Here is a 57,671-nt window from a genome sequence, read left to right on the forward strand (position 1 = left end):
GCCACCACGCCCCGCAGGAGCTGGTCCACGGCCTTGCGCGCGGCCTTCGTCACCGTCGAGCCCTCCACGGGCGCGGCGGCGGCGATCTGCCCGAGCACGTCGATCACCTGCTTGCACCAGCGCACGAAGTCGCCCGCGGGCATCTCCGCCTCGCGCAGCACCTCGTCCAGGCCCTTGCCGGAGGCCCACATGTAGGCGGCCCAGGCGAAGCCCAGGTCCGGCTCGCGCTGGCCCACGCCCTCGGTCTGGCTGATCCGGAACTCCTCCTCGACCGCGTCCAGCCGGCCCCAGATCCGGACCATCTCGCCGAGCGCGGCCTTCGCCCTGCCCGAGGGCAGCTTGGGCGCCATCGCGTCGTCGCCGACCCGGGCCTCGTACACCAGCGCCGAGACGCAGGCGGCGAGTTCCGCCGGGGCGAGGTCCTCCCAGACGCCCTCGCGCAGGCACTCGCTGGCCAGCAGGTCCAGCTCGCCGTAGAGCCGGGCGAGCCGCCTGCCGTGCTCGGTGACCTCATCGCCGCGCAGGTAGTCCAGCTCGGTGAGCAGCGCCACGATCCGGTCGAAGGTCCGCGCGATGGTGTTCGTGCGTCCCTCGATCCGGCGCTCGAGCTGCGTGGTGTCGCGCAGCAGGCGGTGGTAGCGCTCGGCCCAGCGGGCGTGGTCCTCGCGGTCGTCGCAGCCGTGGCAGGGGTGCGCCCGGATCGCCGTGCGCAGCCGAGCGATCTCCCGGTCGTCGGCGGCCTGCGAACGCTTCTTGCGGGCCCGGTCCGGCGGGATGTGCCCGGCCTTGGTGCGCAGCGCCGAGGCGAGGTCCCGGCGGGACTGCGGGGAGCGCGGATTGAAGGACTTCGGGATCCGCATCCGGTCCAGCGGCTCGACCGGCACCGGGAAGTCCATCGACGCAAGCCGCTTGACCTGCCGTTCCGCCGTCAGCACCAGCGGGCGCGGACCGTCGTGGTGGTCGAAGCCCCGGTGGCCGTTGGAACGCCCGGCGGGCAGGCCCGGGTCCAGCACCAGCGCGAGGCCCGCGTACTTGCCGGTGGGCACGTGGATGACGTCACCCGGCTTGAGCTTCTCCAGGGCGACGGCGGCCTCGGCGCGCCGCTGGCTGGCGCCCTGCCTGGCCAGCTCGGTCTCCCGGTCCTTCAGCTCGCGCCGCAGCCGCGCGTACTCCTCGAAGTCCCCGAGGTGGCAGGTCATGGAGGCCTTGTAGCCGTCCAGGCCCTCCTCGTTGCGCTGCACCTGCCGGGAGATACCGACGACCGACTTGTCGGCCTGGAACTGCGCGAAGGAGGTCTCCAGCAGCTCGCGCGAGCGGTGCCGGCCGAACTGCTCGACCAGGTTGACGGCCATGTTGTACGACGGCTTGAAGCTGGAGCGCAGCGGGTACGTGCGCGTGCCGGCGAGGCCCGCGAGGTGCTCGGGGCTCATACCGCGCTGCCACAGCACGACCGCGTGGCCCTCGACGTCGATGCCCCGGCGGCCGGCCCGGCCGGTGAGCTGCGTGTACTCGCCGGGGGTGATGTCGGCGTGCTGCTCGCCGTTCCACTTGACGAGCTTCTCCAGCACCACCGAACGGGCGGGCATGTTGATGCCGAGCGCGAGCGTCTCGGTCGCGAACACGGCCTTGACCAGACCGCGTACGAACAGCTCCTCCACGACCTCCTTGAAGGTCGGAAGCATGCCCGCGTGGTGGGCGGCGATACCGCGCTCCAGGCCCTCCAGCCACTCGTAGTACCCGAGGACGTGCAGGTCCTCGGGCGGGATGGCGGCGGTGCGCTCCTCGACGAGGGCCCGCACCTTCTCCCGGGCCTCGTCGTCGTTCAGCCTGAGGCCCGCGTACAGGCACTGCTGGACGGCGGACTCGCAGGCGGCCCGGCTGAAGATGAACGTGATGGCGGGCAGCAGGCCCTCGGCGTCGAGGCGCTCGATGACCTCGGGCCGGCCCGGCGTCCACACCCGGGAGCGCTGTCTGCGCTCCCGCTCCCGGTCGGCCTCGCGCATCGAGCGCCCGCGCCGCCGGTCCTGGTACGAGGGCCGGCTCGCCTCCATGCGGGCGAGCCGGGCGAGGTCGGGGTTGACGGCCTTCTTGTGGCCCTCGCCCTCCTCGAACAGGTCGTACATCCGGCGCCCGGCGAGCACGTGCTGGAACAGCGGCACGGGCCGGTGCTCGGAGACGATCACCTCGGTGTCGCCGCGGACGGTGTCCAGCCAGTCGCCGAACTCCTCGGCGTTGGACACGGTGGCCGACAGCGACACCAGGGTCACCGACTCGGGGAGGTGGATGATCACCTCCTCCCAGACGGCGCCGCGAAAGCGGTCGGAGAGGTAGTGCACCTCGTCCATGACCACGTAGCCGAGGCCGAGGAGGGTCTGCGAGCCGGCGTACAGCATGTTCCGCAGCACCTCGGTGGTCATCACGACCACCGGGGCGTCGGAGTTCACGCTGTTGTCGCCGGTGAGCAGGCCGACCTTGGCCGCGCCGTAGCGGCGGCACAGGTCGGCGTACTTCTGGTTGGACAGCGCCTTGATGGGGGTGGTGTAGAAGCACTTCTTGCCCTGCAGCAGGGCGAGGTGGACGGCGAACTCGCCCACGATCGTCTTGCCCGAACCGGTGGGGGCGGCCACCAGGACGCCCTTCCCCGCCTCGAGCGCCTGGCAGGCCTCGATCTGGAAGGGGTCGAGGCCGAAGTCGTACATCTCGCGGAAGGACGCGAGCGCGGTGGCCTGCTCGGCTGCCCGCAGGCGGGCGGCCGCGTACCGCTCGGCCGGTGAGAGGTCCTCTGTCATCGTGCTTTCGAGCGTACCGGGCCCCGCTGACAACAGGACGATCATTATCCCGATCGTGTACTGAGCGGCAGCGGATCACGCGGCGGGCGGGAACGACGGGTGCCCCCGTCCTCGGGGACGGGGGCACCGGCGGCGCTGCGGGCGAGGGGTCAGGTCACGTCGTCGTAGCCGTTGACCCGCTCCGTGCTCGTCTGCTCGGGCACCGTGCGGGCGGCCGCGACGGGCTGGATCTCGCCGATGTCCTCGGGGGTCAGGTCCAGCTCGGAGGCCTCGTCGTCGGCGGGGCCGGCGGCCTCGCGGCGCCGCCTGCGCTTGTCGTTGAGCAGGGAGAAGCCGACCGCGCCGAAGTACAGCACCCAGATCGGCCCGGCGAGGGCCAGCATGGAGAGCGGGTCGGTGCTCGGCGTCGCGACGGCCGCGAAGACCGTGATGCCGAGGATCATCGCGCGCCACCAGCCGAGCATCCGGCTGCCGCTCAGCACCCCGGTGAGGTTGAGCATGACCAGCAGCAGGGGCAGCTCGAAGGAGAGGCCGAAGACGATCACCATGCGGGTGACCAGCTGGAGCAGGTCGTCCAGCGGCAGCAGGTTCCTGATGGCGCCGTTCGGGGTGAAGTCGATCAGCACCTTGGCGGTGGTCGGCAGCACCTTGTACGCGAAGAAGGCGCCGGCGAAGAACAGCGGGGCGCCGGTGAAGACGAACGCGTAGGCGTACTTCTTCTCGTGCCGGTGCAGACCGGGCGCGACGAACGCCCACAGCTGGTAGAGCCAGACCGGCGAGGCGAGCACGACGCCCGCCATCAGCGAGACCTGCAGCGCGAGGGTGAACGGGGCGAGGAGCCCGTTGATGGTGATCTCCGCGCACTGGTGCTTCGCCGGCGACTTCGCCAGTTGCTCGAAGCTCTCCTGACAGCCCACCGAGTCGAGGATCGGCTTGGTCAGGAAGTTGATGATGTCGTTGTAGAAGAAGGCGGCGACGATCGTCACGACGACGATGGCCAGCATGGCCTTCGCGAGCCGGTTGCGGAGCTCACGAAGATGATCCGCGAGAGGCATCCGCCCCTCGGGATCTCTCTCCTTCTTGCGGGCAGACTTGAGCAACCCACGTCCTCATCTCGTGCGGCGGGCCGGAGCGCTCCGGCCCTGCGTCAGCGCTGGGTGGTGTCCGACGGCTCGTTGACCGGCCGGGAGCTGGTCACGTCGCCGGGGGACGCCTGGATCGTGCGCTGGGACGGAGGCTGCTCGTTGGAGCCGGGCGCCGGGGCGGAGCTGTTGCCGCCGTCCTCCTTCATCGCCTTGGCCTCGCTCTTGAGGATGCGCGCGGACTTGCCGAGCGAGCGCGCCATGTCCGGAAGCTTCTTCGCGCCGAACAGCAGGACGATGACGACGAGGATGAGAATGATCTCGGGGGCTCCGAGCCTTCCGAACATAAGTCTTTACCTTCTCACCGAGGCGACTGGGTGGGTGCTGTCCGACCAGCCGGACACGTGTCCGAACGATCGTGCTGCCAGCGATCGTAACGCTCAGGGGTGAACGTGAGGCAATCCCCGTGCGTACTCCCGGTCCGCGGCACGCGCCTCGTTCTTCGCGCCGCGATCAGCAGCGTACCTGCCCCACCTCTCAGCATGACAGGGCGAAGTGCCCCAAACCGCGTCCCTTACCAGACTCTCGGGGTCGGGACCGTCACAGCGTGTCCACGGCGCGGGCCGCGCTCACCGCCGCCCGCTCCAGGTCCTCGGCGGCCCGGTTGATGCGGCGCGCCGAGTCGGCGACCTGCCGCCCCAGACGCCGGGCCTCGAGGAAGACCCGTACCGCTAGCACCCCCAGCACGGCGAGTGTCACGAATCCCACGGCTACCGCGAACATCGGCCAGAACATGACGTCGACCTTAGACGGTCCTACACCGTGGAGTGCAGCCGCAGGGTGCGCACGCCGCCGCCGGTGAGCAGTTCGACGATCCGCTCCCCCGCGGGCTTGCGCACCGCGGCGCCGCAGTCGGGGCAGGTGAAGGAGTAGAACGTCGTCCGGCTGGTGGCGCCTATGGCCAGGCGCAGGGCGCCCGCGGCGAGTTCGAAGCGGCCCCGGCAGTCCGGGCAGCCGGCCCGGAACAGCACGGGGACCGCTCTTCTCATCCCGGCGAAGGCGGACGCCACGGTCAACTGGCCGCCGCCCCCGCTCGCCTCCCCCCTGGCTCGGCCCGCACCGGACACCGGAGACTCGCTCAACGCTCTCGCTCCTGCCTGTCGTCACGCCGTTCGCCGGCACCGCCGCCCACCGGCGCGGTGGCCGTGTCGTACGCCGCAAGCGCCTCGCGGGCCGCCCGGCGGGCGCTGTCGGCCAGCTCGGGCGGCGAGACGATCCGGCCGTCGCGGCCGAGACGCAGGGCCAGCCGTCTCAGCGACGCCGGATCGGGGGTGCGCAGAGTGATACGCAGCCCGCCGTCGGGAAGCTCATCGGCGCTGTCGTGCGGGTAGTACTCGGCCACCCAGCGGCCGCCGGGGCCGACCTCGATGACCACCTCCGGGTCCTCGGCGGCCGGCTGCACCAGGGCCTCGGACAGGTCCCGCAGCTCCATCTCGGGCGGCGCGGACGGCTCGTCCAGGATCCTGATCTCGGCGACCCGGTCCAGCCGGAAGGTGCGGCGCGCCTCGGAGCGGCGGCACCAGGCCTCCACGTAGGTGTGGCCGACGCTGACCAGGCGGATGGGGTCGATCTCCCGCTCGGTGATCTCGTCACGCGCGGGCGAGTAGTAGCGGATCCACAGCCTGCGGCGCTCGGAGATCGCGCGGTCGACGTCGGCGAAGACACCGCCCTCGGACTCGAAGGTCACCGACAGCCGGGCGCTCGCGCCGGCCGCCTCGCCGGCCGCCGTCTCCACCTTGGCCGTCGCCCGCAGCAACGCCTGGCGGTCGCCCTCTCTGAGGCCCGGCAGGGTGGACACCGCGCGGGCGGCCACCAGCAGGGCCGTGGCCTCGTCGGCGGCGAGCCGCAGCGGCTCGGCCGCCTCCTCGCCGAGCGCGGCCGGGTTGTGCCACCAGATCCGCTCGCCGTCCGTGTCGATGTCCAGCAGGTCGCCGCCGCGGAAGCTGGTGCCGCACATGGGCAGCAGGTCGAGGTCGGAGACCAGCTCGTCCTCGGTGATGCCGAAGGCGCGCGCGACGTCCGCGATCCGGGCGCCGGGGCGCTCCCTGAGGTAGGTGACCAGGGAGAGCATCCGCCGGGTCTGGTCGATGGCGTTCACGGGCCTGACCGGTTTGCCTGCCATGGTTGTGCTCCGCTCCCCCTCAGCCCTTGGCCACGGCACGCAGCCGGTCCACCACGTCCGCGCGCAGCTCGGCCGGCTCCACGACCACCGCGTCCGGCCCGAACTCCACCAGCCAGGCGTCCAGCCCGTGCCCGTACGGAATCTCCAACTCGTCCCAGCCGTCCCCGAGTTCCCGGACCGCGGTGGCCTTCGCCCGAAGGGGGTAACCGGAGCCGGAGCGCAGCCGGATCAGCGCCGAGCGGTCGGCGATCTCACCGGCCCAGCTCGCGACGGTCTCCCGCACGGTGACCACGTCGGGCACGGGCACGGTGAAACCGGTGCCGCGCGAGCGCACCCGGCCGGTGATCCGGGACAGCCGGAAGACGCGCTCGGCGCCCCGGTCCCGGTCGAAGCCGGCCAGGTACCAGTGGCCGCGCCAGCACTCCAGCGCCCAGGGCTCGACGTGCCGGGGCTCGGGGTGGGCGGCGGAGGCCTTGCGGTAGTCGAAGACCACGGGACGGCGGTCGCGGCAGGCCAGCATCAGCGGTTCGAAGGCGGCCTCGTGCACCGGGATGCGCGGCTCCAGGGCGCCGTGCGCCTCGTAGGGGTCGACGTCCTCGGGGAGCCCGGCGGCGCGCAGCTTCTGCAGGGCGCCGCTGGCCGCGCCGGCCAGACGGGCCTGCTGCCAGACCTTGGCGGCCAGGCCCAGGGCGGCGGCCTCCTCGGCGTCCAGGGTGATGGGGGGCAGACGGTTGCTGTCGCGGCGGGCCAGGTAGCCGACCTCGCCGTCGAGGTTCTCCACGGTCTCGATGACCAGGCCCAGCTCGCGCAGGTCGTCCTTGTCCCGCTCGAACATGCGGTTGAAGGAGTCGTCGCTGCCCGCAGCGCCCCGCTCCGGCCTGGAGGCCTCGACGTACGCCTCGATGGAGTCGCGCAGCTCGCGCTTGCTGAGCGGCCGGCGTGTGCCGAGCAGGCACAGCGCGAGGTTCATCAGCCGCTCGGCCTTGGCAATGGCCATCGACGCCCTTCGCCTTCCCTATGGTGCTTCCGACCGTTGACCGTACCGCCCCGGGGTGTCGGGGCAAAAGCCGGAGCGGGAAGCGGAGCCGTCCTGAACAGCGGCGGTCACGCGAGGAGGGCCCGTGCGGACAGCACGGGCCCTCCTTCGACCAGGTTCGGTCAGCGCTTGGCAACGCCCACGAGGTCGCAGACGAAGATCAGCGTCTCGCCCGGGGCGATCCGGCCGCCACCGGCGCCGCGGTCGCCGTACGCGAGGTGCGCGGGGATGGTCAGCTGGCGGCGGCCGCCGACCTTCATGCCCTGGACGCCCTTGTCCCAGCCCTGGATGACCTGGCCGACGCCGAGCTGGAAGTCCAGCGGGGTGCCGCGGTTCCAGGAGGCGTCGAACTCCTCGCCGGAGGAGAAGGCCACGCCCACGTAGTGGACCTTGACGATGTCGCCCGCTTCGGCGACCTCGCCGTCCCCTTCCCAGATCTCCTTGATCTCGAGGTCCGCCGGCGGCTCGCCGCCCGGGAAGTCGATCTCGGGCTTCTCGATGCTCACGTCAAAAGCTCCTGCTTGTGTACGACACGAAACACGGACAGTCTGTCATCCCCGCTGGTCTGCCGCCCGCCACGGCGCCACGACGGGCCCGGTCACATGGCGGCGAGGATGTCCACCGAGAACACCAGCGTGGCGCCCTTCTTGATGCCGCTGCCGCTCGGCGGGGTGTCGCCGTAACCCAGGTCCGGCGGCACGACGATCAGGACCCTGCTGCCCACCTTCTTGCCGGCCAGTCCCTGCGACAGCCCCTTGACGACCTGCTGCATCTGCTCCAGCGAGAACTGGCTGAGCCGTCCGGTGTCGTACGTCTGCTGGAACGGCTTGTCGCTGCCCCAGACCACGCCCTTGAACTGGCACAGCACCGCCTGGTTCGCCTTGACCTCGGGGCCGTCGCCCTCCAGGACGTAGACGGAGGCCAGCTTCCCCGGCGGGGTGCTCTGCTTGGCCGGCTTGATCTCGGGCGCCTTGCCGTCGGTGTTGGTGCCGACGGTCGGCAGCGCCGGGTCGTCCTGCGGCACCTCCTTGCCCTGGGCGGAGCTCTTGGAGTTGAAGGAGTTGATCAGGTCGATGACGAAGACCAGGGTGTCGGTGCCCTTGATGCCCGCCTGCGCGTTGCCCGACTTGCCGTAGCCCCAGGTGGGCGGGACGGCGATGAGCACACGGCTGCCGGTCTTCTTGCCCTGCAGGGCGTACCGCCAGCCGTCGATGAGGCTGCCCTGGGCGAGCTGCATGACCAGCGGGCGGTTGCGGTCGTAGGAGTTGTCGAAGACCTTGGCGCTGCTCCAGATCTGGCCCAGGTAGTTCGCCTCGATGAAGTCGTTCTCCGCGACCGTGCGCCCGCTGCCCGTGATGACCGTCTTGACCGCGAGGTCCTTCGAGGGGTCGCCCGGGCCCTTGGCGACGGTCGGCTTCTCGCCGAACTTCGTGCCCGCCGTGATCGCCGGCAGCGGCCCGTCCACGATCTTGGGCGGCGGCACGGAGGACGCCGGGCCCGACGGTGTCGGCGACGCGCCGGCCTTGCTGGACTCGGACTTGTCGTCGCCGCACCCGGCGAGCGTGACCAGTCCTGCGGGTACGGCGGCGAGGAGGAGTGAGCGTCGGCGCACGGGAAGGGCCTCGTAATCGGTCGATCTTGCGGATTGGCGTGCGCGCAACTCTACGACGCGACACGGGCGCCGTACGGGAAACGTACGGCGCCCGTGTGGCGGTCCGGCATTTCGGCGCCGAAACGCTTGACTCGCGAGCGGTCTCACATTCCGGCGATGAGCTTCTCCACGCGGTCGTCCACCGAACGGAACGGGTCCTTGCACAACACGGTGCGCTGTGCCTGGTCGTTGAGCTTGAGGTGCACCCAGTCGACCGTGAAGTCCCTGCGCTGTTCCTGTGCCCGGCGGATGAAGTCGCCGCGCAGCCGGGCCCGAGTGGTCTGCGGAGGCACCGACTTGCCCTCGAAGATCTTCAAGTCGTTGCAGATCCGGGCGGCTTGGCCCTTCTTCTCCAGCAGGTAGTAAAGACCCCGGCGACGGTGGATGTCGTGATAAGCGAGGTCTATCTGGGCGACCCGCGGATGCGACATGGTCATGTTGTGCTTGGCCCGGTACCGCTCGATGAGCTTGTACTTCATGACCCAGTCGATCTCGGTGCCGATGCGGTCCAGTTCCTCGGTCTCGATGGCGTCGAGGGTGCGGCCCCACAGCTCCAGGACCTGCGCGACCGTGCCGGTGCGGATGCCGCGGCGGTCGCAGAAGTCGACGGCCTTGTCGAAGTACTCGCGCTGCACCTCCAGCGCGGACGCCTCCCGGCCGCTGGCCAGGCGCACCTTGCGCCGGCCGGTGATGTCGTGGCTGACCTCGCGGATCGCCCGGATCGGGTTCTCCAGGGTCAGGTCGCGCATCACGGTGCCCGCCTCGATCATGCGCAGCACCAGGTCGGTCGCGCCGACCTTGAGCAGCATGGTCGTCTCGGACATGTTCGAGTCGCCGACGATGACGTGCAGCCGGCGGTAGCGCTCGGCGTCCGCGTGCGGTTCGTCGCGGGTGTTGATGATGGGCCTGGAGCGGGTCGTCGCCGAGGAGACGCCCTCCCAGATGTGCTCGGCGCGCTGGCTGACGCAGTACACGGCGCCGCGCGGCGTCTGCAGGACCTTGCCCGCACCGCACAGCAGCTGCCTGGTCACCAGGAAGGGGATGAGGATGTCCGCGAGCCGGGAGAACTCCCCGTGCCGCGCCACCAGATAGTTCTCGTGGCAGCCGTAGGAGTTGCCCGCCGAGTCGGTGTTGTTCTTGAAGAGGTAGACGTCGCCCGCGATTCCCTCCTCGTGCAGGCGTCGTTCCGCGTCCACCAGGAGTCCTTCGAGAATGCGCTCGCCGGCCTTGTCGTGGGTGACCAGTTCGGTCACGTTGTCACATTCGGGTGTGGCGTATTCCGGATGCGACCCCACGTCCAGATAGAGCCGGGCGCCGTTTCGCAGAAAGACATTGCTGCTGCGGCCCCATGACACGACACGGCGGAAGAGGTACCGCGCCACCTCGTCAGGAGACAGGCGGCGCTGTCCCCTGAACGTGCACGTGACGCCGTACTCGTTCTCCAGCCCGAAAATGCGGCGGTCCATGACTGAACATTACGCCCGATCCCCCGAGCTGAAACGGGGTTCGGCAGCACGATTTGGATCATTTTCCGATGAAGCCGCAACAACCCCGCTCCGCGCGGGAACTGCGAGGACCCGCCCGGTGGCGAGCAGGACCAGCAGGGACACGGCTCCCGCGGCGCCGGGGACGGCGTATCCCCACAGCGGGCCGCCCGCCTGGACCACCGGTCCCGCCAGGCCCGTTCCCACCGAGGCGCCGACGGTGAACGTCGTGACGAGCCAGGAGAACGCCTCGGTGACGGTGCCGCCCGGCGCGTGCCGGTCGACGATGATGAACGCGCAGGCGATGCAGGGAGCCAGGAACACCCCGGAGAGCAGGCTGAGCAGCACCATGGCCACGGCGTCCGGCATCAGCATCAGCGGCAGGTAACAGACCGCCAGAAGGGCCACCAGGACGCGCAGTCGCCGCTCGGGCGCGCCGCTCCAGGCACGCGCGCCGTACACGGAGCCGCCGATGAGCGCCCCGAGGCCCAGCGCGGCCATCAGCCAGCCGTAGACCGCGTCGCCGCCGTGCTCGTCGGCGTACGGCACCGAGGCCACGGTGATCGAGCCGAGCGCGATGCCGACGAACAGGAAGGCGCCGAGCAGCGCGAGCAGGCCGGGCGAGCGCAGGGCCCCCAGCCAGTGCGCCTCGCGCGGCGCCGAGCGCCAGGCGCGCGAGGGCGGCGAGAGGACCACCGAGAGCGCGCCGAGGACGCCGACGGCGTTCAGCACCAGCAGCGCCGCCCGCTCCGACCACAGCGAGACGCACAGCGTCACCAGCAACGGTCCCACGGTGAACATGACTTCCTGGGCGACGGCGTCCATGGCGTACGCGGTGTGCACCTGCTCCTCGCGGCGCAGCACCGACGGCCACAGGGCCCGCAGACCGCCTTCCAGCGGCGGGGTGAACAGGCCGGCCGCGGCCACGGCAGCGCAGGCGAGGGGCAGCGGGTCGGTGCCGGAGAACGCGAAGACGGCCATCGCCAGCGCGGACGCGACGGCCGCGGGAAGCTGGACGCGCGGCTGGCCGTACAGGTCCACCAGACGGCCCAGCACGGGCTGCCCGACGGCGTTGGCGACGCCGTACACGGCCGCGAGGGCGCCCGCCAGGCCGTACGTGCCGCCCTCGGCGCGGACGAACAGCACCAGCGCGATCGCGGCGGTCGCGTTGGGCAGCCGGCCCACCAGGGTGCCGGTGAGCAGCCGGGCCGCGTGTCTCGCCCTGAGGATCTCGAGGTATCCCGCGGCCATGTCCCGCCTCCAAGTGTTACGTATAACCCCGCCCGTCATACGTACCATGTGCGCTGTTCACCCGTCCAGACGACCGGACGTGAGCCGGCGGGCCGCGAAGCCCCCGGGCGCACGACCGCCAGAACAGGAGCACCCCCGCGGTGGCACGCAGCAGCACCCGCCCGACCAGCCGGGACGTCGCACAGGCGGCCGGAGTCTCCCAGGCGGCCGTCTCCCTCGTGCTCGGCGGCAAATGGCGCGGCCGGGTCTCCGAGGCCACCGCCGACCGGGTCCGGGAAGCCGCCCGCGACCTCGGCTACCGGCCCAACCTCGCCGCCCGCAACCTGCGCCTCGGCCGCACCCGCACCGTCCTGCTCGTCGTCCCCGCGCTCACCACCGAGTTCTTCGCCGGCGTCTACACCGGCGCCGCACGCGTCGCCGCCCGGCACGGCTTCGGCGTCGTGCTGTACCCCTCCCCCGAGGGCATCGGCCCGGCCCGCGACCCCTTCGCCTCCGCGCAGTCCGCCCTGGACGGCGTCATCGCCTCCTCCATGGCCGCCGACGCCCTCACCGCCATCCGCGGCGACCAGCTCCCCCTCGTCATGCTCGACAGCGACCCGGACGGCAGCCTCGGCGCCGCCACCGTGAACCTGGACATCGCCGACGGCGTCCGCCAGGTCACCGAGCACCTGCTGGCCCTCGGCCACCGCCGCTTCCTGCACCTCGCCGCCGACGTGCCCTCCTGGACCTTCGAGATGCGCGCCCGGGAACTCGCCGCCCGCCTCGACGCCGTACCCGGGACACAGCTGCGGACCGCACCCGCGCCGATCTCCATCGACGGCGCCCGCACCGCCCTCGAGGCCGCGCTGGCCGCCCCCGGCCCCCGCCCCACCGCCGTGGTGTGCGACGACGACAAACTGGCCGCCGGCGCCTACAAGGCCCTGCGCCGCCTCGGCCTGCGGGTCCCCGACGACGTGTCCGTCACCGGCCTCGACGACCTGGCGCTCGCCACCGCCCTCGACCCCGAGCTCACCACCGTCCGCCTCGACGCCGAACAGTTCGGAGAACGCGGCATGGAAGCCCTCCTCGCCGTCCTGGAGAACCGGGAGCCGGCCGGCGCAGACATTCCCGTGGAACTCGTCGTACGCGCCTCTACGGCCCCGGCAAGCGCCGCCGAGGCCTAGCCAGGCCGCACGTGGCGGCGACAACGCCCGGCGGGGCCCAGCGGGGCTCTGCGACACGACCACCGCACGGCGAGTCCCAGCGCGGCGTCCCGCGAGCGGCACCGGCCCTGGCGCCGGCACGAGGTCCTCGGCGCACCCTCGGCGAGGGTTGGTGCCCGGGCACCGCCCGGCCAGGGCACGATGCTGCTTCGCCGATGCCGGCCAGGCGCGGCTCGAGCCCTGCACCGCACCGGGGCCGGCTCCAGGGCCTTGGCTACGCCCGCCGCGCCGTAGCGGGGGCTTTCCGGCGCCGCCACCGCATCGGCCCGTTCCGGCGACGCTCAGCCGACCCCGGCGGTCCCGTCCCGGCGCGGCTCGCGGGCCACGCGCCGCTCCGGCCGCCTTCGGCTCGGCTCCACGACCTAGTGTCAGGCCGCGCTCAGCCCGGCCCCCGGCGCCCCACCGGCACCCATGCGGCTCAACCACCCCCGTGCCGCCCTCAGTCGGTGTCCGGCAGCAAGCCGCTCACCGTCTCCTCCAGGCGCGGCAGTACCCGCTGGCCTGCAAGGGCCAGCGCGATGCCCGCCACCACACCGGCCCAGCCCACCGGCCCCAGCGGGGTGCAGCCGACCGCGCGGCTCACCACCGGGACCTGGATGAGAGCGACCAGGGCCACCGCCGAACCCAGCGACGTCACCCGCACCAGCGGGCTGTCCCGGCGGTCCAGCAGCGTCTGCGCGAGCTGGGTGCCGACCACCCCGCAGAGCGCCATCGTGCTCGAACGGCGCGCCGTACCCGGCGTGAAACGGCCGATCAGCCACGCCGTCAACGCGCCCAGACACGTGGTCAGCGCCCGGTGCCGGATCTGGCGGATCAACGGCTTGCCCAGCACACCGCCCGCCGCGTCCTCCGGCGACCGCGGCCCCGACCGCTCCGCCGCCTGGGCCCCGGCCTTCGGCGTCACCGCCACCGCCATCGCCGGGAACAGATCCGTGAACAGGTTCACCAGCAGCATCTGCCGCGTCGACAACGGCGCCCGGCCCGACACCAGCGTGCCCAGCAGGCCGAAACCCACCTCGCCCGCGTTGCCGCCGATCAGGATCGCGATCGCGTCCGCCACGCTGTGCCACAGCGCGCGCCCCTCGACGACCGCGTCGATCAGCACCGTCAGATCGTCGTCCGTCAGCACGATGTCCGCCGCGTTGCGCGCCGCCGCCGAACCACGGGCATTGATGCCCACCCCGATGTCGGCCGCCCGGATCGCCGCCGCGTCGTTGGCGCCGTCGCCCACCATCCCCACCACCCGGCCCGCATCCCGCAGCGCCTCCACCACCTGCAGCTTCTGCTCCGGAGCCACCCGCGCCACCACACCCGCGTCCCGCAGCATCCGGGCCCGCCCCGAACGGTCCGCCGCGCCCAGCTCGTCCCCCGTCACCACCACCGGCTCCTCCGGCCACCCCAGCTCCCGGGCGATCGCCCGCGCCGTCTGCGGATGGTCCCCCGTCAGCATCACCGGCCGCACCCCCGCCTCGTACAGACCCCGCACCAGCGCCGTCGACGTCTCCCGCGGCACATCCGAGAACGCCAGCAGCCCCGAGAAACCCAGCTCCCGCAGGGGCTCCTCGAGCACCCCGGCCGCCGCCTCGCCCTCCGCCAGCCGGCGCCCCGCCACCGCGAGCACCCGCAGCCCGTCACCCGCCAGCACATGCGCCCCGTCCCAGGCGTGCGACGGCAGCTCCCGGCAGGCCGGCAGCACCGTCTCCGGAGCCCCCTTCACCACCAGCACCCGCGCCCCGTCACCCGTCCGCCCGACCGCCGCCGCGTACCCGCGCGCGGCCTCGAACGCCAGCCCCTCCTCCTGCGTCCACCCCGGATCGTCCCCGGCCGCGTCCAGCACCGCCTCGTCCGTCGCGTGCACCGGCCGCTCCGACCCGCCGTTCAGCCGCGGACACGCACGCGCCGCCGCCCGCACCGTCTCCGCCGCCGCCTCCTCGTCCGCGGCCGACACCCCGCCACCGGCGTCCCACACCCGCACCAGCCGCAGCCGGTTCTCCGTCAACGTGCCCGTCTTGTCGAAACAGACCGTGTCCATCCGCCCCAGCGCCTCCAGTGTGCGCGGCGTACGCACCAGCACCCCGTCGGCGCTCAGCCGCCGCGCCGCCGCCAACTGCGCAACCGTCGCCACCAGCGGCAACCCCTCCGGCACCGCCGCCACGGCGACCGCCACACCACCGCTCACCGCGTCCCGCACCGGCGTCCCCCGCAGCAGTGCCAGCCCCGTAACCGCCGCCCCGCCCCCCAGCGTCCACGGCAGCGCCCGGCGCGTCAGCTCCTGCAGCCTCACCTGCACCCCGCCCGCCGGCGGCATACGAGCCGCCAGATGAACCGCCCGCGCCGCCTCGGTACGGTCACCGGTGTCCACCACCACGGCCCGGGCCCTCCCCGCCACCACCGTCGTCCCCTCGAACACCATGCACCGCCGGTCCGCCACCGCCGCGTGCGGCGTCCGGTCCGTCTGCTTCTGCACCGGCAGCGACTCCCCCGTCAACGCCGACTCGTCGACCTCCAGGCCCTCCTGCCACAACAACCGGGCATCCGCCGGCACCACGTCGTCCCCGGCCAGCTCGATCACATCACCCGGCCGCAGCCCACCCGCGTCCACCGTGCGCGTCCCGCCCGCCGGCGCCTCCTCCTCCGACGGCACCACCCGCGCCTTGCGCTTCTGATCCGCCAGCAGCCCCGACAACGCCCGCTCCGCCCGCAACCGCTGCACCCCACCCACCAGCGCGTTCAGATCCAGCGCCCCCACCACCAGCAGCGCGTCCACCATCGAACCCAAGATCGCCGATGCCGCCGAACCCACCGCCAGCACCGGAGTCAACGGATCATGCAGCTCGCCGCTGACCGCCCGGCCCAACCGCACACCCCAGCGCACCGGACTCACCGCCGGATGCCCCGCCACCGCGCCCGCCGCCCCACGAACCCCGGCCGCCGCCCGGCCCAGCCCGCTCACCTCGGCAGCCGGCTCCCGGTCCACCCGCTCCCGCGCCTCCTCCGGATCCAGATCGTGCCAGTGCACCCGCGGACGCGGACGCGGCGCCGAAGCCGCCGCCACCCCCAGACCCGCCCGCACCCCGGAGAACAACGCACCCGCCGCCGCCGCATCCACCGGCACATGCCGCATCCCCGGCAGCACCGTCAGCCGCCCCCGCCCACGCCTCGACTCCCCCACCGCCACCAGCAACCCCGAAAGCGCGGCACCCGACCGCGCCAGCGTCTGCGACCGGCCACCCACCGCACGCGCCGCCGGCACCGCCGTCAGCAGCCGCCACACGTCCTGCAGACCACGCCGGGCCAGCACGTCCGCACCCCACACCACCGCGGCGTCCCCATCCACCAGGGCCACCGCCAGATCACCGGCCCGCAACCCCGCCAGCACCCCGCGCTCGTCCACCGCACCCAGCCGGGCAACCGTGATCACGGTCCCCCCGTCACCACGCATCTCGCACACCACGTCGTCCAACGGCCGCCGCGCGTCCACCACCACATCCGCGAGACCCGCGAAATCCTCCAGCACCGGATCGTCCACCACCACGACCCGCAGCCCCGCCCGCCGCGCCGCGTCCAGCACCGGCTCCGTCCACGGATCCACCGACCCGTCCGCCGCCCGCAGCGCACTCGGATGCAGCACCACCGTCCCCGCCAACTCCAACTGCCACAACCGCTCCGGCGCCCGCACCAACACCCCCACCCGCGCCAGCGCGGCACTCAACACGGCGTGGAAAACCGCCGGACCGTACCGCGCCGCCTTCGGCGAACCCGACAGCACCGCCTCCGCCGCCTCCGCGCCGTCATGCTTCACCAGCAGCGTCGCCAGCGCGCCGATCACACTCCCCGCCGCCGCATGAGCCGCGTACTCCTGCGCCGGCGTCTCCCGCAACGGCGGCCGCTCCCACTCCCGGCCACCCACACTCACCCGCTCCGGAGCACACAACTCGTCATGCACCGTGTCGAAAGCCGCGGCCCGCCCCACCACCTCCGCCAGCTGACACCCCCGCAACGCCCCGTCCAGCACCAGCGAAGCCGGACTCTGCCCCGCCCCGTGCGCCAGCGCGTTCGCACCCGCCAGCACCAGATCCATCCCCGGCCCGCCCAGCCGCCGGCGCAGCACCGCCCGCACCCGCGGGTTCTCCCGCAGGAGCGTCACCGCCGCCGTCACCGTCCGCGGCGACGGCGGCAACCGCCATGTGTACGCCGCGAACGCCGCGCCCGTCCCCACCACATCCGCCGCGAGCGCCGCCGCCGCCACCCGCACCCCCACCGGATCCGCCGGATGCGACAACTCCTCCGGATCACCACCCAGCTCCAGACCATGGCGCCGCGCCACATCCACCACATGGTCCAGCACCAGGTCCGACAGCGCGTCCTCGGACGCCGTCACCACCAACCGGGCCAGCCCCTCGTCCCAGTAGGCCACCAGCACATCCGGATGCTCCGCCACCGCGGCGGCCACCCGACGCCCCAGACGCTCCCTGCCGTGCCGCGCCACCTCCTCGTGCGCCGGGCGCAACGCCACATGCTGCCGGGCGCCCGCACGCCACCGGCCCGCACCACCCGGCAGCGCGTTGCCCGCCACCCGGCCCACCCGCACCGCCGCGTCCGCACCACGCACCCCCGCACGCGCCGTACCCGCCGCCACCCCGGCCGCCGCGCCCACCACTGGAACGACCGCCCGCGCCAGCAACCGCGGCGCCGCCGGCACCAGCCGGGCGGCAGCCGACGGAACCGTCAGCAAGGAGAACACCATCGACCGTCCTCAACGCGTCGTACGGCCCGGCCGGGCCGTAGGCCCAAGAGGCCCACCATGCACGCCATGACCACCGTGCACGGCGGGACCGCCATGCTCACCAGCACCGCCGTGCCCAGCAGCACCAGGCCCCGCGGAACCACCGTGCCCGGCAGCCCCACCACGCTCACCGGACCCGCCGAGCCGCTGCCCTGGCCCCTCCCCGGCCGGCACCGTCCGGTGCGTCGCCGCCCACGCCATCGCCTCGTCGTCCGGCTCCACCGCCACCGGCTCCTCCGGCACGTCCGCCACATCCGAACGCTCCACCGGCTCACCGTCCTCCACCGGCTCACCGATCCGCGCCACCCCCGCACCGGTCTGCCCGGCGGACCCGACGGAAGGCCGCGGCTGCGTCAGCCACGCCACCGCCGCACCCGTCAACGCCACCGGCCACTCCACCACCCCCGCCACCCCCAGCACCCCGGCCCCCGTGTACACCGCCAGCCGCCGGCTCCTCGGCGACACCGCCGCCACCTTGTTCAACGTGCCCTCGGCGACCCTGCTCACCGTCCCGGCACCGGGCAACCGGCCCAGCACCGAGGCAGCGCCCCGCACCGGAGCGGTGAGAACCGAGGACGACCTCTGCTCCGCCATGACTCCTCCACCTCCGCACATCCCTGCCGTGCCCCACCGAGTGCCCCCACACAGCGGGCCATCCCACAGGAAAGCGGCAAAACGCCGCCCGCACCTCCAGGTTCCGGCCCCCCGGCCCGAGCCGCACGCGGAACACCCCCCCAGCCGGACGCACAACTGATCGCGCCCCGGCCGAAACGGCCGGGGCGCGATCAGTGACGAGACGGCGGCGAAACCGCCGCGGACAGACCTACTCCTCGTCCTCCACGGAACTCTCCGCCTCCGTGGCCGCACCGTCCGCCTCCAGAAGACGCGACAGCTGACGGCCCACGATCCGCTTGAACTTGCGCTGCTGAGGCCGCGTACGGTCCAGCACCGCGACTTCCAGACGCTCCGCCGGAATCTCCCGCTCACTGCCGTTCGTGTCCCGCGACAGCGCCTGCACCGCCAGCTTCAGCGCCTCCGCCAACGACATCCCGTCACGATGACGCTGATCCAGGAACCCGCTGATCTGCTCCGCGTTGCCGCCCACCGCCACCGAGCCGTGCTCGTCCACGATGGAACCGTCGTGCGGCAGCCGGTAGATCTGGTCACCCTCGGGCGTCGCGCCGACCTCGGCCACGACCAGCTCCACCTCGTACGGCTTCTCCGCCGCCGAGGAGAAGATCGTGCCCAGCGTCTGCGCGTACACGTTCGCCAGACCCCGGGCCGTCACATCGTCACGGTCATAGGTGTAACCACGCAGATCCGCGTACCGCACACCGCCGATGCGCAGATTCTCGTACTCGTTGTACTTGCCGGCGGCCGCGAAACCGATCCGGTCGTAGATCTCGCTGAACTTGTGCAGCGCACGGGACGGGTTCTCGCCGACGAACACGATGCCGTCGGCATACTGCATGACCACCAGACTGCGGCCACGCGCGATGCCCTTGCGGGCGTACTCCGCCCGGTCGGCCATCGCCTGCTGGGGTGAGACATAGAACGGCGTCGACACCGGTTATCCGTCCCTTTCTGTCATGGTCACTGGATCACCTCGAAAACAGCCGGGCCAGACTCAGAGCAGAGCGGCCTTCGGACCGTCCGGCTCCTCCAGCCGCCGCTGGAGCACCGCACGCGACAGCTCCGAGGACTCGTCCTCGGTCAGCCGGCGGAAACCGTCCTCGGTGATCACGGTGATGATCGGATAGATCCGGCGGGCGACATCGGGACCACCGGTCGCCGAGTCGTCGTCAGCCGCGTCGTACAGAGCCTGCACCACCAGCGTCGTGGCCTGCTCCTCCGACAGGTCCTCCCGGAACAGCTTCTTCATCGCACCCCGCGCGAAGATCGAGCCCGACCCCGTCGCCGCGAAGTGGTGCTCCTCGGAACGGCCTCCCGTCACGTCGTACGAGAAGATCCGCCCCCGCTCCCGGTCCACGTCGTACCCGGCGAACAACGGCACCACGGCAAGCCCCTGCATCGCCATGCCGAGGTTGGACCGGATCATCGTCGACAGCCGGTTCGCCTTGCCCTCCAGCGACAGCTGCGCGCCCTCGACCTTCTCGAAGTGCTCGAGCTCCAGCTGGAAGAGCTTCACCATCTCCACGGCGAGACCGGCGGTGCCGGCGATGCCGACGGCCGAGTACTCGTCCGCCGGGAACACCTTCTCGATGTCCCGCTGGGCGATCATGTTGCCCATCGTGGCCCGGCGGTCACCGGCGAGCACGACGCCCCCGGGGAACGTGACGGCGACGATCGTCGTCCCGTGCGGCGCCTCGATCACGCCCTGGGTGGGCGGGAGCTGCCGCTTGCCGGGCAGCAGCTCGGGCTGGTGCTCGGAGAGGAAGTCCATGAAGGACGAGGACCCTGGCGTCAGGAAGGCAGCTGGTAGACGCCCGGTGCTACGAGTGTTGGCTTCCACGCGTTTCCTTCCACGTATGCAGCAGCCCGCCTTATGACCTCGGGCTGATCCTTGAACTGCCCCAGTGCGGCATTGCAGCTGAAGCACAGTACGCCACGGACCCTACCCGTCTCATGGCAGTGATCCACATGTGCGGGCACGGCAGCCAGGCATATACAGCAGACGCCCCCTTGAGAGGCGACCAACTCATCGCGCTCGGCCTCGGTCAGGCCGTAATGACGCTTCAGATGACGTGCTCGCCCCTCTGCCGCGCGGCATGCCTTGCATCGGGTCGACAGCCCGTCCGAAGCGGTCGCGTTGCGGTGCCACTCGCTCCACGGCTTCACCTCACCACACTTCAGACAGAGCTTGTGGCCTTCTGGTACGTCCATCTTCGGGCGCACCTTCCGCCCCAGGCTCTCCTGGCGCTTCCGGTGGTAGTCGGATGCGCAAGCTCTGCAGTGCTGCTGCAGGCCATCCAGATTGGACCGCCGACGGTGAAACGCTGTGCGCGGCTTGCTTTCACCGCACCGCACACAGCGCTTCATACTCTCTTCGCTTGCCAAGCCAAACGCCCCCGCGCGCCTTCGATTCGAAGGTTATTCGCCACCTTTTTGCACGAAGCTCCGAACGAAATCCTCGGCATTTTCTTCCAAGACATCGTCGATCTCGTCCAGGACGGAGTCCACGTCGTCGCTCAGCTTCTCGTGCCGCTCCTTGAGGTCCTCGGAGCCCTGCGCGTCCTGCGCCTGCTCCTCGACCTCCTCGGTGGAGCGCGTGGCCTTCTGCTGGCCGCCGCCGGTGTCCTTGGTTGCCATATCCCTCACCCCGCTCTGTTCGCCCGACATGGTCGACGGGTCGGCATTCCTGCCGATCGGTGATGATCAGACCCTACAAGCCGGGTCCGACATCGGCCCCGCAGTTGCGACAACGTACGGGGGCCAACTCGATGATTCCCGGACGGCGGGGTTTCCACCCCGGACGCCCGGGCGGGTCCGAGTACCCCGCGGTCTCCGGTCAGCCGCCGGACAAGACCCTGACCAGGTCTTCTGCCGTGCGGCAGCGATCCAGCAGCTCCTTGACGTGATTTCGCGTTCCGCGAAGCGGTTCGAGGGTTGGGACGCGCTGCAGCGAGTCCCGGCCCGGCAGGTCGAAGATCACCGAGTCCCAGCTGGCCGCGGCCACGTCGTCGGCGTACTGCTCGAGGCAGCGGCCGCGGAAGTAGGCGCGGGTGTCCTCGGGCGGTGTCGTGCGGGCCTTCTCGACCTCGCTCTCGTCCAGCAGGCGCTTCATGCGCCCGCGGGCCGCCAGGCGGTTGTAGAGGCCCTTCTCGGCGCGTACGTCGGCGTACTGGAGGTCGAGGAGGTGGAGCTTAGCGGCGTCCCAGTCGAGGTCGTCGCGGCGGCGGTAGCCCTCCATGAGTTCGCGCTTGGCGACCCAGTCGAGTTCGCCGGCCAGGCTCATGGGGTCGTTCTCGAGCCGGTTGAGGGTGTCCTCCCAGCGGGAGAGGACGTCCTTGGTCTGGTCGTCCGCGTCGGCGCCGAAGCGTTCCTCGACGTACTTGCGGGACAGCTCGTAGTACTCCATCTGGAGCTGGACCGCGGTGAGTGTGCGGCCGCTGCGCAGGGTGATCAGACGCTGCAGGCCGGGGTCGTGGGAGACCTGGTGGAGGGTGCGTACGGGCTGGTCGACGGCCAGGTCGACGGCGATGAAGCCGTCCTCGATCATGGACAGGACCAGGGAGGTCGTGCCCAGTTTGAGGTAGGTGGAGATCTCGGAGAGGTTGGCGTCGCCGATGATGACGTGCAGGCGGCGGTACTTCTCCGCGTCGGCGTGGGGTTCGTCGCGGGTGTTGATGATGGGCCGCTTCAGCGTGGTCTCCAGGCCGACCTCGACCTCGAAGTAGTCCGCGCGCTGGCTGAGCTGGAAGCCGTGTTCGTGGCCGTCCTGGCCGATGCCGACGCGGCCGGCTCCGGCGAAGACCTGGCGGGAGACGAAGAAGGGCGTGAGGTGGCGCACGATGTCCGAGAAGGCGGTCTCCCGCTTCATCAGGTAGTTCTCGTGCGTGCCGTAGGAGGCGCCCTTGTTGTCGGTGTTGTTCTTGTAGAGGTGGATGGGCTGGGCGCCAGGGAGCTGTGCGGCCCGTTCGGCGGCTTCGGCCATGATGCGTTCGCCGGCCTTGTCCCAGAGGACGGCGTCGCGGGGGTTGGTGACTTCGGGGGCGCTGTACTCGGGGTGGGCGTGGTCGACGTAGAGGCGCGCACCGTTGGTGAGGATGACGTTGGCGAGGCCGATGTCCTCGTCGGTGAGCTGGCTGGAGTCGGCGGCCTCGCGGGCGAGGTCGAAGCCCCGGGCGTCCCGTAGGGGGTTCTCCTCCTCGAAGTCCCAGCGGGCCCGGCGGGCCCGGTGCATCGCCGCGGCGTAGGCGTTGACGATCTGGGATGAGGTGAGCATGGCATTGGCGTTGGGGTGGCCGGGGACGGAGATCCCGTACTCCGTCTCGATGCCCATTACTCGCCGTACGGTCATGCGGCCCTCCTTGCCCGGCGGCACCCTCGGTCGTGGGTACCGCTCGCGTACCGCCGGCGCTCCGGTGCGTGTGCGGTGCCCGTCCCCGCACTGTGCGACTCGGCGGTAGGAAAGAGCCTAGAACGCCTTTGCGCTGGTGGGGAGATCATTTGCGTCATTGGCTGCTCCGGTCGTGGCCTGAAAAGCAGTCGGCTGCGGGTACCCGTGGTGGGCACCCGCAGCCGCCCTGGTTTTACAGGTACTGACCGGTGTTCGCCACCGTGTCGATGGAGCGTCCCGTGTCCGCGCCCTGCTTTCCGGTGATGAGGGTGCGGATGTAGACGATCCGTTCGCCCTTCTTTCCGGAGATGCGGGCCCAGTCGTCGGGGTTGGTGGTGTTGGGCAGGTCCTCGTTCTCCTTGAACTCGTCCACGCAGGCCTGGAGGATGTGGGAGACGCGGAGGCCCTTCTGGTTCTTTTCCAGGAAGTCCTTGATCGCCATTTTCTTTGCGCGGCCGACGATGTTCTCGATCATGGCGCCGGAGTTGAAGTCCTTGAAGTAGAGGACTTCCTTGTCTCCGTTGGCGTAGGTGACTTCCAGGAAGCGGTTCTCCTCGGATTCGGCGTACATGTGCTCGACCGCCGTCTGGATCATGCTTCCGACGGTGGTGGCCTTGTCGCCCTCGTGCTCTCCGAGGTCGTCCGCGTGGAGCGGGAGTCGCTCGGTGAGGTACTTGCCGAAGATGTCCTTGGCGGCCTCGGCGTCGGGCCGCTCGATCTTGATCTTCACGTCGAGCCGGCCGGGGCGCAGGATGGCGGGGTCGATCATGTCCTCGCGGTTGGAGGCGCCGATGACGACCACGTTCTGCAGGCCTTCCACGCCGTCGATCTCGGCGAGGAGCTGCGGGACGATGGTGTTCTCCACGTCGGAGCTGACGCCGGAGCCGCGGGTGCGGAAGAGGGACTCCATCTCGTCGAAGAAGACGATGACGGGGGTGCCCTCGCTGGCCTTCTCGCGGGCTCGCTGGAAGACGAGGCGGATCTGCCGCTCGGTTTCGCCGACGTACTTGTTGAGGAGCTCGGGGCCCTTGATGTTGAGGAAGAAGCTCTTGCCGGCGGCTTGTCCGGTGACCTCGGCGACCTTCTTGGCTAGCGAGTTGGCCACGGCCTTGGCGATGAGCGTCTTGCCGCATCCGGGCGGCCCGTAGAGCAGGACGCCCTTGGGCGGGCGCAGCTCGTGCTCCTTGAAGAGGTCGGGGTAGAGGTAGGGCAGTTCGACGGCGTCGCGGATGGCCTCGATCTGGTTGCCGAGGCCGCCGATCTGCTCGTACCCGATGTCGGGGACTTCTTCGAGGACGAGTTCCTCGACCTCGCTCTTGGGGACGACCTCGTAGACGTAGCCGGAGCGGGGCTCGAGCAGGAGGGCGTCGCCGGGGCGGATGGTGACGTCGAGGAGGGGTTCGGCGAGCCGGACCACTCGTTCTTCGTCGGTGTGCCCGAGGACGAGGGCGCGCTCGCCGTCCTCGAGGATCTCCTTGAGGGTGACGATGTCGCCGACGCGCTCGAACTCCATGGCGTCGACCACGTTGAGCGCTTCGTTGAGCATGACCTCCTGGCCGCGCCTGAGGTCGTCGACCTCGACGCTCGGGCTGACGTTCACGCGGAGCTTGCGGCCGCCGGTGAAGATGTCGGCGGTGCCGTCCTCGTTGGCCTGCAGGAAGACGCCGAAGCCGGCGGGCGGCTGGGCGAGCCGGTCGACCTCTTCCTTGAGGGCCACGATCTGGTCGCGGGCTTCGCGGAGTGTGTTGGCCAGGCGCTCGTTCTGGGCGGAGACGCCGGCCAGGTTGGTCTGCAGCTCGACGATCCGCTCTTCGAGAATCCTCGTGTGCCGCGGAGAGTCGGCGAGCTTGCGTCGCAGGACGGCGATCTCCTGCTCAAGGTAGGCGATCTGCCCGGCGGGGTCGTCGGACCCTCGTCCCGGGCGGATGCCGCGGTTCATGTCGTCGTCGTGGGCTGCCACGGTCCTCACCTCCTCCAAGGGGAGCTGGACGCTTCCAGACCCTACCTGGGTGGGTGACGATTGAAACCCCTAGATCATAAAGACTGTCAAGGTGTGTCGTCGGTCACCCGGTGCGCTCCCTCTCGCACGGAGGGGATACCCACTGAACGTGATTCGGAAGCCGCTTGTTCCTGGTCGGTGGCGGTCAATACCCGGCGCGTGTGGCCGGAGTTGTCCGTTCCGGGCCGGTCGGCCGGTTCCGGGGCACGCTTCACCGCGCTCGTGCGGTTGTGACGCAGAGCGACGGTCGGGTCGGTCGTGGTCATCGTCGGGGCGGCTGGAAGTGTTCGCCCGGTTCCGGGGCTCCCTTTCCCGGTCGGGCGCTCGTACCCGAAGGGGTGCCGAGGGAAACCCGATACCCGTGGAATCCGGCGGGTATGCGGGCGGGGGTAGGGTCGAGGTGTTCAACAGCCGCTGGTGCGGACCTCGCTGGCCGTCGGGCCGGGGGCGCCGGCCGGCGATTCGACGGCAGGAGAGGTGACCGTGCGGCAGGAGGCCCCGGAGGGCGAGGCGCTGGAGGTCTGGATCGACCAGGCTCTGTGTACCGGCGACGGTATCTGCGCCCAGTACGCGCCCGAGGTGTTCGAGCTGGACATCGACGGGCTGGCCTATGTGAAGGGCGCGGACGACGAGCTGCTGCAGGCGGAGGGCGCCACGGTGCCGGTGCCGTTGCCGCTGCTCGCGGATGTGGTCGACTCGGCGAAGGAGTGTCCCGGGGAGTGCATCCATGTGCGCCGGGTTCTGGACAAGGTGGAGGTGCACGGTCCGGACGCGGAGTGAGATCCGGCCGGTGTCCGGTCGTGCCGTGCGCGCGCGTGGGTCGTCTTCGGACGGGTAGCGCGCGTGCGGTGTTTTCGGGCCAGGTGTGCCGGGGCCTGGTGGCGCGCGGGGGGTGTGCGGCCGGGGGTGTGTCACACGCTGTGGGACGCGGTGGGGGTGGAGCGGAGGAACGCCTTCCCGTTCCAGTGCCAGCTCGTGGGGGTCTTCAGGTCGGGGCAGCAACTGGGTATGTCGGGCGTGGAGTAGCCGAGCAGGGTGGCGGTGACGGTGCCGGCGTGGAAGGCGAAGTCGGTGACGGTGTGCCGGTCCTTGGGGTCGACGAGGGTGGCGACGACGCGCGCGGCGCCGCCGGCCGCGCCCCGGGTGAGGACGTAGACGCCGTCGGGCGGTGTGCCCATGGGGGCGTCGCAGTGGACGACCGCGACGGTCTCGGGGGCGCCGTCGCCGTCGAGGTCGCCGGTGACCTTCTTGACCACGACCGCTTTCACGGGTCCGCAGCTGAGCGGGAAGTGCACGCCGCCGGTGCCGGGCGGCGCGGCGGCGGGGGCGGTCTTGACCTCGGTGCGCGGGGTGGGCTGGGCGGCGGTGGCCGAGCCGGGCTGCACGGCGGATGACAGGGCGACGACGCCGGCTATCGCGGTGGCGGTGGCGACCCAGTGGATGGGCCGGGTGTGCGTGTGGGCGAGCTCCGGAACGGCGGATGGCTGCACTAGGAGTTTCTCCCGTGAGGGCTGTGCCGGTGGGGGGGGTGGCCAGCATGGTGCCACACGTCACAGTGCGTGGGAACGGCGGGGTCGTACGGGATTCTCGCAGGCGGGGGGACGCGCGCGTGAGGGCCCGTGCGCGGCCTGGTGCCGTGTCAACGCGTCGGCGCCGTGGCGGGGTTCCCGGATGTGGTGGGAACTCGGCCACGGCGCCGTCGCGTTGTGCCGGTGGGGAGGGGGCCGTTCAGCGGCCGGTGCCGCCGTCGGCGTTGGGGCCGGCGTAGTCCTCGCCGTAGGCGCCCTTGGCGGGGCGGCGGCGGCGCATGGGCGGCTCGACGCCGTCGGCGAGCCGGCGGGCGGTGAGGAGGAAGCCGGTGTGGCCGATCATGCGGTGGTCGGGCCGGACGGCGAGGCCTTCGATGTGCCAGTTGCGGATCATGGTCTCCCAGGCGGTCGGCTCGTTGAAGCAGCCGATCTCCCGGATGGACTCCACGGTCCGGGCGAGCTGGGTGGTGGTGGCCACGTAGCAGCACAGGATGCCGCCGGGGACGAGTGCCTTGGAGACGGCTTCCAGGCATTCCCAGGGGGCGAGCATGTCGAGGATGACGCGGTCGACGTCGGTGTCGGACAGGTTGTCCTGGAGGTCGCCGACGGTGAGCTGCCAGGCGGGGTGGGGGCCGCCGAAGTAGCGCTCGACGTTCGCCTGCGCGATCTCGGCGAAGTCCTCGCGGCGCTCGTAGGAGTGGAGCATGCCCTGGTCGCCGATGGCGCGCAGCAGGAAGCTGCTGAGCGAGCCGGAGCCGACGCCGGCCTCGACGACGCGGGCGCCGGGGAAGATGTCGGCGAAGGCGAGGATCTGTCCCGCGTCCTTCGGGTAGACGACGGCTGCCCCGCGGGGCATGGACAGGACGTAGTCGGGGAGCAGGGGGCGCAGCGCGAGGTAGGCGACGTTGCCGGTGGTGCGGACAACGCTGCCCTCGGGAGCGCCGATCAGTTCGTCGTGCGGGAAGGAGCCCTTGTGGGTGTGGAAGTTCTTCCCGGCTTCGAGCGTGAACGTGTAGTGGCGGCCCTTGGGGTCGGTCAGCTGAACCTGGTCCCCGACCTTGAAGGGCCCGCGCCTGCGGGCGGCACCGGTCGGTTCGGACATGTGACCAGCCTACCGGCGTTTGCTGGGGCCGCCGACCACGGGAGGGCGGGCCGTCAGGGGCGGGCCATGGCCTTGACGAAGGCGCGCTCGACGTCGGCGGCGGAGAGGACGCCGTAGATCTCGCCGGTCTCCTCGACGACGAGGTATTCGGTGGCGGGGGTGGCCCGGAGGGTGTCGAGGAGTTCCTCCCCGGCCAGTTCGGCGGAGACCCGCATGCCGTCGGTGAGGTCCTGGGCGAGGCCGCTGACGGCGACCCAGGGGCGGCGGTGTTCGGGTACGCCGACGATGGCGGCCTCGCGGACGAGGGAGAGGGGGTTGCCCTCGGCGTCGACGACGACGAGGGCGCGGGCGCCGGCGGCGTTGGCGCGGCGGAGGGCTTCGGAGAGCGGGGTGTCGGTCTCGACGGGGACGGCCCGTCGGGTGAGGGCGCGGGCCTTGAGTTCGGGGAGGTGTTCGCGCAGGCGGGCCATGCGCAGGCTGTTGCCGGCGCCGGTCCAGATGATCGCGGCGAGGATGGCGGCGAGCAGGGCGTCGGTGACGGTGTCCATGCCGCCGACGTCCTGGTTGCCGCCGCCGAAGGCGCCGGACTGGTTGAGCAGGGGGAGGCCGACGAGGACGGAGATGGCGAGGGCGCGGCCGACCCAGGCGGCGGCGACGGTGCCGCTCATGGGTTTGCCGGTGATCTTCCAGACGACGGCGCGCAGCATGCGGCCGCCGTCGAGGGGCAGGCCGGGCAGCAGGTTGAAGGCGGCGACGATGAGGTTGGAGATCATCAGGCCGGCGAGCAGGACGCCGGGGACGCTGTCCGGCTGTACGGGCTTCATGGCCAGGTAGAACAGTCCGGCCAGGGCGAGGGAGAGCAGCGGGCCGACGAAGGCGAGGACGAACTCGCGTCCTGGGGTCTCGGCCTCCTTCTCGATCTCGGAGACGCCGCCGAAGAACTGGAGCTGGATGCGGCGGACGGGGAGCTTGAAGCGGATCGCGGCGACGGTGTGGGCCAGTTCGTGGACGAGTACGGAGGCGTAGAAGGCGACGGCGAAGAAGAGGGAGACGAGGTAGCGGGCGGCTCCGAGTTCGGGCAGCACCCGGTCGAGCTGGCCGCCGAAGACCCAGGTGATCAGGGCGGCGACGAGGAACCAGCTGGGCGCCACGTAGACGGGGACGCCGAAGGGGCGGCCCATGAGGAGTCCGCCGCCGGGTTCCTTGGGCCGTCGCTGCGGGGGTTCGCCCTTGGCGATGCCGGAGTGGGCGAGGGAGCGGTGTTCGCCGGGGTGCGGGCCGGGGCCGGCCTCGGGCGGCTGCTCGCCGGTGCCGGTGTGGGTGGGACCCGTGGGGCCGGTGGGGACGGTGGCCCCGCCCGTCTCGTGATCGGGGTCCGGGCGCGCGGCCCCGCTGTCCTGTGGCGCGCCGGAGCCGGGGCGCTCGTCCGCATCATGGGATCCGGGGGTGTCGCGGAGGCCGTCGCGGTCGGCCGGGCCGGGCTGCGGGGCGTCGTCGGGCTCCGGACCGGGGTGGTGGCCGGTGGGTCCGTTCGCCGGGGCCGTAGGGGCCGCGGGGTGCTCGGCCGGCTCGTCGTTGCCGGACCGCGGCTGCCCGCTCCCGCCGCTCACGTCCACGCTGTCCCCTCGTTCGAAGCGTCCTCCGCGCCGCGCGGGCGGGAGGTCTCGGGTCGATGGTATGCGGCCGTGGTGGTCCGTTCCGCCCCGGCACCCCTTGTGTTTGCCCCGCTGTCGCGCGCCCTAACGCGGCCCACGGCTGGGTCGCTGTCAGTGCCGGGCCGTATGGTCTGGGGTCATGGACAGCAGCATCGAGGACGCGGGGACCCTGCCGACTCCGCCCGGACAGACCCCTCCGGCGCCGGCGGCGGCCGCCGGGAAGCAGGGAGTGTCCGGCAGGGAGTCGATGGTGCCCGGCGGAGAGCCGATGACGTCCGGCGAGGAGCCGGGGGCGTCCGGCGGCGGGTCGTCGATGTCCGCCGGGGAGCCGATGGAGGCCGGCAGCGAGCCGGTGGTGCCGGCCCAGAAGGCGGTGGCGTCCGCCCAGGAGCCGGCGACGTCCGCCCAGGAGCCGGTAGTGCCCGCCGAGGAGCCGGCGACGTCCGCCCAGGAGCCGGTGCTGCCCGCCGAGGAGCCGGCGACGTCCGCCCAGGAGCCGGTGCTGCCCGCCGAGGAGCCGGCGACGTCCGCCCAGGAGCCGGTGCTGCCCGCAGGACAGCCGGTGGCGTCCGACGGACAGCCGGTGGTGCCCGCCGAGGAGTCGGCGACGTCCGCCCAGGAGCCGTTGGTGTCCGGCGGGCAGTCGGTGGTGGCCGGTGGTGAGGCGGCGGCGGTTGCCCAGGAGGCGGTGGTCGCCGGGGCGGGTGGGGAGCGGGAGGCTGTCGCGCCGTCCTCTTTGTCGCCGTCCCGGGCCGGGGACTTCATGCAGTGTCCGCTGCTGTACCGGTTCCGGGTGATCGACCGGTTGCCGGAGAAGCCGAGCGAGGCCGCGACGCGGGGCACGCTGGTGCACGCGGTGCTGGAGCGGCTGTTCGACGCGCCCGCCGTGGAGCGGACGGCGCCGCGGGCGAAGGCGCTGATCCCCGGGCAGTGGGACCGGCTGCGGGAGAGCCGGCCGGAGGTCGGGGAGCTGTTCGCCGAGGATCCGGAGGGCGAGCGGCTGGCCCGCTGGCTGGGCGAGGCCGAGCGGCTGGTGGAGCGGTGGTTCACGCTGGAGGATCCCGCCCGGCTGGAGCCCGCCGAGCGGGAGCTGTTCGTGGAGGCCGAGCTGGATTCGGGGCTGCGGCTGCGCGGCATCATCGACCGGGTCGACGTGGCGCCCACCGGCGAGGTGCGGATCGTGGACTACAAGACGGGGAAGGCGCCCAGGCCGGAGTACGCGGAGGGCGCGCTGTTCCAGATGAAGTTCTACGCGCTGGTGGTGTGGCGGCTGAAGGGGGTCGTGCCGCGCCGGCTGCAGCTGGTGTATCTCGGCAGCGGTGACGTGCTGACCTACGATCCGGTGCCGGCCGATCTGGAGCGGGTGGAGCGCAAGCTGCTGGCGCTGTGGGAGGCGATCAGGCGGGCCACGGAGACCGGCGAGTGGCGTGCCCGGCCCACGAAGCTGTGCGGTTGGTGCGATCACCGGTCCCGCTGCCCGGAGTTCGGCGGTACTCCCCCGCCCTATCCGCTGCCGGTGCGGTCCGCCGCGGCGGACGGGTAGCGGGCGCGGGCCGCTCCGAGGCCGCCGCCTGCGGCCTGCCGGGGGCAGGGCAGAATGGGGGCGGACTAGCGAAGGAGTGTCACGTGGCCATCCGCGTCCTACTGGTCGACGACCAGCCCCTGCTGCGCACCGGTTTCCGGATGATCCTGGAGGCCGAGCAGGACATCGCGGTCGTGGGCGAGGCCGGTGACGGTCTGCAGGCCCTCGATCAGGTACGGGCCCTGCAGCCGGATGTGGTGCTGATGGACATCCGGATGCCGCGCATGGACGGTGTGGAGGCGACCCGGCAGATCACCGGACCGGGGCGCGACGGCCCGGCGAAGGTGCTGGTGCTGACCACGTTCGATCTGGACGAGTACGTGGTGGAGGCGCTGCGCGCCGGGGCGAGCGGGTTCCTGCTGAAGGACGCGCCCGCGAACGAGCTGGTGCAGGCGATCCGGGTGGTGGCCGCAGGCGAGGCGATGCTGGCGCCGAGCATCACGCGCCGGCTGCTGGACAAGTACGCCACGCATCTGCCGTCCGGTGAGGAGTCCGTGCCGGACACCCTGCACACGCTCACCGACCGTGAGGTGGAGGTGCTGAAGCTGGTGGCGCGCGGGCTGTCCAACGCGGAGATCGCCGCGGATCTGTTCGTCAGCGAGACGACGGTGAAGACGCACGTGGGTCATGTGCTGACCAAGCTGGGGCTGCGGGACCGGGTGCAGGCGGCGGTGTACGCGTACGAGAGCGGACTGGTGCGGCCCGGCGCGAGTTGAGCCGGCGGCCGGGAGCAGAACCGAGGGCGCCCCTTCCCGTGCGGGAAGGGGCGCCCTCGGTGTCGTGCGGGGTGGGCCGTCAGCCGCTCACACCGCGGCCGAGCTCCCACAGCTGGAGCGACGCCACGGAGTTGAGGGCGTAGGAGACGCCCGTGATGTTGTCGCGGGCGGCGACGTACTGCTTGCCCTGCCACAGCGGCAGCACGGGGACGTCCTCGGCGACGGTGTCCTGGATCGCGGTGAGGGTCTTGACCGCGTTGATGCGGTCGGCCTCGCGCCGGGACTCGGGGATCAGGGTGCGCTGGATGGTGCCGTTGGAGTAGGGCGAGCCGAGGAAGTTGCCCTTGTCGAGGAACGGCGCGACGAAGTTGTCGGCGTCGGGGAAGTCGGGGAACCAGCCCATGCCGTAGACGTCGTAGTCGCCCTTGCGCTCGGCGGGCCGGAACGTCGACCAGGGGTGGCCCTGGATGCTGACGTCGAACAGGCCGCTGTCGTTGAGCTGCTTCTGCAGGATCTGGAACTCCTGCTTGGTGGCCGAGCCGTAGTGGTCGGTGGTGTAGTGCAGGGTCAGCTTCACCGGGGTGGTGATGCCGGCCTTCTCGAGCGAGCTCTTGGCCTTGGTGACGCTGGGGTCGCCGTACTGGTTGAAGAACGAGTTGGAGTGGCCGGTGAGGGTGGCCGGGACCAGCGAGTACAGCGGCTGGGCCTGGGTGCCGTAGACCTTGGAGACGAGTTCGCCGCGGTTGATGAGCTGGGCCATGGCCTGGCGGACGGCCTTGTTCTTCACGGTGGGCGCGTTGGTGTTGAAGGCCAGGTAGCGGATCTCGAGGCCCGGCATGTCGACGAGGTCGACGTTGGCCTGGGAGCCGGAGTCCAGCTTGTCGATCTGGGACGGCGACATGGTGCGCGTCATCAGGTCGATGTCGCCCTTTTCGATGGCCTGGCCCATGGCGTCGGCGTCGTCGAAGGAGCGCATCACGACCTCGTCGTTGTTCACCGTCACGCTGCCCTTGTAGGAAGGGTTCTTGGTGAAGGTGGCGGCGACGATCGCGTTGTCCTTGACCTCGGACTTGACCGTGTAGGGGCCGGAGCCGTCGACGTCGAAGCCGTCGCGCAGCTTGTCCTTGGCGTAGTCCTTGGGGTTGACGATGCCCGCGACCGGGGTCGACAGCTTGTACGGGAAGGTGGCGTCGGCCGTCTTGAGGTGGAAGATCACCTCGCGGTCACCCTGGGTCTCGACCGTGTCGATGGTGTTGAGCAGGGCGGCGACGCCGCTGTCCGCGTTGATGCGCAGGGCGCGCTCGATGGAGTACTTGACGTCGGCGGCCGTGACCTTGTCGCCGTCGGAGAACTGCAGGCCCTCGCGCAGCTTGCAGGCGTAGCGCTCGTTGCCGCTGTCGGTGAAGGAGCAGCTCTCGGCGGCCTCGGGGACGGGGTTGCCCTCGCCCTTGGGCTGGGTCATCAGGGTCTGCACCGTCTGGCGCAGGATGTTCCAGGTGCCGACGTCGTAGGCGTAGGCGGGGTCGAGGGGCGCCGGGGCGTCGCTGGTGGCCTCGAACCGGTCCGTGGTGCCGACCACGATGGCGTCCGCGCTCTTGCTCCCGCTGTCGGATCCGCCGCACGCGGCGAGAACCGGCGTCAGCAGGCCGGCCACTGCCGGCAGCACCAAAGTCTTGCGGTTCATGCGGGAGTTTCTCCAGAGCTGTTCGAGTCCATGTACTCGGCATGCATGGGTGGTGCGGCGAGTCACGGGGGTTGTTTCGATGTTCTCGCGACGAGATTAGTCCGCGCCCGCACGGGGGTTGGCGGGCGTGGGAGTTGAGCGTCCATCACGGAGTGAAACCGGGTGTGGACACACCGAAAACCCGACAGCGGCAGGATTAGTGCAGCGTCTCCCCAATCGGGACACAAGGGCGCGCCGCCACGTCCCGGATCGGGACGGTCTGCACACTTGGGCAACGTTGTCGAGGACTGGAGGCGTGGGGAACGTCACACCTGGGGCTCGGAGTTGGCCGTTACCGGAATTCGGCCGTGCGCCCGCGCGGAATTCAGTCTCCGGTGTACCTCCCCGGATATTTGTCCAACACGCCCATTGGGCCCGGTACTCGGCCGGTCCCCGGCCCGGGGGCGCCCGCGTGAACGGCTAGCGCATTCGCGTCATCAGGCCGCGCAGGAATGGCAGGTCGACCTCTTCGAGGGAGGAGACGACGGTGCGCCGTTCGGCCGGGGCGATAGGGGCGATGGAGGGGACGGCGACCACCTGGCAGCCGGCGGCCTCGGCGGCGGCGACGCCGGTGGCGGTGTCCTCGACGACGGCGCAGCGGGCCGGGTCGACGCCGAGTCCGGCGGCGGCGAGCAGGTAGGGGTCGGGGTAGGGCTTGGTGCGCGAGACCTCGTCGCCGGCGATGGAGAGGCCGAAGTGGTGGGGGCCCAGCACGGTCAGCACGCGGTCGATGATGCGCCGGTGGGAGGCGGAGACCAGGGCGGTGGGGATGCCGTGTTCGTGGAGTTCGGCGAGCAGTCTGGCGGCGCCGGGCATCAGCGGCAGGGCCCGGCCGATGCGGGCCTCGAAGCCGTCGTTGAGGAGCACGGAGACTTCGGCGAGGGTGATGGCGGCGCCGGTGGCCTCGATGAGGAAGCCGGCGCTGCGGGTCATGGGGCCGCCGACGACGACGTGCCGCCAGGACTCGTCGAGGACGTGGCCGAGGGCGGCGAAGACCTCGACCTCGACGTCCCACCAGAAGCCCTCGGTGTCCACCAGGGTGCCGTCCATGTCGAGGAGCACCGCCTGCAGGGCGGAGCCTTCGGCCGTACGGGTTCCAAGCGCTGGGACAGTGCTGGTCATCCGGGCGCACCTCCTGGGGGACGACCAGGCCGGTTCCCATGCGGGGAACCGGCCTGCGGTGGACCGACCAGTGTACGTCTCCGGCGCCCGAAGCGCCTCGTTTATCACTCCGGGTCGGGGGTAGCCCTTGAAACACCCCCGTGCAGGCCAGGAGGCCCTTCGGCGTGCCCGGGCGCGGGGGCCGGCGGGTGCGTCAGCGGGCGTTGAAGTACTTGGCCTCGGGGTGGTGGATCACGATGGCGTCGGTGGACTGCTCCGGGTGGAGCTGGAACTCCTCGGAGAGCTGGACGCCGATCCGCTCGGGCCGCAGCAGCTCGGCGATCTTGGCACGGTCCTCCAGGTCAGGGCAGGCGCCGTAGCCGAGGGAGAAGCGGGCGCCCCGGTACTTCAGGGCGAACATGTCCTCCATGGCGGCGGGGTCCTCGCCGCCGAAGCCGAGTTCGGCGCGCACCCGGGCGTGCCAGTACTCGGCGAGCGCCTCGGCGAGCTGTACGGACAGTCCGTGCAGTTCGAGGTAGTCGCGGTAGGCGTTGGCCTCGAAGAGCCGGGCGGTCTGCTCGCCGATCCGGGAGCCGACGGTGACGACCTGGAAGCCGACGACGTCGGTCTCGCCGGACTCCTCGGGGCGGAAGAAGTCGGCGAGGCACAGGCGGCGGCCGCGGCGCTGGCGCGGGAAGGTGAACCGGGTGCGTTCGTTGCCCCGCTCGTCCAGGATGATCAGGTCGTCGTCCTTGGAGACGCACGGGAAGTAGCCGTAGACGACGGCCGCCTCCAGCAGGTTGTCCGTCTGGAGCCGGTCCAGGAGGCCGCGCAGGCGGGGGCGGCCCTCGGTCTCCACCAGCTCCTCGTAGGTCGGGCCGTCGCCGGCGCGGGCCTGCTTCAGGCCCCACTGGCCCTTGAACAGCGCGCCCTCGTCGAGCCAGCTCGCGTACTCCTTGAGCTGGATGCCCTTGATGACGCGGGTGTCCCAGAAGGGCGGGGCGGGCACCGGGTTGTCGGTGGCGACGTCGGAGCGGACGTGTCCCTCCTCGGGGCGCTCCTCGACCTCCACGGCGGCCGTGGCGCGGACCCGGCGCTGGCGCAGTTCGGGCAGCTTGGCGCCGGGCACGCCCCGCTTGACGCCGATGAGGGCGTCCATGAGGCGCAGGCCCTCGAAGGCGTCGCGGGCGTAGCGGACCTCGCCGTCGTAGATCTCGTGCAGGTCCTGTTCGACGTAGGCGCGGGTGAGGGCGGCGCCGCCGAGGATGACCGGGAACCGGGTGCCGAGGCCGCGCTGGTTCAGCTCCTCCAGGTTCTCCTTCATGATCACGGTGGACTTGACCAGGAGGCCGGACATGCCGATGACGTCGGCGCGGTGTTCCTCGGCGGCGTCCAGGATCGCGGAGACGGGCTGCTTGATGCCCAGGTTGACGACGTTGTAGCCGTTGTTGGACAGGATGATGTCGACGAGGTTCTTGCCGATGTCGTGGACGTCGCCGCGCACGGTGGCGAGCACGATGGTGCCCTTGCCCTCGGCGTCGGACTTCTCCATGTGGGGTTCGAGGTGGGCGACGGCCGTCTTCATGACCTCGGCGGACTGGAGCACGAACGGCAGCTGCATCTGGCCGGAGCCGAACAGTTCGCCGACGACCTTCATGCCGTCGAGCAGGGTGTCGTTGACGATGTCGAGGGCGGGCCGGTCCTGGAGGGCCTCGTCGAGGTCGGCTTCGAGGCCGTTGCGCTCGCCGTCGATGATGCGCCGCTTGAGCCGCTCCTCCAGGGGCAGCGCGGCCAGTTCCTCGGCCTTGCCGGCCTTGAGGGACTTGGCGGTGGCGCCCTCGAAGAGCTGCATCAGCTTCTGCAGCGGGTCGTAGCCCTCGGCGCGGCGGTCGTGGATGAGGTCGAGGGCGGTCTGCACCTCTTCCTCGCTGAACCGGGCGATCGGGAGGATCTTGGAGGCGTGCACGATCGCCGAGTCCAGGCCCGCCTTGACGCACTCGTCGAGGAAGACGGAGTTCAGCAGGATGCGGGCGGCCGGGTTGAGGCCGAAGGAGATGTTGGACAGGCCGAGGGTGGTCTGGACGGCCGGGTGGCGGCGCTTGAGCTCGCGGATCGCCTCGATGGTGGCGACGCCGTCCTTGCGGGACTCCTCCTGGCCGGTGCAGATGGTGAAGGTCAGGGTGTCGATGAGGATGTCCTCCTCGCGGATGCCCCAGTTCCCGGTCAGGTCGTCGATGAGCCGTTCGGCGATCTCGACCTTCTTCTCCGGGGTGCGGGCCTGGCCCTCCTCGTCGATGGTGAGCGCGATCAGTGCGGCGCCGTGCTCCCGGGCCAGCTCGGTGACCTTCGCGAAGCGGGAGCCGGGTCCGGCGCCGTCCTCGTAGTTCACGGAGTTGATCACGGCGCGGCCGCCGAGCTTCTCCAGGCCCGCCTCGATGACGTCGACCTCGGTGGAGTCGAGGACGATCGGCAGGGTGGAGGCGGTGGCGAAGCGGCCGGCGAGTTCCTCCATGTCGGCGACGCCGTCGCGGCCGACGTAGTCCACGCACAGGTCGAGCATGTGGGCGCCTTCGCGGATCTGGTCGCGGGCCATCTCCACGCAGTCGTCCCAGCGGCCCTCGAGCATGGCCTCGCGGAACTTCTTGGATCCGTTGGCGTTGGTGCGCTCGCCGATGGCGAGGTAGGAGGTGTCCTGGCGGAAGGGCACGCTCTGGTAGAGGGAGGCGGCGCCGGCCTCGGGGCGCGGGTCGCGGGTGCGCGGGGTGAGGCCGTGGACGCGCTCGACGACCTGGCGCAGGTGCTCGGGGGTGGTGCCGCAGCAGCCGCCGACGAGCGAGAGGCCGTACTCGCGGACGAAGGTCTCCTGGGCGTCGGCCAGCTCGGGCGCGCTCAGCGGGTAGTGGGCGCCGTCCTTGCCGAGCACCGGCAGGCCCGCGTTGGGCATGCAGGACAGCGGGATGCGGGCGTTGCGGGCGAGGTAGCGCAGGTGCTCGCTCATCTCGGCCGGGCCGGTGGCGCAGTTCAGGCCGATCATGTCGATGCCGAGCGGTTCGAGCGCGGTGAGGGCGGCGCCGATCTCGGAGCCGAGCAGCATGGTGCCGGTGGTCTCTACGGTCACGGACACGATGACCGGCAGGTCCAGGCCGAGGGCGGTCAGGCCGCGACGGGCGCCGAGCACGGCGGCCTTGGTCTGCAGCAGGTCCTGGGTGGTCTCCACGAGCAGCGCGTCGGCGCCGCCGGCGACCAGGCCCTCGGCGTTGCGCTGGTAGGCGTCGCGCAGGGTGGTGTAGGGGGCGTGGCCGAGGGTGGGCAGCTTGGTGCCGGGGCCGATGGAGCCCAGCACCCAGCGGGGCCGGCCGTCCTTCGCGGTGAACTCGTCGGCGACCTCGCGGGCGACGCGGGCGCCGGCCTCGGACAGTTCGTGGACGCGTTCGGGGATGTCGTACTCGCCGAGGGCGGAGTGGTTGGCCCCGAAGGTGTTGGTCTCGACGCAGTCGACGCCCACGGCGAAGTACGCCTCGTGGACGGAGCGGACGATGTCGGGGCGGGTGAGGTTGAGAATCTCGTTGCAGCCCTCGAGCTGCTGGAAGTCCTCGAGCGTCGGCTCCTGGGCCTGGAGCATCGTGCCCATCGCTCCGTCGGCTACGACCACACGGGTGGCGAGCGCCTCTCGGAGCGCGGACGCACGGGTCCGGCTGTCGGTGGAAGGGGACGTTGGCGACGAGGCCATGAAGGGGCTCCCTGGGGTGCGACGGCTGTCGGCTATGCGCCTTCCCCGGCGGGAACCGGGGCAGGGCACGGCGTCAGGGTAACCGGGAGTGGGCTTGGATGGGCACCGGCGTCCACGAGGCGGACGCGGGGCGTGCCGGATGGCCGGATCGCCACCGGCGTGCCGCGCGGGATGTAACAGGTGTCGTCCGACCATTGGCGGGAGGTCGACATGGACCGGTAGTGTTCGACATTGCCGAACGGGGTGTTGCACGCTGTTCGGCAATGGTCGAAGGGGACGGAGGGCAGGACGGCGATGGCACGGAACATCCAGTCGCTCGAACGGGCGGCGGCGATGCTGCGGCTGCTCGCGGGCGGTGAGCGGCGGCTCGGCCTCTCGGACATCGCCTCGTCGCTGGGCCTCGCCAAGGGCACCGCCCACGGCATCCTGCGGACCCTGCAGCAGGAGGGCTTCGTCGAGCAGGACGGCGTCTCCGGCCGCTACCAGCTGGGCGCCGAGCTGCTGCGCCTGGGCACCACCTATCTGGACGTGCACGAACTGCGGGCGCGGGCCCTGGTGTGGACCGACGACCTGGCCCGCTCCAGCGGGGAGAGCGTCTATCTGGGCGTCCTGCACCAGCAGGGCGTCCTGATCGTGCACCACGTCTTCCGGCCGGACGACAGCCGGCAGGTGCTGGAGATAGGGGCGATGCAGCCGCTGCACTCCACGGCGCTCGGCAAGGTGCTCTCCGCCTACGACCCGGTGGCGCACAGCGAGGCGATGGAGGCGGACCGCAAGCCGTTCACGGACCGCACGGTGTGCGAGCCGGCGGACTTCGAGCACCTGCTGGACCTCACGCGCGCGCGTGGTTACGCGGCGGACGTGGAGGAGACCTGGGAGGGCGTGGCGTCGATCGCCGCGCCGATCCACGACCGGCGCCGGATGCCGGTGGGCGCGGTCGGCATCGCGGGCGCGGTGGAGCGGCTGTGCCGGGACGGCGAGGTGCGCCCCGAGCTGATCGCCGCGGTACGGGACTGTGCCCGCGCGGTGTCGCGGGACCTGGGCGCGGGGCGTTTCTGACCGGCGGCGATCCGCTGCCGGGCGAAAGCTGATCGAAGCCGGTCGACACCGGCCAATCGAAGGACGACCGGGACGCTGGGCGGCGTTCCGGTTCTCGCCATACCCTGAAATGGACATATCGGGCGAGTGGGTACGTCAGTGCAGGGAAGAGCGATAACCGGCAGCGATCAATAACGATCCTGTTTTCGATAACAGAACCCTTGACGCACGCGTGAAGCCGAAGCGAGACTCCCGTCCATCGGTCGGCATTGTCGAACACCTAACGGCAATACGCGCTAGAGTGTGACAACGCCAAGGGCCGGCATCGCTCTCACCCCCGAGGGCGCCAGAACCCCCGGAGGGACCCGGGGTTCGGTTTCCCTGGACGAAGGACAAAGGAGTCGCGGGTGTCCAGCTCCGACATCTTCATCGGCGAGACCATCGGTACCGCCATACTCATCCTGCTCGGCGGCGGTGTGTGCGCCGCCGTGACGCTGAAGGCCTCCAAGGCCCGTAACGCCGGCTGGCTCGCCATCACCTTCGGGTGGGGTTTCGCCGTACTGACGGCCGTCTACACCTCGGCGCCGCTCTCCGGCGCCCACCTGAACCCGGCCGTGACGCTCGCGCTCGCGATCAAGGACAAGGACTTCAGCAACCTCCCCGTGTACTGGGGCGGTCAGCTGCTCGGCGCCATGATCGGCGCGGCCCTGGTCTGGGCGGCCTACTACGGCCAGTTCCACGCGCACCTCACCGACAAGGAGATCGTCGGCGGTCCGGGTGCGCAGGCCACGACGGCCAAGGCCGTCGAGGCCCAGGAGAAGGGCGCCGGCCCGGTCCTGGGCGTCTTCTCCACCGGTCCGGAGATCCGGAACGCGGTGCAGAACCTCCTCACGGAGATCATCGGCACGATCGTGCTGGTGCTCGCCGTCCTCACGCAGGGCCTGAACGACAAGGGCAACGGCCTGGGCACCCTGGGCGCCCTGATCACCGCGCTCGTGGTGGTGTCCATCGGCCTCTCCCTCGGCGGCCCCACGGGCTACGCGATCAACCCCGCCCGTGACCTCGGCCCCCGCATCGTCCACGCCCTGCTGCCCCTGCCCAACAAGGGCGGTTCCGACTGGAGCTACGCCTGGGTCCCGGTGGTCGGTCCGCTGATCGGCGGCGCGATCGCCGCAGGCATCTACAACGTCGCCTTCGTCTAGGAAGCACCGAGCCTCCGCGCACGCGCCGTACGTAAAGCCCCATCACCACGGATCTTTCAGGAGCACACAGTGACCGACGCCCACACCGCAGGCCCGTTCATCGCCGCGATCGACCAGGGCACCACCTCCTCGCGCTGCATCGTCTTCGACAAGGACGGCCGGATCGTCTCCGTCGACCAGAAGGAGCACGAGCAGATCTTCCCGAAGCCGGGCTGGGTCGAGCACAACGCCAACGAGATCTGGACCAACGTCCAGGAAGTCGTCGCCGGGGCCATCGAGAAGGCCGGCATCACCCGGGACGACATCAAGGCCATCGGCATCACCAACCAGCGCGAGACCACCGTGCTGTGGGACAAGAACACCGGTGAGCCCGTCCACAACGCCATCGTCTGGCAGGACACCCGCACCGACGCCCTCTGCCGGGAGCTGGGCCGCAACGTCGGCCAGGACCGCTTCCGCCGCGAGACCGGCCTGCCGCTGGCCGCCTACTTCGCCGGCCCCAAGGCGCGCTGGCTGCTCGACCACGTGGACGGCCTCCAGGAGCGCGCCGAGGCGGGCGACATCCTGTTCGGCACCATGGACAGCTGGGTCATCTGGAACCTGACCGGCGGCGTCAACGGCGGCAAGCACGTCACCGACGTCACCAACGCCTCCCGCACCCTGCTGATGAACCTGCACACCATGCAGTGGGACCCGAAGATCGCCGAGTCCATCGGCGTTCCGCTGGCGATGCTGCCCGAGATCCGCCCCTCCGCCGAGGTCTACGGCGAGATCACCGGCGGCAAGCTCGGCGACCTGCTGGGCGGCATCCCGGTGGCCTCCGCGCTCGGCGACCAGCAGGCGGCCCTGTTCGGCCAGACCTGCTTCTCCGAGGGCGAGACCAAGTCCACCTACGGCACCGGCACCTTCATGGTGATGAACACCGGTGACAAGATCATCAACTCCTACGCCGGCCTGCTGACCACCGTCGGCTACAAGATCGGCGACCAGCCGACGGTCTACGCCCTCGAGGGCTCGATCGCCGTCACGGGCTCCCTGGTGCAGTGGATGCGCGACCAGATGGGCCTGATCTCCACCGCGGCCGAGATCGAGACGCTCGCGCTCTCGGTCGAGGACAACGGCGGCGCCTACTTCGTACCGGCCTTCTCCGGCCTGTTCGCCCCGCACTGGCGTTCCGACGCCCGCGGTGTGATCGCCGGCCTGACCCGGTACGTCACCAAGGCGCACCTCGCCCGCGCCGTCCTGGAGGCCACCGCCTGGCAGACGCGGGAGATCGCCGACGCCATGGTCAAGGACTCCGGTGACGAGCTGGTGACCCTCAAGGTCGACGGCGGCATGACCGCCAACAACCTGCTGATGCAGACCCTCTCGGACGTCCTGGACGCACCCGTGGTGCGCCCGATGGTCGCCGAGACCACCTGCCTCGGCGCCGCCTACGCCGCCGGCCTCGCCGTCGGCTTCTGGTCCAGCACCGACGAACTGCGCGCCAACTGGCGCCGGGCCGCCGAGTGGACCCCCCGCATGGACGCGGAGACCCGCGACCGTGAGTACAAGAACTGGCTCAAGGCCGTCGACCGGACCATGGGCTGGATCGAGGACGAGAGCTGAGCTGAACCCGACAGCTCTGACGAGGAGTAAGTACCCGACATGACCAGTCAGTCCACCCTGCAGTCCGTGCCTGCCCTGGGAACGCACCCGGCCTCCGGCTCGAACCCGAGCCGAGCCGAGACCAGGGAGCAGCTCGCCAAGGCGTCGTACGACCTTCTTGTGATCGGCGGCGGCATCCTGGGCATCTCCACCGCCTGGCACGCCGCGCAGTCCGGGCTCAGGGTGGCGCTGGTCGACGCCGGCGACTTCGCCGGCGCCACCTCCTCCGCCTCCTCCAAGCTGCTCCACGGCGGTCTGCGCTACCTGCAGACCGGCGCGGTGAAGCTGGTGGCGGAGAACCACTTCGAGCGCCGTGCGGTCTCCCGCCAGGTGGCCCCCCACCTGGCGAACCCGCTCACCTTCTACCTCCCCGTGTACAAGGGCGGGCCGCACGGCGCGGCGAAGCTCGGCGCGGGCGTCTTCGCCTACTCCGCGCTCTCCGCTTTCGGCGACGGCGTGGGCCACCTGCTCTCCCCCGCCAAGGCGGCGCAGGACGTGCCCGAGCTGCGCACCGACAACCTCAAGGCCGTCGCCGTGTACGGCGACGACCAGATGAACGACGCGCGCATGGCGCTGATGACGGTCCGCGCGGCCGTCGAGGCGGGCGCGGTCGTGCTCAACCACGCCGAGGTCACCGGGCTGCGCTTCACCAAGGGCCGGGTCACCGGCGCCGAGCTCAGGGACCGGATGTCCGGCACCGAGTTCGGGGTCAACGCCCGCCTGGTGCTGAACGCGACCGGCCCCTGGGTCGACCACCTGCGCCGGATGGAGGACGCGAACGCGGCGCCCTCGATCCGCCTGTCCAAGGGCGCGCACCTGGTGCTCAAGCGCACCGCCCCGTGGAAGGCCGCGCTGGCCACCCCGATCGACAAGTACCGCATCACCTTCGCCCTCCCCTGGGAGGACATGCTGCTGCTCGGCACCACCGACGAGGAGTACGAGGGCGACCCGGCGGACGTCTCGGTCACCGAGAAGGACATAGCCCAGATCCTGGACGAGGCCGCGTTCTCCGTCCGGGACCAGCAGCTCCAGCGCGACCTGATGACCTACGCGTTCGCCGGTCTGCGGGTGCTGCCGGGCGGTCCCGGCGACACCGCCAAGGCCAAGCGCGAGACGGTCGTGACCGAGGGCAGGGGCGGCATGCTGTCCGTCGCGGGCGGCAAGTGGACGACCTTCCGGCACATCGGCCGCACCGTGATGCAGAAGCTGGAGGAGCTGCCGGGCCACCCGCTGGGCGACGACTTCGAGCCGATCTCCTCGCTGCCGAAGAAGCTGCCGCTGCCCGGCGTCGCCAACCCGCGCGCGGTCGCCCACCGCCTGCTGGTGGACCACCCGGCGCCCGGCCCGCGCATGGCCGCCGACACGGCCAGGCACCTGGCCACCCACTACGGCTCGCTGGCCTTCGACATCGCCCGGCTGGCGAACGAGCACCCGGAGCTGGCCCAGCGCGTCCACCCGGACGCCCCGGAGATCTGGGCGCAGGTCGTCTGGGCCCGCGACCACGAGTGGGCCGAGACCACGGACGACGTGCTGCGCCGCCGCACCACGCTGACCATCCGCGGCCTCGCGACCGACGAGGTCCGCGCCAAGGTCCAGGAGCTGCTCGACAAGAAGTAGGACCGGGCGGCGGCCGGCCCCCTCCCTGACCGGGGCCGGCCGCCGTCGCCGCGCCGGAACCCGCCGCACCGGGTCCGGTAGGCCGCGAGGGGCGGCTCCACGCCGATGGAGCCGCCCCTTCCGGCTGCCCCCCCCCGGCTGTGGAACGGCGCGGTCCGGCGGGGGCGCGCCGGGTGTTCCGGGGTGGTGAACGGGGCAGTGATCCGGGCAGCCCCCGGTCAAGGGGGTCGCGGGCGCTCCCGCCGGACGCCGTAAGGTTGGGTGGTCAGGCGAGAGCACGTCGGAAGGAGGCACTGGGTGATCGAGCTGGAGGGGGTTCCCGAGCTGATCGACCCAGTCATGGTGGCCGCGTTCGAGGGCTGGAACGATGCCGGTGACGCCGCCTCCACGGCGGTCGCGCACCTGGAACGCGAGTGGAAGGGCGAGGTGTTCGCGGCGCTGGACGCCGAGGACTACTACGACTTCCAGGTGAACCGCCCCACGGTGTTCATGGACGGCGGGGTGCGCAAGATCACATGGCCCACGACCAGGCTGTCCGTGGTGCGGGTCGGCGGGGAGAAACCGCGCGACCTGGTGCTGGTCCGGGGCATCGAACCGTCCATGCGCTGGCGGTCGTTCTGCAACGAACTGCTCGGCTTCGCGCACGAGCTGGGCGTGGAGCTGGTGGTCGTCCTGGGCGCCCTGCTCGGCGACACCCCGCACACGCGCCCGGTGCCGGTCAGCGGGGTCACCTCCGACCCCGACCTGGCGCGCCGCATGGACCTGGAGGAGACCAAGTACGAGGGCCCGACGGGCATCGTCGGCGTCCTGCAGGAGGCCTGCACGCACGCCGGCGTGCCGGCGGTGTCGCTGTGGGCGGCGGTGCCGCACTACGTCTCCCAGCCGCCCAACCCGAAGGCCACGCTGGCCCTGCTGAACCGGCTGGAGGACCTGCTGGACCTGCGGATCCCGCAGGGTGAGCTGCCCGAGGACGCGCGTGCCTGGCAGGTGGGCGTGGACCAGCTCGCGGCCGAGGACAGCGAGGTCGCCGAGTACGTGCAGACGCTGGAGGAGGCCCGGGACACCGCCGAGCTGCCGGAGGCGTCCGGCGAGGCGATCGCCCGCGAGTTCGAGCGGTACCTGCGGCGCCGGGACGTCGGCCCGGCGGCGGGCGGGCACGCCACGGCGGACGGCGGCGAGGGCGGCTCGTTCCGCCGGGACACGCCCCGGGACACTCCGGGCGGGCGGGCCCGGCCGCCGAAGCCGGCCAAGCCGGACACGGACGCCCCCGGCGGCGCCGAGACCGACGACGAGGACGGCTCCGAGGACTGAGAAAGGGGCGGTACGCGACTCGCGTACCGCCCCTTCGCCGTCAGGCCGGGCCGGCGCCCGGCCCGGACGGGTGGGTCACAGGGCCACGCCGAGCAGCGCGTCCACGGCCCGGGTGACCAGACCGGGGGCGCCGGTGTCGGTGCCGCCCTCCTGCTGCTGCCGCTCGGCCCAGCGGTCGACGGCGGCGAGCGCGGCGGGCGCGTCGAGGTCGTCGGCGAGGGCCGCGCGGATCTCCTCCACGAGCGCGTCGGCGGACGGGCCGTCGGGCCGGGAGACGGCGGCCCGCCAGCGGCCGAGGCGGTCCTGCGCGTCGCGCAGCACCTGGTCGGTCCACTCCCAGTCGGAGCGGTAGTGGTGGGCGAGCAGGGCCAGCCGGATCGCGGCCGGGTCGACGCCGTCACGGCGCAGCGCGGAGACGAAGACCAGGTTGCCCTTGGACTTCGACATCTTCTCGCCGTGCAGGGCGACCATCCCGGCGTGCACGTACGCCTGGGCCATGGGGAACTCGCCGGTGAGCACCTGGGCGTGCGAGGCGCCCATCTCGTGGTGCGGGAAGGCCAGGTCGGAGCCGCCGCCCTGGACGTCGAAGCCCATGCCCAGGTGGTCGAGGGCGATCGCCACGCACTCGATGTGCCAGCCCGGGCGGCCGCGGCCGAGGCTGCCGCCGTCCCAGCTCGGCTCGCCCTCGCGGGCGGCCATCCACAGCATCGGGTCGAGCGGGTTCTTCTTGCCCGGCCGGTCCGGGTCGCCGCCGCGCTCGGCGGACAGCAGCCGCATCGCGGCCGCGTCCAGGTTCGAGACCTGGCCGAAGTGCGGGTCGGCCTCGACGGAGAAGTAGACGTCGCCGTCGAGTTCGTAGGCGGCGCCGAGCTCACGCAGGCGCTCCACGAGCGGCACGATGCCGGGTATGGCCTCGACGGCGCCTATGTAGTGCCGGGGCGGGAGCATCCGGAGGGCCGTCATGTCCTCGCGGAAGAGGGCGGTCTCCTTCTCGGCGAGGGCGACCCAGTCGACGCCGTCCCGGTCCGCGCGCTCCAGCAGCGGATCGTCGACGTCGGTGACGTTCTGGACGTAGTGGACCTGCCGCTTGGTGTCGAGCCACACGCGCTGAACGAGGTCGAACGCGTTGTAGGTCGCCGCGTGACCCATGTGGGTCGCGTCGTACGGCGTGATGCCGCAGACGTAGATACGGGCGACGGGACCGGGGTCGAGGGTGACGAGGCCGCCGGTCGCGGTGTCGTGGATCCTCAGGTCGCGGCCCTGACCAGGCAGGGCGGGGACCTCGGAAGCGGGCCAGGCATGCATGTACATGAGCCTAACCGGCCGCGAGCTGCGGATACGAACGGGATCGGCCCGGATGGCCGGTTGTGCGTTCTTGCGGTTCGCGCCGTGGTGTGCTCACACCGGCGGCCAGGGGATCGCGGGCCACTCCCCGCCGGGCTCCGGGTGGAGTCCGGTCGCGAGCAGCGCGTCGACACGCGCGCGTGTGGCGTCGATCTCGGCCTGGGTGATCAGCGGGGCCAGCCGCCCGGCGAGGGCACCGTCCTCGGCGAGGGCGCCGCGCAGCGCCCCGAGCACCTGCTTGGCCTCGGCCGTGAGCGGTTCGCCGGCCCAGCCCCACAGCAGGGTGCGCAGCTTGTCCTCGGTGTTGAAGGCGACCCCGTGGTCGATGCCGTAGAGCCGGCCGTCCGCGGTGGGCAGCAGGTGGCCGCCCTTGCGGTCGGCGTTGTTGATCACGGCGTCGAGGACGGCCAGGCGGCGCAGCCGCTTGTCGTCGGCGTGGACGAGCAGCGCGGTGCGGCCCTCGCCGACGTCGGCGAGCCCGATGGCCTTCCAGCCGGGTTCCGGCTCCTCGGCGTCCACGAGGGCGAGCAGCTCCGCCTCGGCGACGACGTCGATCCACAGCTGGCACATGCCCTCGCCGTACGGGCCGTCGCGCAGCACGGTGGGCGGGACCAGGCCCCAGCCGGTGGCCTCGGAGACCTCGTAGGCGGCCACCTCGCGGCCGGCCAGGGTGCCGTCGGGGAAGTCCCACAGCGGGCGCTCGCCGGCCACCGGCTTGTACACGCAGGAGGCTTCCCGGCCGTCGAGGGCGACCGTGCAGAACAGCGCCGCGTTGGACGCCTCGCGGATGCGTCCGCGCACGGACAGCTCACCGCGCGCGAGCAGCTCGGCGGCGCCGTCGTCCGCGGCGGTCACGCTCCGCGGCGGTATCCGTTCTGGCGCGGACATACGTGTCCTTCCGGGTCGAGCGGGAGGCTGCACAGCGGGCACGGCGGCCGCCCGGCGTTGACGACGTCCAGGGCGCGCTTGGCGAAGGCCCTGGCCTGCGCGCCGGTCAGCCGGACCCGCAGCATCGGGGGCCCGTTCTCCTCGTCCTGGAGCAGCCGCTCCTCGGCCTCGGCGAGGTCCTCCTCGGTGTCGGCGTCCAGCTCGACCAGAGCCTGCGCCTCCACGATCATGCGCTGCTCCTCGCCGTCCCAGGCCAGGGCCATGGTGCCGACGCGGAACTCCTCCTCGACGGGGGTGTCCAGCGGGCCGGTGTCGGCGACCTCCGTGGGCGCCACGGCGGGGACGGCGGCGCTGCCGCCGCTGCGCCGGACGACCTCGTCCAGCAGTTCGTCCATGCGCTCGGCGAGCGCGGCGACCTGGGTCTTCTCCAGGGCGACGCTGGTCACCCGGGAGCCTGCGACGGCCTGGAGGAAGAACGTACGGCGTCCGGGCAGCCCGACCGTGCCCGCCACGAAACGGTCCGGCGGGTCGAAGAGGAACACCTGACGGGACACGTCCTGTCTCCATTTGGAATCGGGGATTGCTGCGGGGCGGGCTGGGGCGGGAGCGACGGGGTGGATCGCTTCACCCTACTGCGGGCGACGATCACGGTGCGCCCGCACCGCCACCGACCGGTGCGTCGCCCTCGCCGGACTCCTCGCGCGGGGCGAGCGAGGCGAAGTCGCCGGTGTCGCCGAGGCGGACGAGGAACGGCCTGAGGCGGGTGTAACGGATCGCGGTGACGGAACACGGTTCCACGGAGATCCGCTGGAAGAGGTCGAGATGGAGTCCGAGGGCGTCGGCGACGAGCGACTTGATGATGTCGCCGTGCGAGCACATGAGGTAGACGGCGTCGGCGCCGTGGTCGCGCTCCACGCGCGCGTTCCACTCGCGCACGGCCTCCGCGGCGCGGGTCTGCATGGCCCGCATGGACTCGCCGCCCGGGAAGGCGGCGGCCGTCGGGTGGGCCTGGACGACCTCCATCAGGGGCTCGTCCTTGAGTTCGGCGAGTTTGCGTCCGGACCAGTCGCCGTAGTGGCACTCGCCGATGCGTTCGTCGGTGTGGGCGCGCAGCCCGGGCCGGGCGTCGAGCAGTGGCTGTACGGTCTCCTGGCAGCGCTGCAGGGGGCTCGCGACGACCTCCGCGAGGGGCAGCCCCGCGAGCCGTCCGGGGAGCGCGGCGGCCTGGGCGGCGCCGCGCTCGTCGAGGGCGACTCCCGGCGTCCAGCCGGCGAGCACCCCCGAGGTGTTGGCGGTCGACCGTCCGTGCCTGACGAGGATCAGCGTGGGCATGCGGCCCAGGGTAAGCGCATCAGTGCACGCACTGGTGACCGGCGAAGGGAGAATGCGCTCCGTGATCGTGGACTGCGCCGTGTACCGGCACGGGCACCGTACCGAGGGCCCCGAGGACCTGTCCGACGCGCTGGACGAGGCGCGGGCGGCGGGCGGTTTCGTGTGGATCGGGCTGCACGAGCCGTCGGAGCGGGAGTTCGACCTGGTGACCCGGGAGTTCGGACTGCACCCGCTGGCGGTCGAGGACGCCCTCAAGGCCCATCAGCGGCCCAAGCTGGAGGTGTACGACGACTCGCTCTTCACGGTGCTCAAGCCGGTGGTGTACGAGCCGGAGAGCGACACCGTCTCGGCCGGGGAGGTCATGGTCTTCGTCGGCGACGGCTTCGTGGTGACGGTCCGGCACGGCGCGGGGGCGCCGCTGGCGGCCGTACGGCGCCGTCTGGAGGAGGACCCGGAGATGCTCGGCAAGGGCCCCACCTCCGTGCTGTACGCGATCTCCGACGCCGTCGTGGACCACTACCTGGAGGTGGCGACGGAGCTGCAGACGGACCTGGAGGAGCTGGAGGCGGAGGTGTTCGAGCCGGTGAGCGGCGGTTCGCGGCACACCGCGTCGCGGATCTACGCGTTCAAGCGGCAGGTCCTGGAGTTCCGCCGGGCGACCGGGCCGCTCGCGGTGCCGCTGAGCCGGCTGGCCGGCACCGGACCGCTCGGCGGTGGCGGCGGCGGGGTGCGGTTCGTGGACGACAAGGCGCGGCCGTTCTTCCGGGACGTGAGCGACCACCTCACGCGCGTGAACGAGTCCGTGGAGAGCCTGGACCGGCTGGTGTCGGACATCCTGTCGGCGCACCTGGCGCAGACCAGCGTGCGGCAGAACGACGACATGCGGAAGATCTCCGCCTGGGCGGCCATGGCCGCGGTGCCGACGATGATCGCGGGCGTGTACGGCATGAACTTCGACCACATGCCCGAGCTGCACTGGCTGTGGTCGTACCCGGTGGTGATCGTGGTGATGGCCGTGCTGGAGGTGCTGCTGTACCGGCAGTTCAAGCGGCGCGGCTGGATGTGAGCGGGGCGGGGTCCGGGAGTGGACTTCCGGGTGTCGGTGCGGGCCGTCCGCGAGAAGGAGCGCCGGGGGTCGTAACCACCCGGCCTCCGGTGCGTTGTTCTGCGTGACGGCCGTGGCGGGGAAGACCCCCGAGCCCCCACCACGGCCGCGGAACTCGGCGCGCGGTCCCTATCCGAGACCGGCGCGCTCCAGGGCCTCGCTGCCGGCGCGCAGCGAGGCGATCCGCTCGTCGAGCGTGAAGCCCGCGGGGGCCAGGGACAGGGTGGTGACGCCGGCGGCGGCGTAGGCCTTCATCCGGTCGGCGATGCGGTCCACGGAGCCCAGCAGCGTCGTCTTGTCGATGAGGTCCTGCGGGACCGCGGCCGCGGCGCCCTGCTTGTCGCCGGACAGGTACTTCTCCTGGATCTCGGCGGCCTCCTTCTCGTACCCCATGCGTTGGGCGAGCCGGTTGTAGAAGTTCTGCTTGGCGCTGCCCATGCCGCCGACGTACAGCGCGGTGTAGGGGCGGAAGGTGTCCGCGAGCCGGGCCACGTCCTTGTCGTCGCCGACGGCCAGCGGCAGGGTCGGGCAGATGTCGAACCCGTCGAGGGTCAGGCCGGCCTTCTCCCGCCCGGCGCGCAGGTGCGTGATCGTGGTGTCCTCGAGGTGCTCGGCGGACGGGAAGATCAGCAGGGCGCCGTCGGCGATCTCGCCGGTCTGCTCCAGGTTCTTCGGGCCGATGGCGGCGATGTACAGCGGGATGTGCTCGCGCTGCGGGTGCACGGTCAGCTTGATCGGCTTGCCCGGGCCGCCGGGCAGCGGCAGCGTCCAGTGCTCGCCCTCGAACGACAGCCGCTCGCGGGTCATCGCCCTGCGCACGATCTCGACGTACTCGCGGGTGCGGGCGAGCGGCTTGTCGAACCTGACGCCGTACCAGCCCTCGGAGACCTGCGGGCCGGAGACGCCGAGACCGAGCCGGAAGCGGCCCTGGGACAGCGAGTCCAGGGTCGCCGCGGTCATCGCGGTCATGGCCGGCTGCCGGGCCGGGATCTGGAAGATGGCCGAGCCGACGTCGATGCGCTCGGTCTGGGCGGCGACCCAGCTGAGCACGGTGGCCGCGTCCGAGCCGTACGCCTCGGCGGCCCAGCACACGGCGTAGCCCAGCCGCTCGGCCTCCTGCGCGACGGCCAGATTGTCCGCGTCCATCCCGGCACCCCAGTAGCCGAGGTTGATCCCGAGCTGCATGGCCGAATCCCCTTACCCATGAGTAACGTCCGTTGGCTGCGACCTTAGCGAGCCGGGGGCGTCCCCGCACAGCCCCCCGCCCGCCGCCGCCCGCCGCGCCGGCGCCGGCGCGGCCCGGGAATCCGGGCGCCGACCGGGCCGGACCGGGTTGTCCACAGGCAACCCACGGCACCAGTTCCGGCCAGTAATCTCGCGCACATGGAGCAGAGGCATCTCGGCCGGACCGGCCTGCGCGTGTCCCGGATCGGACTCGGCACCCTCACCTGGGGCCGGGACACCGACGAGCACGACGCCGCGGACATGCTGAAGACCTTCTGGGAGGCCGGCGGCACCCTCGTGGACACCGCGGACGTGTACGCGGACGGCGAGGCGGAGTACCTGCTCGGGCGGCTCATGGACGGCCTGGTGCCCCGCCGGGACCTGGTGATCTCCACCAAGGCGGGCAGCGTCGCGGACCCGGACCGCCGCGTCGACGGCTCCCGCGGCCATCTGCTCGCCGCTCTCGACGCCTCCCTCGCGCGCCTCGGCACCGACCACGTCGACCTGTGGCAGATCCACGCCTTCGATCCCGGCACCCCGCTGGAGGAGACCCTGCAGGCCCTCGACCTGGCGGTGAGCAGCGGCCGGGCCCGGTACGTGGGCGTCGCCGACTTCTGCGGCTGGCAGCTCGCCAAGGCGGCCACCTGGCAGCTCGCCGCGCCGGGCCGCACCCGGCTGGCCGGCACGCAGCTCGAGTACTCGCTGCTCCAGCGCGGCGCCGAGCGGGAGGTGCTGCCCGCCGCGCTCGACCTGGGCGTCGGTCTGCTGCCGTCCTCCCCGCTGGGCCGAGGTGTGCTCACCGGCAAGTACCGGCACACCACTCCGGCGGACTCGCGCGGCGCCTCCGAACACCTCGCGCCGTTCGTCGAGCCGTACCTCGACGACACCGCCTCCCACATCGTGGACGCCGTCGCGACGGCCGCGGACGGGCTCGCGGTCACCCCGCTGCAGGTGGCTCTCGCCTGGGTCAGGGACCGGCCCGGGGTGGCCGCCCCGGTCGTCGGCGCGCGCAACGCGCAGCAGCTCACGGCCGCTCTGTCAGTGGAGGCGCTTAGTCTTCCTGACGAGATCTGCCGGGCGCTGGACGATGTGTCGGCGCCCGTGCACCGCTATCCCGATCACGACTGGAGCACGCTGTGAGCACGGAGCCGGAGACCACGGAGGACACCGGGCCCGAGGGCCCGGACGCCCCGGAGAGCCCGGACACGGAGCGGACCCCCGAGCAGGGCGCGGCGGCCGGCGACGACCCCGGGGGCACGGGCGCGGAGCCCGCGGGCGAGGCGGGCGAGGCGGGCGACGCGAAACTGTCCGAGGCGGAGGCGGAGCTGGCCGCGCAGCGGTTGGAGCGGGAGCGGATCGAGCGGCGCAAGGCCGAGCGGACGGCGCCCATCGCGAGCGGCACCGCGCTCAGCGGGAAGGCGGCGGACCTGCTCGCCGCGGTCCGGGCGGTGGAGAGCGGCGAGCGGCCGGCCGCGGCGGCGTTCGCCGAGCCCGCGCCGGCCCCCCGCCGCCCGGCGCCCGAGCCGGTCCGGCGGCCGCAGCCCGTCCCGGTCCCGGCGCCCGCCGCGGCCGGGCCCGCACCCGAGGCCGTGGAGGAAGTGCGGCGGGTGCTCGCCGAGGGCGGGGCGCCCGAGGCCCTGGCCGCGCAGGTGGCGGCGGCACTCGGCGAGGGCGCCGGAGCCGCGCTGCGCGAGGACCCCTGGCAGCTGCTGCGGATCGGCGGGGTGCGGCCGGAGCAGGCCGACGGGTTCGCGCGGGCGCTGCTCGGCCCGGAGTGCGGCCCGGACGACGAGCGGCGGGGCCGCGCGGTGACCGTCTGGCTGCTGGAGCAGGCGGCGCTGGCCGGGCACACCGCGCTGGAGCTGACGGCGCTCACCACGGCCCTGGCGCAGCGCGGCGTGCCGGACCCGGACGCGGCGGTGCAGGGCACGATCGCCGAGGCGGAGGCGCTGCTCTTCCAGGACGCCCTGGAGGAGCCGGGCGCCCCGGCCCCCCGGGAGGAGGACGGCGAGGAGGAGGAGCGCCCGGTCCGGGTCCTCGCCGGTCTCGAGCGGTACGCGCTCGCCGAGGAGAGCCTCGCGGACGGGCTGGCCCGGCTGGTGAACTCGCTGCCCAAGGAGGCCGCCGGGCCCTGGGAGGCGGTCGCCGCCGGAGCGTCCGGCTCGGCGGCCGAACTGGCCCGCGCGGTCGCCGGGCACGCCCTGGTGCTGCACACCGGCGGCGAGGCGGCTCGCGCCGAACCGGCCGCGCTGCTCGGCGCGGCCCGGGCCGCCGGGCTGCGTGCCTTCGCCGTCTGCCACACCCCGGAGGGGCGTCGCCGTCTCGCCGGTCTGCTCGGCGACGCGGAGGACGCCCCGGCTGCCGGCACGGTCGCCGGTGTCCTCTCCGGGGCCGAGGGGCCCGGCCGGGACGCGGAGGGCGCGCTGGACCTGGATCTGCTGATCGTGCTGGACGCGCCCCAGCTCGACGTGGAGAGCGGCGCGATGCTGGTGGAGTCGCTGCCCGACGGGGCCCGGCTGGTGCTCAGCGGCGACCCGTCGGTGCTGTGGTCGGCCGGGCCGGGCCGGGTCTTCGCCGATCTGCTGGCCGCCCGCGCCTGCCCGGTGCTCGCCTCCCGGACCCCGGACCCCGGCCCGCTGGGCGAGTTGGTCTCCGGCATCGGGGCGGGCGAGCTGAACCAGGTGGAGGCGCCCGGCAAGGAGATCGTCATCGTTCCGGTGCGGGACGCGGGCGAGGCGGTGCACCGGACGGTGCAGCTGGTCGCGGACTCGGTGCCGCGGGCGATCGGGGTGCCGCCCGAGCAGACGGTGGTGATCACCCCGGGACACGGCGGCGCCGCCGGCACCCGGGCCCTGAACACCGCACTGAAGGAACGCCTCAACCCGGGGCCCGGCCGCTTCGGCGGTTTCGACCCCGGCGACCGGATCGCCTACTCCCCCGCACCGGGCCGCACGGTGCCGGGCCGCGTGGTGGACGCCGACGCCGAGGGGCTGCGTCTGGAGTGCGCGGGCGAGCCCGTCGTCGTACCCCGGGAGCGGGTGGAGCAGTCGGTGCGGCACGGCTGGGCGCTGACCGCGCACCAGACGGTGGGCGGCCGCTGGCCGGCCGCGGTGGTGGTCCTGCCCGGGGACGCCGCGCAGACCCTCAGCAGATCCTGGGTGTACACGGCCTTCGGCCGGGCCGAGCGGCATCTGTCGGTGGTGCACGGTGTGGAGCAGGCGCTGCCGAGGGCCGTGGCGGAGGGCCATGCCAAGCCCCGGACGACCCGCCTGCAGACGCTGCTGCGCGCCCAGGTCCCCGCGGCGGGCTGACCGGCCCGCCGCCCCCGGCGGTGCCATACGGGCGGGCGGTCCGGGCGGCGCCGCCGGGCCGGGTCACCGTTCGGCGTCCAGCGGCTCCAGATCGTCGTCGTCGCCGTCCAGTTCGTCGTCGGCGTCCAGCTCGTCGAGGCCCTCGTCTTCGATCCCGTCGTCCTCGTGGTCCTCGTCGTCGTCCTCGTGGTCCTCGTCGAACACCGCGCTGACGTCGAACCGGCACAGCACCCGCTCCGGGTCGACCTCGTCGAACGGGGCCTCCAGCCACTCACCGGGTTCGGCCGGCTCGTCCGCGGCGGTGACCCACAGCGTGGAGTCGCCCTCCTCCAGGCCGAACTCCTTGTGCCGGGAGGCGATCTCGTCCGGTTCGAACTCGCCGAAGAGGACCCCGAGCGCCCCGGGGACGGTGGCGGCGGCCTCTTCGTTCGCGGCCTCGGCGTCGTCGTAATCCGCCGCCTCGACCCGCTGGGCCTGCGCCAGCAGCCGCTGGGGCTCGGCCACGGAGTAGTCGCGGCGGATCAGCACGCTGACGGCGTTCGGCTCCCCGGGGCCCGCGTACGGGGGCAGCGACTCCTCCGCACCGGGGATCTCGAACGGCGTGACCTCGTCGTAGCGGTCGTAGAGCAGCTCGTCGTACGTCTCGGCGGCCGAGGCCAGCTCGTTGAAGGCCTCGTAGACGGCCTGGTCGTCCTCCCCCGTCCTGCGTTCGACCGCGGCCAGGTGACGGTCGAGCGCGGTCTTGACCACCTCGACGGCGGCGCGTACCTCGGCAGCGGTGGGCTGCGCAGCATCAGACATAGTGCAGACGCTATCCGTACCGGGCACCAGCCCGCACAATAGATGCGATGCCGGAATACGAATTTGTCGACGTGTACGTGCCTCGCGGGGTGTCCCGCAAGGACGCCACGCGTCTGCTGACGGACCATGCAGAGTACGGACACTGGGAGTTGGACCGACTGAGCCTGCTGCGCGACGGCAGCCGCAAGGTGCGGTTGCGCCGGCGGATCATCCGCCAGGCGCGGGCCACGTGGTGAGGCAGGACGACGCATGAACAACGGAGCGGGCCCCGCCGGGACGGCGGGGCCCGCTCCGGTTTCCACGGCCTCTCGGCCACGGTGTACCGGTCCCGGCGTTCCGGCTAGGCGGCCCGGGCCTTGCGGTACAGGACCGCGCCCGCGAGCAGCGCGCCCGCGCCGGCCGGCAGCGCGAGCCCGAGCGGCACCTCGCTTCCGGTGTGGGCGAGTTGACCGCCGCCCACGGACTGCTGCGAGCCGCCCTGGGCGCTGACCTGGGACGAACCGTGCGGGGTCCGGCCGGTGTCGGTGGGCGGAGTGGCCGGCGTGCCCGGGTGGCCGGGGGTGCCAGGCGTATGGGGGTTGCCCGGGTGGCCGGGGTGGCTCGGGTGGCCGGGGTGGCCCGGGTGACCGGGGTGGCCCGGGTGACCCGGAGTACCGGGGTTGCCCGGTTGCCCCGGGTTGCCGGGCGGGTTGTGGTGGCCGCCGCCGTTGGCGCAGTCGTTGCCCTTGGCGGCGTTGCCGACGCCCACGACGTTGACGCTGTTGCCGCACACGTTCACCGGGACGTCGACCGGCACCTGGACGGTGTTGCCGGAGCCGACGCCGGGCGAGTGGTCGCTGCGGCCGCTCGCGTGGGAGCCGCCGTGACCGCCCGAGCCGCTGCCGCCGTGGTTGGCGCACGCGTTGCCCGCGGCCGGGTTGAGGAGCCCGATCACGTTCACGGTGTTGCCGCAGACGTTCACCGGTACGTGCACCGGCGCCTGCACGGTGTTGCCGGACAGCACGCCGGGCGAACCGGTGGCGGAGCCGGCCGCGCCGGCGTCGGCGTGTGCGTAGCCGCTCGCGGCGGCGATCACGCCGGTGGCGGCGGCCATGGTCATAAGACCCTTGCGGGTGCTCTGTCGCATAACGGAATTCCCCCCTGCCTTCGAAGATCTCTGCACCCTCCGCGAAAGGGAATTCGCGGAGAAAGGCCGGTCGGCCCCGGAGCGCATGGCTCGCGCTCCGGGGCCGACGGCTCGTAAAGGACGCCCCTCGGGGAGTCGGCGTCAGTCGTTGACGCAGGCGTTGCCGAAGGCGGGGTTCAGGAGCCCGATCACGTCGACCGTGTTGCCGCAGACGTTCACCGGAACGTGGACGGGCACCTGGACGACGTTGCCGGAGACGACGCCCGGCGAGTGCGTGGCGGCACCCTGGGCACCCGAGTCGGCGACGGCCAGGCCCGCCCCCGCGAGAACCAGACCACCGGTGGCGGCCGCGGCAGCGACGACCTTCTTGATCATTTATTCCTCCTAGTTGACAATGCGATCCCAAGGTGCGGGGATCACATCACCTGTAACGAGGAGGGGTTAATGGGGCTACGAGCTTATCGTCGCATTCACTCTTCTCAGTCGATCTCGCACAGCCGCCCGATTACCTCGGCCCAGGACGTCACGACGCGTCGATGAACCGGTCGAGCACCCGGACGCCGAATTTCAGCCCGTCCACCGGCACCCGCTCGTCCACGCCGTGGAACATGCCGGCGAAGTCCAGCTCCGGCGGCAGCTTCAGCGGCGCGAAACCGAAGCCGCGGATGCCGAGGTCGTCGAAGGACTTGGCGTCGGTGCCGCCGGAGAGCATGTAGGGGATCGCCTTGGCGGTCGGGTCCTCGGCGAGCAGCGCGGACTGCATCGCCTCGACCAGCGCGCCGTCGAAGGTGGTCTCGACCGCCTTGTCGGCGTGCACGTCCTCGCGGCGGACGTTCGGCCCGAGGAGCCGGTCGAGGTCGCCGAGGAACTCCTCCTCGTGCCCCGGCAGGAACCGGCCGTCGATGTGCGCGGTGGCCTCGCCGGGGATGACGTTGACCTTGTAGCCGGCGTCGAGCTGGGTGGGGTTGGCGGTGTTGGAGAGGGTCGCGCCGATCAGCTTGGCGATGCCGCCGAGCTTGGCGAGGGTGGCCTCCATGTTCTCCGGGTCCAGCTCGGTGCCGAGGGCGTCGCCGAGCTCGTCCAGGAAGGCCCGGGTGGTCTTGGTGACCCGGACCGGGAACTTGTGCCGGCCGACCCGGGCGACGGCCTCGGACAGCTCGGTGATGGCGTTGTCGCGGTGGATCATCGACCCGTGACCGGCGGTGCCGGCCACGGTCAGCTTCATCCAGTGCATGCCCTTCTCGGCCGTCTGGATCAGGTAGAGCCGCCGCTGCTCGTTCACCGTGAACGAGAAACCGCCCACCTCGCTGATCGCCTCGGTGACGCCCTCGAACAGGCCGGGGTGGTTGTCCACCAGGTGCCGCGCGCCGTACGTGCCGCCCGCCTCCTCGTCGGCGAGGAAGGCCACCACGATGTCACGCGGGGGCCGGCGTCCGCTCCTGAGCCGGTCGCGCACGACCGCGAGGGTCATGGCGTCCATGTCCTTCATGTCGACGGCCCCGCGCCCCCACACGCACCCGTCGGCGATCTCGCCGGAGAACGGGTCGTGGGTCCAGTCGGCGGCGTTGGCCGGCACGACGTCCAGGTGGCCGTGGATCAGCAGCGCGGGCCGGGACGGGTCCTCCCCCGCGATGCGGGCCACGGTGGAGGCGCGGCCGGGGTGCGACTCGAAGATCTCCGGCTCCAGCCCGACCTCGGCGAGCTTCTCGGCGACGTACTCGGCCGCGGCCCGTTCGCCGGGCCCCGAGTGGTCGCCGTAGTTGCTGGTGTCGAACCGGATCAGCTCGCGGCAGAGGTCCACGACCTCGTCCTCGCCGGTGACGCCCCTGGCCGTGTCCGTCTCGCTCACGCTGATTCCTCCCACTGTCACTGCTGGTGGTCCCGTCCATCCTCCCCCCGGCCCCGCCCCGCGCCCAAGAGCGGGCCCGATCCGTCACACGCCGTTCGCGCCGGGCGGGCCGCGGGGACGGGGTGTGATCGGCCACCCCCGAAAGCCTGGTAGTGTTTCCTTCGTCGCCGCGGGGGAAACCCCGCACGACAGACACCTTGTCCGGGTGGCGGAATGGCAGACGCGCTAGCTTGAGGTGCTAGTGCCCTTTATCGGG

The 57,671-nt window shown here is 71.9% G+C and carries 46 protein-coding genes and 1 tRNA gene (2 of these 47 running past the window's edge); 14 read left to right on the top strand and 33 right to left on the bottom strand.

The features are described from left to right. The 11 genes from ACZ7JA_RS26405 to ACZ7JA_RS26455 form a co-directional block, all read right to left on the bottom strand. Window positions 1-2,834, bottom strand: the 5' portion of a protein-coding gene (locus tag ACZ7JA_RS26405; protein ID WP_351664092.1) for a DEAD/DEAH box helicase. Its footprint begins 19 nt before the window's first position; only the first 2,834 of its 2,853 coding nucleotides appear in the window; it begins with the start codon at window positions 2,832-2,834; its stop codon lies off the left edge, out of view. A gap of 104 nt (window positions 2,835-2,938) precedes the next feature. After that, the gene (tatC, locus tag ACZ7JA_RS26410; RefSeq protein WP_351664094.1) at window positions 2,939-3,889 is read right to left on the bottom strand and encodes a twin-arginine translocase subunit TatC; all 951 of its coding nucleotides are present in this window, start codon (window positions 3,887-3,889) and stop codon (window positions 2,939-2,941) included. A 47-nt stretch (window positions 3,890-3,936) separates the two neighbouring features. Beyond that, a complete protein-coding gene (gene tatA, locus ACZ7JA_RS26415) occupies window positions 3,937-4,218 on the bottom strand; it encodes a Sec-independent protein translocase subunit TatA (RefSeq protein WP_351664096.1) in 282 nt (93 codons plus the stop codon). 253 nt (window positions 4,219-4,471) lie between these two features. Beyond that, window positions 4,472-4,666 carry a hypothetical protein gene (locus tag ACZ7JA_RS26420; RefSeq protein WP_351664098.1) on the bottom strand — a complete coding sequence of 65 codons (195 nt, stop codon included), beginning with the start codon at window positions 4,664-4,666 and terminating at the stop codon, window positions 4,472-4,474. Window positions 4,667-4,686: 20 nt separating this feature from the next. After that, on the bottom strand, window positions 4,687-4,920 hold the full coding sequence (locus tag ACZ7JA_RS26425; RefSeq protein WP_351664182.1) for a hypothetical protein: 234 nt from the start codon (window positions 4,918-4,920) through the stop codon (window positions 4,687-4,689). Window positions 4,921-5,009: 89 nt separating this feature from the next. After that, entirely contained in the window at window positions 5,010-6,053 is a 1,044-nt protein-coding gene (locus tag ACZ7JA_RS26430) for a helix-turn-helix transcriptional regulator (RefSeq protein ID WP_389304700.1), read from the bottom strand. Window positions 6,054-6,072: 19 nt separating this feature from the next. After that, window positions 6,073-7,050, bottom strand: a complete 978-nt coding sequence (locus tag ACZ7JA_RS26435) for a helix-turn-helix transcriptional regulator (RefSeq protein ID WP_351664102.1) — start codon at window positions 7,048-7,050, stop codon at window positions 6,073-6,075. 161 nt (window positions 7,051-7,211) lie between these two features. Continuing rightward, window positions 7,212-7,595, bottom strand: a complete 384-nt coding sequence (locus tag ACZ7JA_RS26440) for an FKBP-type peptidyl-prolyl cis-trans isomerase (protein ID WP_351664104.1) — start codon at window positions 7,593-7,595, stop codon at window positions 7,212-7,214. Between the two features lie 92 nt (window positions 7,596-7,687). Continuing rightward, window positions 7,688-8,701, bottom strand: a complete 1,014-nt coding sequence (locus tag ACZ7JA_RS26445; protein WP_389304697.1) for an FKBP-type peptidyl-prolyl cis-trans isomerase — start codon at window positions 8,699-8,701, stop codon at window positions 7,688-7,690. A gap of 143 nt (window positions 8,702-8,844) precedes the next feature. Next, window positions 8,845-10,206: a Pup--protein ligase gene (gene pafA / locus ACZ7JA_RS26450; protein ID WP_073899688.1), complete on the bottom strand. Its 1,362-nt coding sequence runs from the start codon at window positions 10,204-10,206 to the stop codon at window positions 8,845-8,847. A gap of 9 nt (window positions 10,207-10,215) precedes the next feature. Further along, a complete protein-coding gene (locus ACZ7JA_RS26455; RefSeq protein ID WP_351664108.1) occupies window positions 10,216-11,475 on the bottom strand; it encodes an MFS transporter in 1,260 nt (419 codons plus the stop codon). Between the two features lie 140 nt (window positions 11,476-11,615). On the opposite strand from ACZ7JA_RS26455, the gene ACZ7JA_RS26460 reads away from it, so the two are divergent. Next, window positions 11,616-12,638 (top strand): LacI family DNA-binding transcriptional regulator, encoded by a 1,023-nt coding sequence (locus ACZ7JA_RS26460; protein WP_351664110.1) that lies wholly within the window; start codon window positions 11,616-11,618, stop codon window positions 12,636-12,638. Between the two features lie 478 nt (window positions 12,639-13,116). Here ACZ7JA_RS26460 and ACZ7JA_RS26465 read toward each other — a convergent pair whose 3' ends face one another. From ACZ7JA_RS26465 to arc, 7 genes are all read right to left on the bottom strand, one after another. Further along, the gene (locus ACZ7JA_RS26465) at window positions 13,117-17,424 is read right to left on the bottom strand and encodes an HAD-IC family P-type ATPase (protein ID WP_470810748.1); all 4,308 of its coding nucleotides are present in this window, start codon (window positions 17,422-17,424) and stop codon (window positions 13,117-13,119) included. Window positions 17,425-18,286: 862 nt separating this feature from the next. Continuing rightward, window positions 18,287-19,030, bottom strand: a complete 744-nt coding sequence (gene prcA, locus ACZ7JA_RS26470; protein ID WP_389304691.1) for a proteasome subunit alpha — start codon at window positions 19,028-19,030, stop codon at window positions 18,287-18,289. Between the two features lie 60 nt (window positions 19,031-19,090). Beyond that, complete coding sequence (gene prcB / locus ACZ7JA_RS26475; protein ID WP_351664116.1) at window positions 19,091-19,936, bottom strand: proteasome subunit beta; 846 nt, start codon at window positions 19,934-19,936, stop codon at window positions 19,091-19,093. After that, window positions 19,888-20,463 carry an endonuclease VII domain-containing protein gene (locus ACZ7JA_RS26480; RefSeq protein ID WP_389304688.1) on the bottom strand — a complete coding sequence of 192 codons (576 nt, stop codon included), beginning with the start codon at window positions 20,461-20,463 and terminating at the stop codon, window positions 19,888-19,890. Before ACZ7JA_RS26480 ends, prcB begins: the two co-directional genes overlap by 49 nt. A 51-nt stretch (window positions 20,464-20,514) precedes the next feature. Continuing rightward, a complete protein-coding gene (locus tag ACZ7JA_RS26485) occupies window positions 20,515-20,733 on the bottom strand; it encodes a ubiquitin-like protein Pup (protein WP_014671690.1) in 219 nt (72 codons plus the stop codon). Window positions 20,734-20,932: 199 nt separating this feature from the next. Then, complete coding sequence (gene dop, locus ACZ7JA_RS26490) at window positions 20,933-22,444, bottom strand: depupylase/deamidase Dop (RefSeq protein WP_351664121.1); 1,512 nt, start codon at window positions 22,442-22,444, stop codon at window positions 20,933-20,935. A 232-nt stretch (window positions 22,445-22,676) separates the two neighbouring features. Then, window positions 22,677-24,443 carry a proteasome ATPase gene (gene arc / locus ACZ7JA_RS26495; protein WP_351664123.1) on the bottom strand — a complete coding sequence of 589 codons (1,767 nt, stop codon included), beginning with the start codon at window positions 24,441-24,443 and terminating at the stop codon, window positions 22,677-22,679. A 516-nt stretch (window positions 24,444-24,959) separates the two neighbouring features. Here arc and ACZ7JA_RS26500 point away from each other — a divergent pair. Beyond that, on the top strand, window positions 24,960-25,262 hold the full coding sequence (locus ACZ7JA_RS26500) for a ferredoxin (RefSeq protein ID WP_351664125.1): 303 nt from the start codon (window positions 24,960-24,962) through the stop codon (window positions 25,260-25,262). A 131-nt stretch (window positions 25,263-25,393) separates the two neighbouring features. Here ACZ7JA_RS26500 and ACZ7JA_RS26505 read toward each other — a convergent pair whose 3' ends face one another. The 3 genes from ACZ7JA_RS26505 to ACZ7JA_RS26515 all read right to left on the bottom strand — a co-directional run bounded on the left by ACZ7JA_RS26505 (window position 25,394) and on the right by ACZ7JA_RS26515 (window position 28,729). After that, complete coding sequence (locus ACZ7JA_RS26505; protein ID WP_351664127.1) at window positions 25,394-25,972, bottom strand: hypothetical protein; 579 nt, start codon at window positions 25,970-25,972, stop codon at window positions 25,394-25,396. A 238-nt stretch (window positions 25,973-26,210) separates the two neighbouring features. Next, a complete protein-coding gene (locus ACZ7JA_RS26510) occupies window positions 26,211-27,113 on the bottom strand; it encodes a tRNA (adenine-N1)-methyltransferase (protein WP_067050546.1) in 903 nt (300 codons plus the stop codon). Between the two features lie 53 nt (window positions 27,114-27,166). Beyond that, window positions 27,167-28,729, bottom strand: a complete 1,563-nt coding sequence (locus ACZ7JA_RS26515) for a site-2 protease family protein (RefSeq protein WP_470810755.1) — start codon at window positions 28,727-28,729, stop codon at window positions 27,167-27,169. A gap of 685 nt (window positions 28,730-29,414) precedes the next feature. On the opposite strand from ACZ7JA_RS26515, the gene ACZ7JA_RS26520 reads away from it, so the two are divergent. Both ACZ7JA_RS26520 and ACZ7JA_RS26525 read left to right on the top strand, forming a co-directional pair. Beyond that, window positions 29,415-30,311: a RecB family exonuclease gene (locus ACZ7JA_RS26520; RefSeq protein ID WP_389448708.1), complete on the top strand. Its 897-nt coding sequence runs from the start codon at window positions 29,415-29,417 to the stop codon at window positions 30,309-30,311. Window positions 30,312-30,394: 83 nt separating this feature from the next. Continuing rightward, complete coding sequence (locus ACZ7JA_RS26525) at window positions 30,395-31,066, top strand: response regulator transcription factor (RefSeq protein WP_351664131.1); 672 nt, start codon at window positions 30,395-30,397, stop codon at window positions 31,064-31,066. 79 nt (window positions 31,067-31,145) lie between these two features. Here the strand turns inward: ACZ7JA_RS26525 and ACZ7JA_RS26530 are convergent, their stop codons facing one another. The 3 genes from ACZ7JA_RS26530 to metH all read right to left on the bottom strand — a co-directional run bounded on the left by ACZ7JA_RS26530 (window position 31,146) and on the right by metH (window position 37,620). Further along, window positions 31,146-32,750 (bottom strand): ABC transporter substrate-binding protein, encoded by a 1,605-nt coding sequence (locus ACZ7JA_RS26530; protein ID WP_351664133.1) that lies wholly within the window; start codon window positions 32,748-32,750, stop codon window positions 31,146-31,148. Between the two features lie 459 nt (window positions 32,751-33,209). Continuing rightward, on the bottom strand, window positions 33,210-33,911 hold the full coding sequence (locus tag ACZ7JA_RS26535; protein ID WP_351664135.1) for an HAD family hydrolase: 702 nt from the start codon (window positions 33,909-33,911) through the stop codon (window positions 33,210-33,212). A 193-nt stretch (window positions 33,912-34,104) separates the two neighbouring features. Beyond that, window positions 34,105-37,620 (bottom strand): methionine synthase, encoded by a 3,516-nt coding sequence (gene metH / locus ACZ7JA_RS26540; RefSeq protein ID WP_450751420.1) that lies wholly within the window; start codon window positions 37,618-37,620, stop codon window positions 34,105-34,107. Between the two features lie 294 nt (window positions 37,621-37,914). Between metH and ACZ7JA_RS26545 the strand changes: the two genes are divergently transcribed. The 5 genes from ACZ7JA_RS26545 to ACZ7JA_RS26565 all read left to right on the top strand — a co-directional run bounded on the left by ACZ7JA_RS26545 (window position 37,915) and on the right by ACZ7JA_RS26565 (window position 44,435). Beyond that, window positions 37,915-38,679 (top strand): IclR family transcriptional regulator, encoded by a 765-nt coding sequence (locus tag ACZ7JA_RS26545; RefSeq protein WP_199209936.1) that lies wholly within the window; start codon window positions 37,915-37,917, stop codon window positions 38,677-38,679. A 386-nt stretch (window positions 38,680-39,065) separates the two neighbouring features. Then, the gene (locus tag ACZ7JA_RS26550) at window positions 39,066-39,860 is read left to right on the top strand and encodes an MIP/aquaporin family protein (RefSeq protein WP_351664139.1); all 795 of its coding nucleotides are present in this window, start codon (window positions 39,066-39,068) and stop codon (window positions 39,858-39,860) included. Window positions 39,861-39,929: 69 nt separating this feature from the next. Then, entirely contained in the window at window positions 39,930-41,468 is a 1,539-nt protein-coding gene (gene glpK / locus ACZ7JA_RS26555; RefSeq protein ID WP_351664141.1) for a glycerol kinase GlpK, read from the top strand. 39 nt (window positions 41,469-41,507) lie between these two features. After that, a complete protein-coding gene (locus ACZ7JA_RS26560; RefSeq protein ID WP_389304679.1) occupies window positions 41,508-43,124 on the top strand; it encodes a glycerol-3-phosphate dehydrogenase/oxidase in 1,617 nt (538 codons plus the stop codon). Window positions 43,125-43,421: 297 nt separating this feature from the next. After that, on the top strand, window positions 43,422-44,435 hold the full coding sequence (locus ACZ7JA_RS26565) for a PAC2 family protein (RefSeq protein WP_470810761.1): 1,014 nt from the start codon (window positions 43,422-43,424) through the stop codon (window positions 44,433-44,435). Between the two features lie 75 nt (window positions 44,436-44,510). Here the strand turns inward: ACZ7JA_RS26565 and mshC are convergent, their stop codons facing one another. The 4 genes from mshC to ACZ7JA_RS26585 form a co-directional block, all read right to left on the bottom strand. Further along, entirely contained in the window at window positions 44,511-45,740 is a 1,230-nt protein-coding gene (mshC, locus tag ACZ7JA_RS26570) for a cysteine--1-D-myo-inosityl 2-amino-2-deoxy-alpha-D-glucopyranoside ligase (RefSeq protein WP_393439217.1), read from the bottom strand. 93 nt (window positions 45,741-45,833) lie between these two features. Continuing rightward, entirely contained in the window at window positions 45,834-46,667 is an 834-nt protein-coding gene (locus tag ACZ7JA_RS26575; protein WP_470810765.1) for an SCO1664 family protein, read from the bottom strand. Then, window positions 46,631-47,221 (bottom strand): DUF3090 domain-containing protein, encoded by a 591-nt coding sequence (locus tag ACZ7JA_RS26580; protein WP_199209942.1) that lies wholly within the window; start codon window positions 47,219-47,221, stop codon window positions 46,631-46,633. The genes ACZ7JA_RS26575 and ACZ7JA_RS26580 overlap by 37 nt, the downstream gene beginning before the upstream one ends. Window positions 47,222-47,312: 91 nt before the next feature. Further along, complete coding sequence (locus tag ACZ7JA_RS26585; RefSeq protein ID WP_351664148.1) at window positions 47,313-47,999, bottom strand: histidine phosphatase family protein; 687 nt, start codon at window positions 47,997-47,999, stop codon at window positions 47,313-47,315. Between the two features lie 61 nt (window positions 48,000-48,060). On the opposite strand from ACZ7JA_RS26585, the gene corA reads away from it, so the two are divergent. Further along, on the top strand, window positions 48,061-49,065 hold the full coding sequence (corA, locus tag ACZ7JA_RS26590) for a magnesium/cobalt transporter CorA (protein ID WP_389304671.1): 1,005 nt from the start codon (window positions 48,061-48,063) through the stop codon (window positions 49,063-49,065). Between the two features lie 168 nt (window positions 49,066-49,233). On the opposite strand, the gene ACZ7JA_RS26595 is transcribed toward corA, so the two are convergent. Beyond that, window positions 49,234-50,289 carry an LLM class F420-dependent oxidoreductase gene (locus ACZ7JA_RS26595; RefSeq protein WP_351664151.1) on the bottom strand — a complete coding sequence of 352 codons (1,056 nt, stop codon included), beginning with the start codon at window positions 50,287-50,289 and terminating at the stop codon, window positions 49,234-49,236. Window positions 50,290-50,487: 198 nt separating this feature from the next. Here ACZ7JA_RS26595 and ACZ7JA_RS26600 point away from each other — a divergent pair, with 198 nt between their 5' ends. Together ACZ7JA_RS26600 and ACZ7JA_RS26605 are read left to right on the top strand one after the other, a co-directional pair. Beyond that, complete coding sequence (locus ACZ7JA_RS26600; RefSeq protein ID WP_351664153.1) at window positions 50,488-51,468, top strand: aldo/keto reductase; 981 nt, start codon at window positions 50,488-50,490, stop codon at window positions 51,466-51,468. After that, window positions 51,465-53,639, top strand: a complete 2,175-nt coding sequence (locus tag ACZ7JA_RS26605) for a helix-hairpin-helix domain-containing protein (protein WP_470810770.1) — start codon at window positions 51,465-51,467, stop codon at window positions 53,637-53,639. The genes ACZ7JA_RS26600 and ACZ7JA_RS26605 overlap by 4 nt, the downstream gene beginning before the upstream one ends. A gap of 63 nt (window positions 53,640-53,702) precedes the next feature. On the opposite strand, the gene ACZ7JA_RS26610 is transcribed toward ACZ7JA_RS26605, so the two are convergent. After that, the gene (locus ACZ7JA_RS26610) at window positions 53,703-54,440 is read right to left on the bottom strand and encodes a hypothetical protein (RefSeq protein ID WP_470810772.1); all 738 of its coding nucleotides are present in this window, start codon (window positions 54,438-54,440) and stop codon (window positions 53,703-53,705) included. A gap of 47 nt (window positions 54,441-54,487) precedes the next feature. Here ACZ7JA_RS26610 and ACZ7JA_RS26615 point away from each other — a divergent pair, with 47 nt between their 5' ends. Then, window positions 54,488-54,676, top strand: coding sequence for a DUF5703 family protein (locus tag ACZ7JA_RS26615; protein WP_351664159.1), 189 nt, complete (start codon window positions 54,488-54,490; stop codon window positions 54,674-54,676). A gap of 104 nt (window positions 54,677-54,780) precedes the next feature. Here the strand turns inward: ACZ7JA_RS26615 and ACZ7JA_RS26620 are convergent, their stop codons facing one another. The 3 genes from ACZ7JA_RS26620 to ACZ7JA_RS26630 all read right to left on the bottom strand — a co-directional run bounded on the left by ACZ7JA_RS26620 (window position 54,781) and on the right by ACZ7JA_RS26630 (window position 57,415). Beyond that, window positions 54,781-55,566 carry a chaplin gene (locus tag ACZ7JA_RS26620; protein ID WP_470810774.1) on the bottom strand — a complete coding sequence of 262 codons (786 nt, stop codon included), beginning with the start codon at window positions 55,564-55,566 and terminating at the stop codon, window positions 54,781-54,783. A 141-nt stretch (window positions 55,567-55,707) separates the two neighbouring features. After that, window positions 55,708-55,941: a chaplin ChpH gene (gene chpH / locus ACZ7JA_RS26625; RefSeq protein ID WP_351671168.1), complete on the bottom strand. Its 234-nt coding sequence runs from the start codon at window positions 55,939-55,941 to the stop codon at window positions 55,708-55,710. Window positions 55,942-56,089: 148 nt separating this feature from the next. Continuing rightward, complete coding sequence (locus ACZ7JA_RS26630) at window positions 56,090-57,415, bottom strand: M20/M25/M40 family metallo-hydrolase (protein WP_351671164.1); 1,326 nt, start codon at window positions 57,413-57,415, stop codon at window positions 56,090-56,092. Window positions 57,416-57,614: 199 nt separating this feature from the next. Here ACZ7JA_RS26630 and ACZ7JA_RS26635 point away from each other — a divergent pair. Next, window positions 57,615-57,671 (top strand) — tRNA-Leu (locus ACZ7JA_RS26635) (it continues 31 nt past the right edge of the window).

This window comes from Streptomyces sp. NPDC038135, from assembly GCF_055601245.1.

Excerpts from the sequence above, each read along its gene's own strand:
- ACZ7JA_RS26530 (WP_351664133.1), bottom strand. The coding sequence starts at position 32,750 with ATGAACCGCAAGACTTTGGTGCTGCCGGCAGTGGCCGGCCTGCTGACG.
- ACZ7JA_RS26545 (WP_199209936.1), top strand. The coding sequence starts at position 37,915 with ATGGCACGGAACATCCAGTCGCTCGAACGGGCGGCGGCGATGCTGCGG.
- ACZ7JA_RS26425 (WP_351664182.1), bottom strand. The coding sequence starts at position 4,920 with ATGAGAAGAGCGGTCCCCGTGCTGTTCCGGGCCGGCTGCCCGGACTGC.
- ACZ7JA_RS26615 (WP_351664159.1), top strand. The coding sequence starts at position 54,488 with ATGCCGGAATACGAATTTGTCGACGTGTACGTGCCTCGCGGGGTGTCC.
- dop (WP_351664121.1), bottom strand. The coding sequence starts at position 22,444 with ATGACCGTACGGCGAGTAATGGGCATCGAGACGGAGTACGGGATCTCC.
- ACZ7JA_RS26535 (WP_351664135.1), bottom strand. The coding sequence starts at position 33,911 with ATGACCAGCACTGTCCCAGCGCTTGGAACCCGTACGGCCGAAGGCTCC.
- metH (WP_450751420.1), bottom strand. The coding sequence starts at position 37,620 with ATGGCCTCGTCGCCAACGTCCCCTTCCACCGACAGCCGGACCCGTGCG.
- tatA (WP_351664096.1), bottom strand. The coding sequence starts at position 4,218 with ATGTTCGGAAGGCTCGGAGCCCCCGAGATCATTCTCATCCTCGTCGTC.
- ACZ7JA_RS26620 (WP_470810774.1), bottom strand. The coding sequence starts at position 55,566 with ATGCGACAGAGCACCCGCAAGGGTCTTATGACCATGGCCGCCGCCACC.
- ACZ7JA_RS26585 (WP_351664148.1), bottom strand. The coding sequence starts at position 47,999 with ATGCCCACGCTGATCCTCGTCAGGCACGGACGGTCGACCGCCAACACC.
- ACZ7JA_RS26595 (WP_351664151.1), bottom strand. The coding sequence starts at position 50,289 with ATGCAGCTCGGGATCAACCTCGGCTACTGGGGTGCCGGGATGGACGCG.
- ACZ7JA_RS26420 (WP_351664098.1), bottom strand. The coding sequence starts at position 4,666 with ATGTTCTGGCCGATGTTCGCGGTAGCCGTGGGATTCGTGACACTCGCC.
- chpH (WP_351671168.1), bottom strand. The coding sequence starts at position 55,941 with ATGATCAAGAAGGTCGTCGCTGCCGCGGCCGCCACCGGTGGTCTGGTT.
- ACZ7JA_RS26560 (WP_389304679.1), top strand. The coding sequence starts at position 41,508 with ATGACCAGTCAGTCCACCCTGCAGTCCGTGCCTGCCCTGGGAACGCAC.
- ACZ7JA_RS26575 (WP_470810765.1), bottom strand. The coding sequence starts at position 46,667 with ATGTCCGCGCCAGAACGGATACCGCCGCGGAGCGTGACCGCCGCGGAC.
- ACZ7JA_RS26435 (WP_351664102.1), bottom strand. The coding sequence starts at position 7,050 with ATGGCCATTGCCAAGGCCGAGCGGCTGATGAACCTCGCGCTGTGCCTG.
- ACZ7JA_RS26610 (WP_470810772.1), bottom strand. The coding sequence starts at position 54,440 with ATGTCTGATGCTGCGCAGCCCACCGCTGCCGAGGTACGCGCCGCCGTC.
- ACZ7JA_RS26485 (WP_014671690.1), bottom strand. The coding sequence starts at position 20,733 with ATGGCAACCAAGGACACCGGCGGCGGCCAGCAGAAGGCCACGCGCTCC.
- mshC (WP_393439217.1), bottom strand. The coding sequence starts at position 45,740 with ATGCATGCCTGGCCCGCTTCCGAGGTCCCCGCCCTGCCTGGTCAGGGC.
- ACZ7JA_RS26510 (WP_067050546.1), bottom strand. The coding sequence starts at position 27,113 with ATGTCCGAACCGACCGGTGCCGCCCGCAGGCGCGGGCCCTTCAAGGTC.
- ACZ7JA_RS26480 (WP_389304688.1), bottom strand. The coding sequence starts at position 20,463 with ATGAAGCGCTGTGTGCGGTGCGGTGAAAGCAAGCCGCGCACAGCGTTT.
- ACZ7JA_RS26455 (WP_351664108.1), bottom strand. The coding sequence starts at position 11,475 with ATGGCCGCGGGATACCTCGAGATCCTCAGGGCGAGACACGCGGCCCGG.
- ACZ7JA_RS26465 (WP_470810748.1), bottom strand. The coding sequence starts at position 17,424 with ATGGTGTTCTCCTTGCTGACGGTTCCGTCGGCTGCCGCCCGGCTGGTG.
- pafA (WP_073899688.1), bottom strand. The coding sequence starts at position 10,206 with ATGGACCGCCGCATTTTCGGGCTGGAGAACGAGTACGGCGTCACGTGC.
- ACZ7JA_RS26430 (WP_389304700.1), bottom strand. The coding sequence starts at position 6,053 with ATGGCAGGCAAACCGGTCAGGCCCGTGAACGCCATCGACCAGACCCGG.
- ACZ7JA_RS26600 (WP_351664153.1), top strand. The coding sequence starts at position 50,488 with ATGGAGCAGAGGCATCTCGGCCGGACCGGCCTGCGCGTGTCCCGGATC.